The organism is Nocardioides sediminis (genome assembly GCF_003047295.1).
Classification (GTDB): domain Bacteria; phylum Actinomycetota; class Actinomycetes; order Propionibacteriales; family Nocardioidaceae; genus Nocardioides; species Nocardioides sediminis.
In genome coordinates this window covers 623333-679069 of the sequence record NZ_PZYZ01000002.1, presented here as the reverse complement: position 1 = coordinate 679069, position 55737 = coordinate 623333, and the positions used below count along the sequence as shown (strand labels likewise).

Below are 55737 nucleotides of genomic sequence, written 5' to 3'. Positions count from 1 at the left end.
CGGTCATCAACAACCACCTCGCCCGCGCCCGCGGCGGCAAGGTGTCCTTCACGCACCTGATCGGCTACGCGCTGGTCAAGGCGCTTCGGTCGATGCCGGAGATGAACAACTCCTACACGGAGAAGGACGGCAAGCCCACCATGGTGACGCCGGCCCACATCAACCTCGGCCTCGCCGTCGACCAGCAGAAGAAGGACGGCACCCGCCAGCTCGTGGTGCCCTCCATCAAGGGCTGCGAGACGATGGACTTCGCCGGCTTCTGGACGGCCTACGAGGAGCTCATCCGCAAGGCGCGCGACAACAAGCTCACGATGGAGGACTACTCCGGCACCACCATGAGCCTGACCAACGTCGGCGGGCTCGGCACCAACCACCCGGTGCCGCGGCTCATGCCCGGCCAGGCCGTCATCGTCGGCGTCGGCGCCATGGAGTACCCCGCCGAGTGGCAGGGCGCCTCGGAGGAGGCCCTCAACCGCAACGGCATCAGCAAGGTCATGACGATCACGTCGACCTACGACCACCGCGTCATCCAGGGCGCGCAGTCGGGCGAGTTCCTGCGCCGCATCCACCAGCTGCTGCTGGGCGAGGACGACTTCTACGACGAGATCTTCCGCTCGCTGCGCATCCCCTACGAGCCGATCCGCTGGGCCAAGGACATCGTGGCCAGCCACGACGACGACATCGTCAAGCAGGCCCGGATCCTCGAGCTCATCCACGCCTACCGCGTGCGCGGTCACATGATGGCCGACACCGACCCGCTGGAGTACCGCCAGCGCAGCCACCCCGACCTCGAGGTGGAGTCGCACGGCCTGACGCTGTGGGACCTCGACCGCGAGTTCGCGACCGGCTCGTTCGGCGGCGAGGGCCGCCGCTTCATGAAGCTGCGCAACATCCTGGGCATCCTGCGCGACTCCTACTGCCGCACCACCGGCATCGAGTACATGCACATCATGGATCCCGAGCAGCGCAAGTGGATCCAGCAGCGCGTGGAGCAGCCGCACACCAAGCCGCCCCGCGAGGAGCAGCTGCGGATCCTGCTCAAGCTCAACCAGGCCGAGGCCTTCGAGACCTTCCTGCAGACCAAGTTCGTCGGCCAGAAGCGCTTCTCCCTCGAGGGCGGCGAGACCACGATCCCGCTCATCGACGAGATCTGCGAGGCGGCCGCCGAGGTCGGCCTCGACGAGGTCACCATCGGCATGGCGCACCGTGGCCGCCTCAACGTGCTGGCCAACATCGTCGGCAAGAAGTACAGCCAGATCTTCCGCGAGTTCGAGGGCAACATCGACCCGCGCACGGTCCAGGGCTCCGGCGACGTGAAGTACCACCTCGGCGCCGAGGGCGAGTTCGTCGCCGGGTCGGGCGACCAGATCAAGGTCTCGGTCGCGGCCAACCCGTCGCACCTCGAGGCGGTCGACCCGGTGCTCGAGGGCATCGCCCGCGCCAAGCAGGACGTCCTCAACAAGGGCGCCGAGTACCCCGTGCTCCCGCTCCTCGTCCACGGTGACGCGGCCTTCGCGGGCCAGGGCGTGGTCGCGGAGACGCTCAACCTCTCCCAGCTGCGCGGCTACCGCACCGGCGGCACCATCCACGTGGTCGTCAACAACCAGGTCGGCTTCACCACCTCCCCCGGCTCGTCGCGCTCCTCGCTCTACTGCACCGACGTGGCCCGGATGGTCCAGGCGCCGATCTTCCACGTCAACGGGGACGACCCCGAGGCGTGCATCCGCGTCGCCCGCCTGGCCTTCGAGTACCGGCAGGCCTTCAAGAAGGACGTCGTCATCGACCTCGTGTGCTACCGGCGCCGGGGACACAACGAGGGCGACGACCCGTCGTACACCCAGCCGCTGATGTACGACCTCATCGAGCAGAAGCGCTCGGTGCGCAAGCTCTACACCGAGTCCCTCATCGGTCGTGGCGACATCACCGTCGAGGAGGCCGAGCAGGTCCTCAAGGACTACCAGCAGCAGCTCGAGCGGGTCTTCACCGAGGTGCGCGAGGCGAGCAGCCAGCCCTCGGAGTGGACGACCGTCCCGGACTACCCGGACAAGCCGGCCGGCGAGTTCAGCACGGCGGTCACCCCGGAGGTCCTCAAGCGGATCGCCGACGCCTACACGACCCCGCCGGAGGGCTTCACCGTCCACCCCAAGGTCATGCCGCAGCTGCAGCGCCGCGCCGCCGCGATCACCGACGGCCCGATCGACTGGGGCACCGGCGAGATCCTCGCCTTCGGCTCGCTGCTCATGGACGGTCGCCCGGTGCGGCTGGCCGGCCAGGACTCGCGTCGCGGCACCTTCGTGCAGCGGTTCGCCACGATCATCGACCGCACCAACGCCGACGAGTGGACCCCGCTGACCAACCTCACCGAGGACCAGGCCAAGTTCCACGTCTACGACTCGCTGCTCTCCGAGTACGCCGCCCTCGGCTTCGAGTACGGCTACTCCGTGGCGCGTCCCGAGGCGCTGGTGCTGTGGGAGGCCCAGTTCGGCGACTTCGTCAACGGCGCGCAGACCGTCATCGACGAGTTCATCTCCGCCGGCGAGACCAAGTGGCGCCAGCAGTCGGGCGTCGTGCTGCTCCTCCCCCACGGCTACGAGGGCCAGGGGCCCGACCACAGCTCGGCGCGCATCGAGCGGTTCCTGACGATGGCCGCCGAGGACGCCATGGTGGTGGCCCAGCCGTCGACCCCCGCGTCGTACTTCCACCTGCTGCGCCGCCACTCGCTCGGCGAGGAGCACCGGCCGCTCGTGGTCTTCACGCCCAAGTCGATGCTCAAGCGCAAGGAGGCCGCGTCCCAGCCCGACGACTTCGTCGCCGGGACGACGTTCCGCCCGTTCATCGGCGACGACACGGTCGACCCGGACAAGGTCGAGACGCTGCTGCTGTGCTCGGGCCGCGTCACCTGGGACCTCATGGTCGAGCGCAAGAAGCGCGACCACGGCGACACCGTCGCCATCGGCCGCATCGAGGCGCTCTACCCCAACCCGGTCGACGAGATCCGGGCCGAGATCGCCAAGTACCCCAACCTCAAGGTCGTGCGCTGGGTGCAGGACGAGCCCCGCAACATGGGCCCGTGGCCGCACTACCAGCTCAACGTGTGGCCGACTCTCGACGTCACCGTCGAGCCGATCACCCGGCCGGCGTCGGCCTCGCCCTCGGTGGGCACCATCAAGCGCCACACCGAGGAGCAGAAGTCGCTGCTGGACGCGGCCTTCGAGGTGCCGAACACGGGTCCGGGCCGGGACTACTGAGGCTGGTCCATGTACTTCACCGACCGCGGCATCGAGGAGCTCGAGAAGCGCCGGGGTGACGAGGAGGTCACCCTGGCCTGGGTCGCCGACCAGCTGCAGGCCTTCGTGGACCAGCACCCGGAGTTCGAGACGCCGATCGAGCGGCTCGCGACCTGGCTGGCGCGGCTGGACGACCCCGAGGACTGACCGTACGCCGGGCCCGGCGCCGCTCCACGGCGTCGCGGCCCGGCGCAGGTCCTGCCGGGCCGCCGGTCCGGCAGGTGTGCCTGTCTAGGATCAGGGCATGGGAGCGTCCGTCGTCGAGTCGCGCGCCGAGCCCGCGGACGAGTCGCGCAAGGCACGCAAGGAGCGGACACGTCGCGCCATCCTCGACGCGGCCCTGCGGCTCACCGACGGCACCAGCCTCGTCGCGATCTCGTTGCGGCAGGTCGCCAAGGAGGTCGGCATCGTGCCGACCGCGTTCTACCGCCACTTCGACTCCGTCGAGTCGCTGGGCCTGGCCCTGGTCGACGAGAGCTTCGTGTCGCTGCGCGAGCTGCTGCGGGACGTCCGCACCCGGGCGCCGGAGTTCGCCGACCTGATCGACGAGTCCTTGGCGGTGCTGGTCGAGCACGTGCGGACCCACCCCGCGCACTACTCCTTCATCGCCCGGGAGCGGATGGCCGGACCTGCGCGGGTCCGGGACGCCATCAGGCGGGAGATCGAGCTGATCACCCGGGAGCTGGCCGCCGACGTGGCACCCCTCCCCGGCACCGACGCCTTCTCCCCCGAGCACCTGCACCTGCTGGCCGACCTCATCGTGTCCTTCGTGGTGACCACGGCCGAGCGACTGGTCGACGACCCGGACGCCGAGGCACAGGTCCTGGCCGACACCCGCATCCAGCTGCGCATGCTCCTCGTGGGCGCGCTCAACTGGCGGTCCGCACGCCAGGTCGAGGACTCGTCCGCCTGACCTCTGGCACCATCACGCCATGGGACTCGCCGCCGACCTCGGGTACCGGCACCGTCCGGCCAACGCCGCCCAGCGGGGCGTGCAGGCGCTCGGCTCCAGCCGCGCGGGCGCGTGGCTCTTCTCCCGGACGCTGCGGCACCTCGACGACGCCGTGGCACGGGTCTCCCGTGGCCGCCAGAGCGCTCCCCAGCTGCTGGCCGGCCTGCCGGTCCTCGACCTGACCACCACCGGGCGCCGGTCCGGTCGGCCGCGCACCAGCCACCTCGTCTCGATCCCGGTCGGCGACGACCTGGCCGTGCTCGGCACCAACTTCGGCCAACCCGCGACACCGGCGTGGGTGCTCAACCTCGAGGCGGACCCGCGGGCCACCGTCACCTACCGCGGACGCACGCTGTCGGTGACCGCGCGGCAGGCGACCGACGCCGAGCGCGATGCGGTCGTGGAGCGCTCGCGCGGGATCTACGGCGGCTACGAGAAGTACCAGCAGCGCATCAGCGGCCGCCGGGTGCGCGTCTTCGTCCTCGAGGGCGCCGGCTGACCCTCACGGAGGCGTCAGGCCGGGCGGACGGTCACGTCGGTGATCGTGGCGTCCCGGGGCAGGTCGAGCAGGTGCACGATCGCGTCGGCGACCGTGCCCGGCTGGATCCAGGCGCCCGCGTCGTAGGCCTTGCCCTCCTGCTCGTGCACCTTCTCCTGCATCGCGGTGGCGGTACGTCCCGGGTAGACCGTGCTCACCCGGACGCCGTGCTCGGCCTCCTCCGCGCGCAGCGCCTCCGCGAGCGCGCGCAGGCCGAACTTCGAGGCGGCGTACGCCGACCACGTCGGGTGCGCGTGCAGCCCGCTGCCGGAGTTGACGAAGACCACCGTGCCGCGGGCGCGCCGCAGGTGCGGCAGCAGCTCGCGGGTGAGCACAGCCGGCGCGGTCAGGTTGACGGCCAGCTGCTGCTCCCACTCCTGGAGCCGCATGGAGGCGACGGGGGCCAGGTCCACGACCCCGGCCGCGTGGACGAGGGAGTCGACCGGGTCGTCGACCAGGCGGCCGAGACCGTGCAGGGTGCCCGGCTCGGCCAGGTCCGCCACGACGTACGACGCGTCCGGCAGCTCCGCGCGCATCTGCTCGGCTCGCTGTTCCGAGCGGGCCACGAGCACGAGGTCGTCGCCGCGCGCGGCCAGCCGCTGAGCCAGGACGAGGCCGATGCCGGACCCCGCGCCGGTGACCAGGTGCCTCATGAACGGGCCGTCATCGGGTGAAGACGATCTTGCCGAAGACGTCCCCGGCGGCCATCGCGGCGAAGCCGTCGCGCGCGTCGGCCATCGGCAGCGTGCGGTCGACCAGGGGGCGGGTGCCGGTGGCGTCGAGGAGGCTGACCAGCGAGGCCAGCTCGGACCGGGTGCCCATGGTCGAGCCGATGACCTGGAGCTGGAGGAAGAAGATGCGCGTGAGCTCGGCGTCGTCGAGCTTGGGGCCGCTGGTGGTGCCGCTGATGACGACCTTGCCGCCGGGACGCAGCGACCGGATCGAGTGCGACCACGTGGCGCGCCCGACGGTCTCCATCACCGCGTCCACCTTGACCGGCAGGCGGGCGCCGGACTCGAAGACCTCGTGGGCGCCGATCTCGAGCGCGCGCTTGCGCTTGACCTCGTCGCGGCTGGTGGCCAGCACCGTCAGGCCGCCGGCCCGGGCCAGGGTGATCAGTGCGGTGGCCACGCCCCCGCCGGCACCCTGGACCAGCACCGTGTCACCAGGCTTGAGGCCGCCCTGGGTGTAGAGCATCCGGTAGGCCGTGAGCCACGCCGTCGGCAGGCAGGCGGCCTCGGCGAAGCTCATCGACGCCGGCTTGGGCACCAGGTTGCCTCGGGGCACCACGACCTGGTCCGCGAAGGTGCCCTGGTGGCGCTCGGAGAGGAGCGAGCGGCGCGGGTCGAGCGTCTCGTCCCCGGTCCACGCCGGGTCGCTGATGACTGCGTGCACGACGACCTCGTTGCCGTCCTCGTCGAGGCCGGCGGCGTCGCAGCCCAGGATCATCGGCAGCGCGTCCTCCTTGAGGCCGACGCCGCGCAGGGACCACAGGTCGTGGTGGTTGAGGCTGGCCGCCTTCACCGTCACGGTCGCCCACCCGTCGGGTGCGACCGGGTCGGGGCGCTCGCCCACCACCAGGCCGCTGAGCGGGTCGTCGGAGCTGAAGGACTCGGCGTAGACGGCGAACATGCCTCGACCCTAGCGGGGCCCTCCGTCGCCCATCACGCGCAGCACCTGGAGGCCAAGCAGGTCCACGCTGCGCGCGTGGTTGCACAGCACCGCCACCGCGCTTCGCGCCTCGGGGACGAACCCGACGAACGAGCGGTAGCCGCCGGTCCCACCGTTGTGCCACCACAGCGGTGGCGGCCGGTCGTTGCGAAGCCACCCGAGTCCGATGGCCTGTCGGCCCTCCACCCTGGGCTGCAGGCACAGGCGGACGGCGTCGCCCAGCGGCGTCGAGTCGGGCTCCAGCCAGGCGTCGAGGTAGCGGAGCAGGTCCTCGGTGGTCGAGCGCAGCGCGCCCGCCCCGGGAAGGCCGTCGAGCGGCCAGGCGGGAGCCGGTCGCCCCCGCCCCCGGTGCCCGGGCGCCAGCCGCGTCCGCTGCTCGTCGGTCAGCCGGTCGTGCGTCGCCGTGTCGACGAGCCCGAGGGGCCGGCAGACGCGCTCCTCGACCAGGGCGCCGTACGACGTCCCGGCCGCGTGGGCCAGCGCCTGCCCGAGGACGCCGAGGTTGGAGTAGTGCATGCCGCCGGTCCCGGGGGTACGCCGCAGCCGCGCCTGCGCCAGGGCGGTGAGCAGGCCGTCGGGGGTGAGGCCCGCGTAGGGGTCGCGCCCGCGCAGCATCTCCACCGACCCGCGCACCAGCGGGACCGGCGAGCCGGGCAGGCCGGAGGCGTGCGTGGCGAGGTGCTCGAGCGTGATCTCGACGCCGTCGCGGGCGGGCACGACCGTGCCGGCGGGCAGCAGGTCGCGCACGGGGTCGTCCAGCGTCCAGTCCCCGCGCACCACGCCGTCGGCGAGCAGCAGCGACGTGAACGTCTTGGTGACGGACCCGATCTCGAAGAGCGTCCGACCGTCCGGCGCCGGGCCCTCACGGGACCGGCCGTGGACGAAGGCTCCGTCGGGTCGTCGTACGCCGACCACGAGCGCTGCACGCCGGCGGCCCGCCCGCTCGACCAGGTCCTCCACCTCGCGCAGGGTGTCGGGCGGGGTCTCGGGCCGGGGCTCCACGACGGCGATCCCTCAGCGGCGGGCGACCCCGTCGCGGCGCGCCGCCGTGGCGACCGCCTCGCGGACGGCGCCGGGGACCCGGGGGTCGAACGGCGACGGGATCACGAGGTCCTCGGCGAGGTCGTCCCCGACCAGGTCGGCCAGCGCGTTGGCGGCGGCGAGCTTCATGCCCTCGGTGATCGCCGTGGCGTGGACGTCGAAGGCACCGCGGAAGATGCCCGGGAAGGCGAGCACGTTGTTGATCTGGTTGGGGTAGTCCGAGCGTCCCGTGGCCACCACGCGGGCGTACTTGTGGGCCAGGTCCGGGTGCACCTCGGGGGTCGGGTTGGCCAGGCCGAAGATGATCGCGTCCGGGGCCATGCTGGCGACGATCTCCTCGGGGACCGATCCCCCGGAGACGCCGATGTAGACGTCGGCGCCGTCCATCGCGTCGGCCAGGCTGCCGCTGCGCCCGAACTTGTCGGCGGTGTCGCGCGCCAGCGCCGCCTTGACCGGCGTGAGGTCGGACCGCTGCGAGTTGAGCACGCCCTGGCGGTCGATGACGGCGAGGTCCTCGACGCCGGCCTCGAGCAGGATCCGGGCGACCGCGACGCCCGCGGCCCCGGCGCCGGAGATGACCACCCGGGTGCCCTCGGCGGTGCGGCCGGTGAGGCGGAGCGAGTTCTTGAGGGCCGCCAGCGCCACCACGGCGGTGCCGTGCTGGTCGTCGTGGAAGACCGGGATGTCGAGCATCGCCTTGAGGCGGTCCTCGATCTCGAAGCAGCGGGGCGCGGAGATGTCCTCGAGGTTGATCCCCCCGAAGCTCGGCGCCAGCCGCGCGACGGTCTCGATGATCTCCTCGACGTCGGTGGTGTCGAGGCAGATCGGCACGGCGTCGACGCCCCCGAACTGCTTGAAGAGGACCGCCTTGCCCTCCATGACGGGCATCGCGGCGGCGGGCCCGATGTCACCGAGGCCCAGCACGGCGGTGCCGTCGCTCACGACCGCGACGACGTTGGGGACCCAGGTGTAGTGCTGGGTCATCGTCGGGTCGTCCGCGATGGCCTCGCACACGCGAGCCACTCCCGGGGTGTAGGCCAGGGACAGCTCGTCGGGCCCGCTGAGGGCGACCGTGGAGACCGTCTCCATCTTCCCGCCCACGTGGAGGTCGAAGACGGGGTCGCCGGCGTGGGGGTGCTGCGGTTCCATGCGGCGATACTTCCACAGCTCAGGGGCGGCGGAGCCGCCGTCCCAAGCGTGGTGAGGGCCACACCCGGGCCAGCACCACCGCCCGCACCTCGGCGTCGGCGACCGGGCCACGGTGGCGCGAGTCGACCCCCTCCGCAGGGTTGTCGGAGAGGAGCCACCACCCGGGCCCGCCGGTGCGCAGCGCACGCCGCTCGGCGGCCCGCTTGACCGCCAGCGTCCCGTCGACGAAGCGCGCCACGACCAGGTCCCCGGGGCGGGCGGCGACGCCGTACCGGACGAGCAGCCGGTCGCCCTCGCGCAGCGTCGGCTCCATCGACCGACCGCGTACGACGGCGGTCCCCCAGGGCCTGCGCAGCGCGCCTGTCCGGGGCCCACCCGCACGGGCGGGACCCGCGTCCCCGGGTGTCCTCACGCGGAGTAGTGTCGCAGCGACACGAACATCACGCTCACGAGAGGACTGCGATGCTCCCCCAGCTGTTTGCCCCCACCGTCGAGGTCTCGGCGCACTGCGACCTGCCCTGCGGCGTCTACGACCCCGCCCAGGCCCGCATCGAGGCCGAGTCGATCAAGGCGCTCATCGCCAAGGTCGCCGACAACGACGACGCCGACTTCCGCACCCGCGCGATCCTCATCAAGGAGCAGCGCTCGGAGCTGGTCAAGCACCACCTGTGGGTCCTGTGGACCGACTACTTCAAGCCCCCGCACTTCGAGAAGTACCCGCAGCTCCACACGCTGGTCAACGAGGCCACCAAGCTCGCGGGCGCCGCGGGCACCAAGGGTGAGTTCGACGCCGGCAAGGCCGACGAGCTGCTCGCCAAGATCGACGAGATCGCCGAGATCTTCTGGGAGACCAAGAAGGCCTGAGCTCCGCTCAGGACTTCTGGTCCGGAGGATGCGCTGAGCCTGCGAAGCGCAGACGTACGCTTCCACGGCCTGAGCTCCGCTCAGGACTTCTGGTCTCGAGGATGCGCTGAGCCTGCGAAGCGCAGACGCACGCTTCCACGGCCTGAGCTCCGCTCACGCCTTTGCGGCCTCCGCTTCCGGGGCCGGCCGCCACCCCCGGTGGCGACCGGCCCCGTGCTGCGTCCCGCGTCCGGCGATTCCTCCGGGGGGCCCGGAGGCACGTCGCCGGACTCGGCACTCGCAACCCGATCCCCCTGCCCCCTGGGTTGCTCTTCCACTGCGACCATGGTCGCCACGAGCCTCGCGGCCCGCAGGCGTTTGACCTCGCATACCCGATATGGGGTAACCCGGAGGGGTGAGGTCGCCGGGACCGCCACCGCTACTGTGTCCCCACCCCAGCCCTCGACCCAGGACGGGACCCCCACGCAGATGTCCAGTCACGACCATCCCGCCGCACAGGCCGACGTCGAGCTCCGGCTACCGGCCGACGGCGCCTTCGCGTCGGTGCTCAGGACCACGGCGGCCGGCCTGGCCGCCCGGCTCGACTTCACCATGGACGACATCGAGGAGCTGCGGATCGCCGTCGGCGAGGCGCTGGCGCTGGTGCTCCCCGAGGCCGACCCGGGCGCCGACCTGACCTGCCGCTTCCACCTCGGCGGCGGCTCGATGACCGTGGAGGTCGAGACGACCGCGGTGGACGAGCCGCAGCCCGACTACGACAGCTTCGCCTGGCAGGTCCTCGACACCCTCTCCTCGGACGCGGCGGTGATCTCGGCCGCGGGCGTGTTCGGCGTGCGGTTCCGGATGTCGACCCAGCTGGGTGCCGCGGGGGCGCCCGGCGGCACGGCAGGGGTCCAGCCCTGAGATGAGCCACCACGACACGGGGGACGGTTCGGTGGAGGGGGACACCACGGAGCCGGTGGAGGAGCCGACGCGGGTCGAGCTGACCCGGATGCGCAGCACCGAGCTCTTCCGCGCGATGCGGGACGAGGACGCGTCGCCTGCCTCGCGGGCCACGGCGCGCGACGGCCTCGTGCACCTGCACCTGCCGCTGGTCGAGCACTGCGCACGCCGCTTCCGCAACCGCGGCGAGCCGCACGAGGACCTGGTGCAGGTCGGCACCATCGGCCTCATCAAGGCCGTGGACCGGTTCGAGACCGACCGCGGCGTCGAGTTCTCGACGTACGCGACGCCGACGATCATCGGCGAGATCAAGCGCTACTTCCGCGACAAGGGCTGGGCCATCCGCGTCCCGCGGCGCCTGCAGGAGCTGCGGATGCAGATCGGCACGGCGACCGCCGAGCTGACGCAGCAGCTCGGCCGCTCCCCCACGCCGCGCGAGCTGGCGGAGGAGATCGGGTGCACGGTGGAGGAGATCATCGAGGGGATGGAGTCGAGCAACGCCTACTCCACGCTCTCCCTCGACGCCTCGGACGGCTCCGACGACGGCCCGCCGAGCATGCTCGACACCCTCGGGATCGACGACGAGGGGCTTGCGCACGTCGAGATCCGCGAGTCGATCAAGCCGCTCCTCGAGGGGCTCGGCGCCAGGGAGAAGCGCATCCTGCTGCTGCGGTTCTTCAAGAACATGACGCAGTCGCAGATCGCCGAGGAGATCGGGGTGTCCCAGATGCACGTCTCCCGGCTGCTGGCCAAGACGCTGACCCAGCTCCGGACCTCGCTCGAGGCCGAGTAGGCCGTCCCCGCCCCACCCGGGACGGCTCAGCGCTGCGACTCCAGCGCCTCGATGCTCCTCGGGTGGATGATCCCGGCGATCACCACGAGCGCGACCACTCCGATCACCAGGGAGAGCACGAGCGTCTCGCCGCCGCGCAGGTTCCACGCGAGGCCGAGCTGGATGAGCTGGGCGAGCAGGATCGGCCCCCTCGCCCACGGACCGCCGTGGGTGATGGCCCAGGCGCAGAACAGCAGCAACCCGCCGTACAGCGCGAAGAACAGGGTCGTGGTGAGCCCCATCGTCAGCCGCCCGCCCGTCAGGGATGCGACCTCCAGGACGGCGAGCAGGATGATCACGACCCCCTCGACCGCGGCGAGCGAGGCGGCGGTCACGAGCGGGGCGGGGCTGGCGGGACGCTGCGTCACCCCGCCAGCCTAGGAGGCCCCTTGCGCTGTGACGGAACCGACCATGCGAAGGGGTTGTGCTGGGCCGCAACTCTTGCCAGTCTGGGGGGTGCGCTCGTGGAAGAGTCCACTTCGTGGTGCCCACCCCCAGCACCCCACGACGCCCGGGCTCCGCTGACTGCCCGCACACAGCCCCCGCGTGAAGAAAGAGGAACCCCCTGCCATGGATTGGCGCAGCCGTTCAGCCTGCCTCGACGAGGACCCGGAGCTGTTCTTCCCGATCGGCAACACCGGTCCGGCCATCCTCCAGATCGAGGAGGCCAAGCAGGTGTGCCGCCGCTGCGAGGTGCGCGAGCAGTGCCTCGCGTGGGCGCTCGAGGCCGGCCAGGACCACGGGGTCTGGGGCGGCCTCAGCGAGGACGAGCGGCGGGCGCTGAAGCGCCGCAACGCGCGAGCCCGCATCCGCACCGCCTGATCCCCCGGGCCTGGACCCTCACACCGGTAGCTCGATCCGCACGCGGGTCCCGCCGCCGGCCGCCGGCCCCACCTCGAGGGTCCCCCCGAGCTCGGACTCGACCAGGGTCCGGACGATGGACAGGCCCAGGCTGGTGGACGCGTCCAGGTCGAAGCCTTCCGGCAGTCCGCGTCCGTCGTCTGTGATCGACACCTCGAGCCGCCCCCGGCAGGTCCGGGCGGCCAGCTCGATCGTGCCCTCGTGGGCCGCCGCCGGATCGGGGTAGCCGTGCTCGACGGCGTTCTGCAGCGCCTCGGTGATGACCATGGCCAGCGGGGTGGCCGTCTCCGAGGGCAGCACCCCGAAGCACCCCCGGCGTACGACGCGGACCGCGGACCCGACCACGGCCACGTCGGTGACCATGCGGCCCAGGCGGTCGGCGATCTCGTCGAAGTCGACGTGCTCCTCCCCGGCCTGGCTCAGCGTCTCGTGCACGATCGCGATCGAGCCGACCCGGCGCACGGCCTCCTCGAGGGCGGCCCGCGCCTCCGGCTGCTCGATGCGTCGCGCCTGGAGCCGCAGCAGGGCCGCGACCGTCTGCAGGTTGTTCTTCACCCGGTGGTGGATCTCCCGGATGGTGGCGTCCTTGGTCACCAGCTCCCGGTCGCGCCGACGCAGGTCGGTGACGTCGCGCAGCAGCACCAGCGCACCGATCCGCTCCCCCGTGGGCCGGAGCGGGATGCTCCGCAGGATCAGGCTGACGTCGTCGGTGCCGACCTCGGTGTCCCGGTCCGCCCGGCCGGACAGGACCACGCTGAGGGTCTCCTCGTCGGGACGCCGTCGCGGCGGGACCAGGTCGCGCGTCAGGTCGGCGAGCACGTGGTGGGTCAGGTCGCCGGTCAGCCCCAGACGACGGTAGACCGACAGCGCGTTGGGGCTGGCGTAGACGACCCGTCCGTACTCGTCGAGGCGGACGAAGCCGTCGCCGACCCGGGGCGAGTCGGCGTGGTCGCTGCGCTGGCCCTCCTGGGGGAACCAGCCGCCCGCGATCATCTGGGTCAGCTCCGCCGCGGTCTGGAGGTAGGACAGCTCCAGACGGCTGGGCGTGCGGACCCCGAGCAGGTTGGTGTTGCGGGCGACCAGGGCGATCACCCGGTCCCCCCGTCGTACGGGGATGACCTCGACGCGGACCGGGACGTCGTCGCGCCACTCGGGGTCACCCTCGCGCACCAGCCGTCCCGTGGCGTGGGCCTCGTCGAGCATCCGCCGTCGGCCGGCGGGGATGAAGGTGCCCAGCACGTCGTCGGTCAGGGCAGTGGGCCCGGTCGTGGGCCGCATCTGCCCCCCGGCCCAGAATCCGCGACCCTCGCGGTCCGGGAGCCACAACACGAGGTCGGCGAAGGACAGGTCGGCGATGATCTGCCAGTCGGCCATCAGCAGGTAGAGCCAGGAGACGTCGGCGTCGTCGAGGTCGGTGTGGGCTCGGGCGAGCTCCTGGAGGGACGGCACGGGGCCAGCCTAGGGCGGCGCCCGGCAAGGGGCGGTTCGTCGTCCGCCGAGCCCCGGCTGGCAGGATGTCCCGCATGCCCACCGGCTACTGGCGCAGCGTCGTGCAGCAAGGTCTCGAGGTCCCCTCCGACCGACCGCTCGACGACCTCACCGCCGAGCTGACGGCCATGCTGGGCTCCCCCGATCCCGAGCAGCGCGACGGGATCGCCTACCCCGCGCTGTCGACCTGGATCGACCGCGGCGTGTACGACGACCTGCTCGTCGGGCTGGGCGACGGGATGGCCGCGGGACTCACCGTCGGGCTCGGCGAGGACGGCACCGACACGGTGTTCCGCCGGGCGTTCTCGGTGCTGGTGCTGGCCGAGTGCCTCGACCGCGGCACCTCCCAGCACCTGCTGACCTCGGGCAAGGTCCTCCAGTGGGGCGACCAGGTCGCCACTTGGTACCTCCGAGAGAAGGACACCCGCGGCTACGTTCCCGGCCGGGGCTGGGCGCACACGGTCGCACACGGGGCGGACGCGATCGGCGTCCTGGCCACGTCCCCCCACCTCGCGTCGGCGGAGCTGACGGTGCTGCTCGACGTGCTGGCCGACCGGCTGCTGGCCCGCGGCACCGGGCTGCTGACCTGCGGGGAGCCCGACCGCATGGCGATGGCGACCATGCACGTGCTGCGCCGCAACGTCGTCAGCCTCAAGGTGCTGGAGCCGTGGATCAACCGGATCGCGGCCGCAGCGGCCCCGATGGGCAGCAGCGAGGACCGCGACCCCTACCTCGACAGCGGCAACGCCCAGGCGTTCCTGCGCGCGCTCTACCTCCAGCTGAGCCTGGCTCCCGACCCGCCGCAGGTGCGCCCGGACCTCATCCTGGTGCTCGTCGAGGTGCTCAGGGCGACCAACGCGCAGTACCTCGGTCCGCACCACCACGCGTGAACTAGCCTGCGCTCCATGAGCGACGAGACTGCCGTCACGCCCACGCCCGACCAGGCCGCCCAACAGCCCTCCGGGCAGCTGTCCGGGCACAGCGGGGAGCTGGCCGTGGCGGCCGCCCGCGCGCACGGCGTCGAGACCATGTTCACCCTCTCCGGGGCGCACGTGTTCCCGATGTACGACGGCGCAGTCAAGGCCGAGCCGCCGATGCGCCTCCTGGACGTGCGCCACGAGCAGACCGCGGCGTTCGCGGCCGAGGCGACCGGCAAGCTGACCCGGGTGCCGGGACTGGCCGTGCTGACGGCGGGCCCCGGCGTCACCAACGGCGTCTCCGCGATGGCCCAGGCCCAGTTCAACGGCTCGCCGATGGTGGTCGTCGGAGGCCGCGCCCCGGCCAACCGCTGGGGCTCCGGAGCCCTCCAGGAGATCGACCACCTGCCGATCGTCGAGTCGATCACCAAGCAGGCCCGCACGCTGCACACCGCCGCCGAGGTGGCCACCGGCATGGACGACGCGTTCACCGTCGCCCGCTCCTCGCACCGCGGACCCGTGTTCGTGGACATCCCCATGGACGAGTTCTTCAACTCGTCCTCCGGTCCCGCCTCCGCGGGTGCGCCGGCCGACCTGCTGGAGCCCGACGGCGACGACCTCGCCGCCGTGGCGACGGCCCTGGCCGCCGCGACCCGGCCGGTGCTCATCCTCGGCACCGACGTGTGGGCCGACCGCGCCGAGGAGGCCGCGCTGCGCTTCGTCGAGGCGCTCGGCATCCCCACCCTCACCAACGGGATGGGCCGCGGCATCGTGCCGGGCGGCCACCCGCTGCTCGTCACCAAGGCGCGGGGGGCGGCCCTCAACGGCGCCGACCTCGTCGTCGTGGTCGGCACCCCGCTCGACTTCCGGCTCGGCTACGGCGCCTTCGGCGGCAAGGACGGCGCCACGCCCGCCCGGGTCGTCCACGTCGCCGACTCCCCCGGCCAGGTCTCCCCGCACGCCACCCTCGCGGCCTCGGTCGCCGGCGACCTCTCGTCGGTCTTCGACGGGCTGCTCGAGCCCGTGCAGCGCGGTCGCCGCGGGGACTGGTCGACCTGGGCCGCCGAGCTGGCGGACGTGGTCAAGGCGACCGTGGCCCGTGACGAGGAGCTCCTGACCGCCGAGGCCGACCCGATCCACCCCGCGCGCATCTACGGCGAGCTGGTCCCCCGCCTCGCCGACGACTCGGTCGTGATCGGCGACGGGGGCGACTTCGTCAGCTTCGCGGGCAAGTTCGTCGAGCCCCAGCGGCCCGGCGGCTGGCTCGACCCCGGCCCCTACGGCTGCCTGGGCGCCGGCCTCGGGGCCGCGATCGCGGCCCGGCTGGCCCGCCCGTCCGCGCAGGTGACGCTGCTGCTGGGCGACGGCGCCGCCGGCTTCTCGCTCATGGACGTCGACACGCTGGTGCGCCACGACCTCCCCGTCGTGATGGTGATGGGCAACAACTCCGCATGGGGCCTGGAGAAGGGCCCGATGCAGATGCTCTACGGGTACGACGTGGTGGCCGACCTCGCGCACCGCACGGCGTACGACCAGGTCGTCGGCGCCCTCGGTGGCGCCGGCGAGACGGTGACCGACCCGAAGCAGATCGGTCCGGCCCTGGACCGCGCCTACGCCGCGGGAGTGCCCTACCTCGTCAACGTCATCACCGACGTGGAGGCGGCCTACCCGCGCAGCACCTTCGGCATCTGACGCCCGCGATGGAGCTCAGGCGCGCCCGACCGGAGGAGCTGCCCGCCCTGGGCGAGCTCACCGTCGCGGCGTACGCGGACTTCACGCTGGGTCCCGACGACCCCTACCTGGACCGGCTGCGCGACACCGCGTCGCGCGACGCGCAGGGCGAGCTGTGGGTCGCGGTCGAGGGCGACGAGCTGCTCGGCTGCGTGACCTGGTGCCCGCCCGGCTCGCCGTGGCGGGAGCTGGCGGCCGGGCACGAGGGCGAGTTCCGGATGCTCGCGGTCGCGCCCCACGCCCGCGGCCGCGGGGCCGGCGCCGCGCTGGCCGCCCGGTGCGAGGAACGGGCGCGGGAGCACGGGGCCACGGCGATGGTGCTCTCATCGTTGCCCCAGATGACCCACGCGCACCGCGTCTACGGCGCGCTCGGCTACCGGCGCGATCCCGCCCGCGACTGGGACCCGGCGCCCGGCGTCCACCTGATCGCCTTCGTCAAGGAGCTGGCATGAGCGACACGACCACCCTCACCTTCACCGTCACCGAGGACGACACCGCCCTCGCGGTCGGCAGCGGCTCGCTGCCGGTGCTCGGGACCCCGCGGCTGCTCGCCTGGTGCGAGGCGGCCACCTGCGCCGCCGTGGAGCCCGGCCTGGCCGAGGGCGAGACCAGCGTCGGGACCCGGGTGCAGCTCGAGCACCTCGCCGCCAGCCCGGTCGGCGCCCGCATCGAGGTCAGCGCAACGACGTCGTACGCCGACGGGCGGCTGCGCCGGCTGACCGTCAGCGCCCGCGACCTCGGCTCCGGCAAGGTCGTCGGCGCCGGCGAGGTGACGCGCGTGGTCGTGGACGCCGAGCGCTTCCTCTCCCGCCTCTGACGCCCCACCGGCTGGCCGACTCCGACGGTTGCTGGCCGTTGCATCGGCCAGCAAGCGCCAGAGTCACCGCTGGAGCGGTGAATCCGACCGGGGGTCCCGCCGCACATGCAGCGAGCCCCCGGCCAGTGGCCGGGGGCTCGGTGTCTCAACGCTCAGGCGTTGGGGCGCTTTCCGTGGTTGGCGCCCTTCTTCTTGCGAGCGCGGCGCTTGCGACCGGTCTTGCCCATGATCGTCCTCCAGAAATCGTGTTGCCCTGACGGGTGCCCCGTACAGGGCTCAGGGCATCCTCTCAAATGCGGATCGACGGGGCCAATCAGCCCCGCTGCCCCGGTTCAGCCCGCGGTCAGCCCTCGGTGATCTGGACCTGGACCGCGCGGATCTGGACGCGCACCCGCTCGCGGAGCCCGTCCGGCGCGGACTCCGTGCACGACCGCGCCACGACGGCCTTGACCGTGCGCTGGAGGTCGTACTTCTCCAGGCAGGGACCGCACTCGTCGAGGTGCACGCGGACCGCGGAGCAGTCGGCCTCGTCGAGCTCGTTGTCGAGGAAGTAGACGATGCGCTCGAGGTAGTCGGCGCAGTCCTCGTTGCTGTGCCCGTGCTCGCTCACGACGCGCTCCCCTCGCCCGACGTACCGCCGGTGGTGCCGGCGGGAAGCAGGTCATGGGCCCGTACGTGGTCGGCGAGCATGTCGCGCAGCTGGCGACGGCCCCGGTGCAGCCGGGACATCACGGTGCCGATGGGGGTGTTCATGATCTCGGCGATCTCCTTGTAGGGGAATCCCTCGACGTCGGCGAGGTAGACCGCGAGCCGGAACTCCTCGGGCAGTCGCTGGAGGGCGTCCTTGACCTGGGAGTCCGGCAGGTGCTCCAGAGCCTCGGTCTCGGCGGACTTCAGGCCCGTCGAGCTGTGGGACTCCGCGCGCGCCAGCTGCCAGTCCTCGACGTCCTCGGCCATCGACTGCTGCGGCTCGCGCTGCTTCTTGCGGTAGGTGTTGATGTAGGTGTTGGTGAGGATGCGGTAGAGCCAAGCCTTGAGGTTGGTGCCGGGCTTGAACTGGTGGAACGCGGAGTAGGCCTTGGCGAAGGTCTCCTGCACCAGGTCCTCGGCGTCGGCGGGGTTGCGGGTCATCCGCATGGCCGCGCCGTACAGCTGGTCGAGGAGGGGCAGTGCGTCGCGCTCGAAGCGCAGTGCGCGCTCGTCCGCGGTCTCTGTCTCGAGGTCGACCGCGGGGTCCCCGTCGGTCTGGAGTGATTCGGTCATCGTTGCCCAGACTACTGCGGCCTCGGCTGGACCGAGGGTCGAGCGGTTGCGGGCCGGACGTGGGGCTGTGGCGATCACGACCGTTCAACACCTCCGGTCGTCCGGTGATTCCCGGGGTCGCTGTCGCTACCGGTTGCCGAGGACCTCGCGGACCAGCCACTCCAGCGTCGACTCCACGACGATGCCCATCGCGTCGTCCTGGCTCAGCGGGGCGCGGGCGGGGACCTTGAGGCCGTGGTCCGCGGCCGGCACGACGGCGATGTCCACGTGGTCGAGGTCCGCGGGGAACTCCTCGGGGCGCCCCATCGGGTCCCGCTCGCCCTGCACCACCAGGGTGGGCACGCCGGAGGAGGCCAGCTCGTCCATCCGGGACTTCTCCGGACGGCCCGGCGGGTGGAGGGGGAAGGACAGGGCCAGGCAGCCGACCGCGCCCAGCGAGGCGGCGGACCGGGCGGCCGACCGGGCGCCGGCGGAACGACCACCGACCACGAGCGGGGCCTTCGACCGCACGGCGGCGGCGGCGGACGCCAGCGCGGCGTCGAGCGTGGCCGGCGGGGTGGCGATCCTGCGCCCGGCCACGCGCCAGGGCTGCTCCAGGAGCAGGACGCTGACGCCCTGCGCGGGCAGCGCCGCGGCCAGGGCCACCAGGTCGCGGGCGTCGACTCCCCCGCCGGCCCCGTGGCTGAGCAGCAGTGTCGCAACCGGCCGGTGTGCGCGTCGTACGTGCAGGCGGGCCTCGCCGTGCGGCGTCTGCAGGCTCCGGACGTCCGGGGTGATCACGAGGGCACGTCCTCCAGGGGAAGCGGCTCCACGAGCTCGGGGCCGTTGTTGCGCACGTTGCCCACGGCGGTGGACACCGGGTAGGCCTCCAGCCGGCCGGGCGCGGCCGGGACGAGCAGGGACAGCTCGCCGCCCACGCGCGGGTCGAGCCACTGCGACCACCGGTCCCGCTCGACCATCAGCGGCATCCGGTCGTGGATGTGCCCGAGGGAGTCCTCGGCGTCGGTGGTGATCACCGTGCAGGTCCACCGGAAGCGGTCGGGGTCGTCCTCGGCGCGGCTGGGGTCCCGCCAGATCTCGTAGAGCCCGGCCATGGCCAGTACTCCCCCGTCGGCGGGCCGGATGAAGAACGGCTGCTTGACCGGCTTGCCGGCCTTGGTGGTGCGGGAGGTGGGGTACCACTCGAAGTAGCCGTCGGCGGGCAGCAGGCAGCGGCGCACCGCGAAGGCCCTCTTGTACGCCGGCTTGTCGGCGACGGTCTCCATCCGCGCGTTGATCATCCGGTTGCCGATGGAGGGGTCCTTGGCCCACGAGGGCACGAGTCCCCAGGTCAGGACGCGCAGCTGGCGCTCGGGGGGCTCGGGGCTGTCCCTGGACGGCGGCCGCTCGACGACGGCGTAGACCTCCTTGGTGGGCGCGACGTTGTAGTCGGCGGCCAGCGGTGCGGGGGTCCGGTCGGCGACGACCTCGAACTCCTCGACGAGGTCCTCGGGGCTCCGCGAGGAGGCATAGCGTCCGCACATGCGGCCCAGCGTAGTGACACCGGCGCCGGTCGGAGGGCGCTCAGGCGCGCGCCAGCTCGTCCAGCAGCTGGGCGGCCGCCAGGTCGCTGCTCGGGAGTCCCTCGATCCAGACCCGCGGCGGGTCGTCGGTCATCCCGGTGACCAGCGACCGGAGCAGCCGGACCCGGGTGCCGAGCCGGTCTCCGCGCGACGCCACGACGACCACCCGGTGCGGCGCGAGCCTGCCGACGGTCTCGCCCCCGGCGAAGACCGTGCGGGCCGCCTCGCCCACCCGGGCCAGCCGCAGCGAGCGGCCCAGCCGGTGCCCGGGGTCGACCTCGCCACCGACGGGCGCGTCCCCGGTCAGCTCGCAGACGACGAGCGCCCACTGCGCGGGGACGTCGGTGGACCCGTGCTGGCGGTAGAGGTCGCCGAGCCGGCTGCGGACGTGGACCCGGGTGGCCAGGCCGGTCATAGGGTCCTCGCAGGAGAGCGCGTGGAAGTAGGACAGCGTCGCCTCGCTCCAGGCCACGAGCAGCGCCGAGGTCGCGTCGTACGACGGGTCCGTCCCCCGGACGGCCACCCACGTCTCGCGCAGGGCGGCCATCGTCTCCTCCAGCGACGCGCCGTCGAGGGCGAGCTCGCGACCCACCACCGCGCACGGCTCGGTGGGATCCGATCCCGAGACGAGTGCCTCCGCCACTGCCTCGAACCGACGCGGGAGCCCCATGCGCGCGTCGGTGGGCAGCACCTCACCCGTCCCGGGACCGGCCGCGGGACGCCGCGCGCGCAGTGCGAACAATCCCACGGTGCTCCCCCTCGCCGGTGTCGTGACCTCTGTTCTCGTCGTGCGGGGGTGGGACGACGGTCCCGGGGACCCATGACGCCGATTCGCCGAGTTGTCTGCACCACCCCCGACCGGGGGCCTACAGTGGCGTCACCCTTTTGCCCCTCACCGGTTGGTCAGCATGAGCAGCACGACGAGCGTTGAGGCCCCGGGCGACGCCGAGCTCATCTCGGCGGTCCGAGGCGGGGACACCGATGCCTACGGCCAGCTCTTCGAGCGCCACGTCGAGGCCGCCCGACGGCTGGCACGGCAGCTGGTCTCGGCGGGTGACGTGGAGGACCTCGTCTCGGAGGCCTTCGTCAAGGTGCTCCAGGTGCTGCAGCGTGGTGGGGGGCCCGACGTCGCGTTCCGTGCCTACCTGCTCACGGCCGTGCGCCGCCTGCGCGTCGACCGGCTGCGCGCGACGTCGCGGCTGCAGACCACCGACGACATCGAGATGTTCGATCCGGGCATCCCCTTCCGCGACACCGCGGTGGAGGGCTTCGAGAGCGCGGCGGCGGCCCGGGCGTTCGCCTCGCTGCCCGAGCGCTGGCAGCTGGTCCTGTGGCACACCGAGGTGGAGGGGCAGAAGCCCGCCGACGTCGCCCCCCTGCTCGGCATGAGCGCCAACTCCGTCTCCGCGCTCGCCTACCGCGCACGCGAGGGACTGCGCCAGGCCTACCTCAACGAGCACGCCACCGACCTCGACGACGAGTCCTGCCAGTGGACCCGCGCCCACCTCGGCGCCTACGTCCGCAACGGGATCTCGCGCCGTGACGCCGGCAAGGTCGAGGACCACCTCGGCGGGTGCCGCACCTGCGCGGCGATCTACCTCGAGCTCAGCGAGGTCAACTCCAACCTCGGGGCCATCCTCGCCCCGCTGCTCCTCGGCGGCGCCGGAACCGCCTACGTCTCGGCATCGGTCGGCGCGGCGGCGCCGGCCGGGATCGCCGGCGTGCTGGGGCGCGCGCGCGACCTCGTCGTCGCCAACTCGCAGACGGCGGTCGTCGTCGGCGTCACCACCGCGGTGGCCATCACGGGCGGGGGATTCCTCGTCTGGCAGGACAGCCGCCCACCGGCGGTGGTCTCCGGCGAGTTCACCGGCACGACGCCCGGCGGGCCGGCGACCACGCCGACCGCCGTGACGTCCCCCGGTCCCGGGGACGACGCGCGACGACAGGCGGCGAGCGGTCGTACGGCGGGAACGTCCTCGAGCGCGAGGACGCCCGACGACGCGACGGCCCCCGCGCCCGCCGCCACGGTCCCGGGAACCGACCCCGTCACCGGGCCTCCCGTCGGCACGGACGGGCCGGGGTCCACGACCGACCCGACCTCGGGACCGACCGCGGGGCCGACGCGCGGGCCGGGCCAGACGTCCGACCCGACGCAGGGCCCCACCGGCCAACCCACGACCGGCACGACCTCGGGCCCCGGCACCACCACGGGGCCCTCGGACGGGCCGACCGGCACCCCCGGCCCCGGCGGTACGCCCACCGCTGCGCCGACGTCGGCACCCACCGCAGGTCCCCCGCCGACCGCCGGCCCGGGACCGACCTCGGGACCCACCTCGGCTCCCACGCAGGAGCCCACCGCGCCGCCGACCACCGAGTCGCCCGACCCCCTCCCGCCCCGCAACCTCGCCGTGGCGACGGTCGTACGACGCGTCAGCCCGGTCGTCGCGGACCTCGAGGTGCGCGTCACGGGGATCCCGGCCGGCGGGTCGGCCACCGTCGTGCTCTCCGGCACCCTGGTCACCTTCTCGAGCAGCGACGCCCGGTGCCGGGACGGTGCCGTGGCGACCTGCACGGTCGGTGACGCGAGCCCCTTCGTGGTGCGGGCGGTCGCCGGCAACCGGGAACCGCGGGTCACCGTCGCGATCACCGGCGCGGCCGACGACGACCCGTCCGACGACTCGGTGGTCGTCAGCTGGTGATCCCCACCAGCCGGCGGGTGCCGGCCCCCGGTGGGGTGGACCCGAGGTGCGCAGCGTCGTGTAGGAATGACCCATGACCGTCATCAGACTGATCGCACGCCCCATGCTGGCCTCGATGTTCGTCGTCGGCGGCATCAACTCCCTCAAGAACGCCAAGGCCATGGCCCCGGCCGCCCAGCCGGTCGCCGACCGGTTCGTGCCGGTGGCCCAGAAGGCCGTCCCGCAGGCCCCGATCCCCACCGACGCCGCGACGCTGGTGCGGATCAACGGCGCCGTCCACGTGGCCGCCGGGCTCGCGCTCGCGACGGGCCGGGCCCCCCGCCTGTCCTCGACGCTCCTGGCCGCCTCGCTCGTGCCCACCACGCTGGCCGGCCACCGCTTCTGGGAGGAGTCGGACGAGTCCGCCAAGGGCAGCCAGAGGATCCACTTCTTCAAGAACGTCTCGATGATGGGCGGCCTGCTGCTGGCCGGGGTCGACACCGAGGGCAAGCCGGGCCTGGCCTGGCGCGCCCGCCGCGCCGCCGCCGACGCCAAGCGGGAGGCCCGCCAGCTGGCCAAGGACGCCCGCCGCGAGGCCCGTCTCGCCAAGGCACAGCTCACCTGAGCCGCTCGATAGGGTGCGCGGGTGACTGAGTCCTGGCCCGCGCCCCGACCGATCGGCCCGGTGGCGAGCGTGGTCTCGCTCCCGGGCAGCAAGTCGCTGACCAACCGCGCGCTGGTGCTGGCCGCGATCGCCGACGGCCCCGGCGTCGTACGCCGTCCGTTGCGCTCACGCGACACCCTGCTGATGGCGGCCGGCCTGCGGGCGATGGGCGTCGGCGTGGAGGACCGCGACGACGACTGGCTGGTGACGCCCCGGCCGATGGTGGGCGACGCGGCCGTCGACTGCGGCCTGGCCGGCACGGTCATGCGCTTCGTGCCGCCCATCGCGGGACTGGCACGGGGACGCATCGCCTTCGACGGCGACCCCCACATGCGCAACCGTCCGGTCGGCGAGGTGCTCGCGGCCCTCACCGCCCTCGGCATCCGCGTCGAGGACGAGGGCCGGGGCGCCCTGCCGTTCACCGTCGTGGGCACCGGCACCGTCCCGGGCGGCACCGTGGTGATCGACGCGAGCGCGTCGTCGCAGTTCATCTCGGCCCTGCTGCTCGCCGGCGCCCGCTACGAGCACGGCGTCGACGTCCGTCACGACGGCAAGCCGGTCCCCTCCCTGCCCCACATCGAGATGACCGTGGCCATGCTGCGCGAGCGCGGGGTGGACGTCGACGACGGCGACGCCAACCGCTGGGCGGTGGCCCCCGGGATCGTCGCGGCCCTCGACCAGGCGGTGGAGCCCGACCTCTCCAACGCCGCGCCCTTCCTGGCCCTCGCCGCCACCAGCGGCGGCAGCGTCACGGTGCGGGACTGGCCGGAGCACACCACCCAGCCGGGCGACGCCCTGCGCGAGATCCTCGTGGCCATGGGATGCACGGTCGAACGGGTCACGGGGCCCGACGCGGGCCTCCGGGTCACCGGCGGCGACACGATCGCGGGCATCGACCTCGACATGCACGACATCGGCGAGCTGACCCCGGCGGTCGCCGCCCTGTGCGCGCTCGCCGACTCCCCCTCGCACCTGCGCGGCATCGGCCACATCCGCGGCCACGAGACCGACCGGCTGGCCGCGCTGGCCACCGAGCTGACCGGCCTCGGCGCCGACGTCACCGAGCACGCCGACGGACTGACCATCCGTCCCGCGGCCCTGCACGGCGGCGTCTTCCACACCTACGCCGACCACCGGATGGCCCACGCCGGCGTCATCGTCGGCTCCGCCGTCGACGGGGTCCTGGTCGAGGACATCGCCACCACCGGCAAGACCTTCCCGGACTTCGCCGGTGTTTGGACCGGGGTGGTGGGTCCGGCGTGAGCGGTCGGTACGACGAGCACGACCACGAGCACTACGAGCGGCCGCGCCGTCGTACCCGCCCCCGCACCAAGGACCGTCCGACCTACGACGACGCCGTCGACGGGGTCGTCGTCACCGTCGACCGGGGGCGCTTCACCCTCCTCGTCGACGGCACCACGGTGATGGCGATGAAGTCACGCCCCCTGGGCCGCAAGGGCGTCGTGGTCGGCGACCGGGTCCGCGTCGTCGGCGACACGTCGGGCGCCGACGGCTCGCTGGCCCGGATCGTCGAGGTCGTCGAGCGCACCACGACCCTGCGCCGCACGGCCGACGACGACGACCCGGTGGAGCGCGTCATCGTCTCCAACGCCGACCAGCTCGTCGTGGTCACCGCCCTCGCCGACCCCGAGCCGCGGCCGCGGCTCATCGACCGGGCGCTCGTGGCGGCGTACGACGCGGGCATGTCGCCGCTGCTCTGCCTCACCAAGGCGGACCTCGCGGACCCCGAGACGCTGCTGTCGACCTACCGCTCCCTGGGCGTGCCGTGGGTGGTCACCCAGCTCAAGGGACCGGGCGGCGGCGACGTCGAGGAGCTGAGGGCGCGGCTGCGCGGGCGCACCAGCGTGCTCGTGGGCCACAGTGGGGTGGGCAAGTCCACCCTCGTCAACGCGCTGGTGCCGACCGCCCGGCGCGACGTGGGTGTGGTCAACGCCGTGACCGGGCGCGGCCGGCACACCTCGACCTCGGCCTACCTGCTGGCGCTGCCCGACGACGAGGGCTGGATCATCGACACGCCCGGCATCCGGTCCTTCGGCCTCGCCCACGTGCAGCCCGAGGACCTCATCGGCGCCTTCCCCGACCTGGAGGAGATGACCGAGGACTGCCCCCGCGGCTGCACCCACGGCACCGAGGAGCCCGAGTGCGGGCTCGACGAGGCGGTGGCGGCCGGCGAGGCGGACACCGACCGGGTCCAGTCCTTCCGGCGGCTGCTGGCCGCGCGCTCCGTCGACGAGTACTGACGCGTCAGCCCCACACGGCCCGCGACCCGGAGTCGCCGGCGAGGAAGACCAGCACCGCCAGGGTCCCCGCCGCCACGGTCACGAGCACGACCGCCGGGACCCCGAAGACGGGGTTGGACTCCCGCGCGCCGCGACCCGAGGCCAGCGCGGAGGGGCCGCCGAGCGCCCACGCGCCCAGCGCGACCGCGCCGACGTAGGCAAGGGAGGCGATGCGCAGCAGCTCGCCCCACTCCTGGTGGTCCTCGACGAGCGGTGCGAGCTGGGGCCGGGCCTCGAGCAGGCTCTCCCCCGCCGCCACGGCGAGGAGGCTCGTGACCGCGGTCAGCACCGCGAGCGCGACCAGCGGCCACCGCAGCAGCCAGCGCCACGCCGGGACGAACGCGTAGGCGAGCCCCGTCAGGGCGGCCAGGGGTCCCAGCACCACGACGGCGTGGACCACGAGCGGGTGGAGCGGCAGTCCGTTGAACTCCATGGATGCACGGTAGAGCCCGATGCTGGCAATAGCCTGTGGACATGCCCATCACCGGACCAGGCCACATCGACTACACCGACGACCTCCGGTTGGCGCACGTCCTGGCCGACGACGCGGACTCCCTGACGCAGGCGAGGTTCAAGGCGCTCGACCTCCACGTGATGAGCAAGCCGGACCTCACGCCGGTCACAGACGCCGACCAGGCCGTGGAGGAGGGCATCCGCCGCACCCTCTCCCGCGTCCGGTCGCGTGACGCCGTGCTCGGCGAGGAGCAGGGGTCCAGCGGCCACAGCCAGCGGCGCTGGATCGTCGACCCGATCGACGGCACCAAGAACTTCGTCCGCGGCGTGCCCGTGTGGGCCACCCTGATCGCCCTGGCCGTCGACGACGAGGTCGTGCTGGGCGTGGTCTCGGCGCCGCAGCTGCAGCGTCGCTGGTGGGCGTCCCAGGGCCACGGCGCCTGGACCGGCCGCTCGCTGCTCAAGGCGACCCAGTGCCAGGTCTCCGACGTACGCCGCCTCGAGGACGCGTCGCTCTCCTACAGCTCGCTGTCCGGCTGGGACGAGCGGGACCGGCTCTCGGACTTCATCTCGCTCTCGCGCCGGTGCTGGCGCACCCGGGCCTACGGCGACTTCTGGTCCTACATGCTGCTCGCCGAGGGCACCGTCGACATCGCCGCCGAGCCCGAGCTCGAGCTCTACGACATGGCCGCGCTCGACGTGATCGTCCGCGAGGCCGGCGGCAGGTTCACCTCCCTCGACGGCACCGACGGGCCCTTCGGCGGCAACGCCCTGGCCTCCAACGGGCACCTGCACGAGGCAGCGCTGGCGTTCCTCGGCTCGCTGCCCGACGACCACGACGACCCCGACTACCGGCCCTCGGGACCCGGGTCCGTGCACGACCTGCGCGGCCGCCAGACACCGCCGACCGTCGCCGACTGACGGCGCGGGCAGGCGCACACCGGCCCCGGACTGCCCCCTGTTGCCGGGCGTCGCGAGTGGCTAGCGTTGAGCCCCAGACCGCGAACCCCGGAGGTGGCGCAATGCGCATCAAGGACATCCTCACTGCCAAGCCGAGCTCCGAGGTCGTGACGATCAGTCCCGACGCGCCGGTGCGTGACCTCATCGCCCTGCTGGCCGAGCACAACATCGGCGCGGTCATCGTCAGCTCCGACGGCTCCTCGGTCACCGGGATCGTGAGCGAGCGGGACGTCGTACGCCGCCTCGGCACCGACACCGGCGTGCTCGATGCCTCCGTGGGCGACATCATGACCGTCGAGGTGCAGACCTGCGCCGGCGACGACTCCCTCACCGACCTGATGAAGACGATGACCGAGCGCCGCATCCGGCACCTCCCGGTGGTGGCCGACGGGAGGCTGACCGGCATCATCAGCATCGGGGACGTGGTGAAGCACCGCATCGGCGAGCTCGAGTTCGAGCGCGACCAGCTCGACCACTACGTCCACCAGACCTGACACCCACCGGAAGGCACTGACATGGACAAGCCCGACGTCGACCCGCACATGGGAGACGCACCCACCGACCTCGAGGTCACCGACCTGGCCGAGGGCGAGGGCGCCGAGGCGACGAGCGGATCGACCGTGTCGGTCCACTACGTCGGCGTGGCCCACTCGACCGGCGAGGAGTTCGACGCGTCCTACAACCGCGGCACCCCGCTCCAGTTCCGCCTCGGCATCGGCCAGGTCATCCAGGGCTGGGACGAGGGCGTGCAGGGCATGAAGGTCGGCGGCCGCCGCCGCATCGTGATCCCGCCGCACCTCGGGTACGGCGACCGCGGCGCCGGCGGCGTCATCAAGCCCGGCGAGACGCTGATCTTCGTGGTGGACCTGATCGAGGTGCGCTGACCGCGCCGTCCGGGAATCACCGGCTGGCCGGTGGTTCAGTGGGTTGGCGCGCACTGCAGCGTGGCCGAACCCACGGGATCACCGGGCGCCCGGTGATTCCGCTCGGCTACCAGGGGACGTCGATCTCGGCGTCCCCTGACGCCACCCGGGCCGACGCCGGCCCGAGGGTCACGACGTCGCCGGGGACCAGCTGACGGCCCCGGCGCGTCTCGACCTCGCCGTTGACGCGCACGGCGCCGTCGGCCAGCAGCGGCTTGGCCTCCGAGCCGCTCTCGATGAGGTTGGCGAGCTTGAGGAACTGGCCCAGCCGGATCGTCTCGTCCCGGATCGGGACGTCCACCGGGTCACTGGCTTCAGTCATGGGATCAGTGAACCAGCAGTGAGACGGCGTGGATCAGCACACCCACCAGGCCGCCGACGATGGTGCCGTTGATCCGGATGAACTGCAGGTCGCGCCCCACGTGCAGCTCGATGCGCCGCGCGGCCTCCTTGCCGTCCCAGCGCTCGATGGTGTGGGTGATGACGGCCGTGAGCTCGGCGCCGTACCGCGAGACACCGAAGACGACGACGTCGGCGGCCGCGCGGTCGATGCGCTCGCGCAGGCCTGCGTCGGTGCGCAGCCGCCCGGAGAAGGCGTTGAGCTCCTCGAGGAGCCGCTGCCGCACGGCACCGTCGCGGTCGTGGACGGAGGTGAGCAGCGCCGAGCGCATCGCCTTCCACAGCGAGATCGCCGTGCTCACCACCTGCGGGTGGTCGAGCAGCCGCTCCTTGAACCGCTCGGCCCGCTCCCGGGTGACGTCGTCGACGAGGAGGTCGTGGCCGAGCTGGGCCAGCATCGAGTCGAGCGCGGCACGGGCGTGGTGGTCCGGGTCGTCGCGGATGTCCTCGATCCAGCGCACCGCCTCGGCGTGGATGCGCACGGTGACGGCCTCGTTGAGCCGCGGCGGGGCCCACCACGGGGCCCGCTCGCTGAGCACCTCGACGAAGGTGTCGGGGTTGTGCACCAGCCAGCGGTGCAGCTCGTCGAGCGCGAGGTCGACGACACCGTGGTGCAGGTCGTCGCGCACCATCTCCGAGACCAGGCTGCCGAGCAGCGGGGCGATGGGCTCGTCCCGGAAGCGCGGCACGAAGGCGTTGGTCACCAGGTCGGCGATGTGCTCGTCGCGGACCCGGCGCAGCGCGATCTCCGCCACGTCGGCCACCTCGTCGACGAGGCGCCGGGCGTTGGCCGGGTCAGAGAGCCAGTCCCCTGCCCGGGCGGAGATGGTCGCCGCGGCCACCCGGTCGCGGACGATGTCCTCCTGGAGGAAGTTCTCCCCGACGAACTCCTGCAGGCCCTTGCCGAGCTCGTCCTTGCGCCGCGGGATGAGGGCGGTGTGCGGGATCGGCACCCCCAGCGGGTGCTTGAAGAGGGCCGTGACCGCGAACCAGTCGGCGATGGCGCCCACCATCGAGGCCTCGGCGCCGGCGTTGACGAACCCCCAGAACCCGTCGCGGCCCAGGGTCGCGGCGTAGACCACTGCGGCGAGCACCAGCAGCGACACCGCCACGGTCCGCATCCGGCGCAGCCCGCGGCGACGCGCCTCGTCCGCCCCGGGGTCGGGCGTGATGAGCGGCAGGGACCTGGTGGACGACGCGGTGGACGACGGGGTGGACACCGCGGAGGGGGGCGCAGCCATGCGCAGATCCTCCCCCGCCGGCCCACACCGCGCACCCTCGCGTCCACCCGCACGGGCGCCGACTACATTGACGCGCATGTCTCGCACGGTCATCACCTTCGGCACGTTCGACGTCTTCCACGTCGGGCACCTGCGCGTGCTGCAGCGGGCCGCGGCCCTGGGCGACCGCCTGGTGGTGGGGGTGTCGGCCGACGCGCTCAACATCCGCAAGAAGGGTCGGGCCCCGGTGTTCAGCGAGCGCGAGCGCATCGAGATCGTGTCCGCCCTGCGGGTCGTCGACGAGGTGTTCGTCGAGGAGAGCCTCGAGCTCAAGCGCGACTACGTCCTGGAGCACTCCGCGGACGTGCTGGTGATGGGCGACGACTGGGCCGGCCGCTTCGACGAGCTGTCCGACGTGTGCGAGGTGGTCTACCTGCCGCGCACCCCGGCCATCTCGACCACCGCCATCATCGAGCACATCGCGGATCTCTGAGGCGATCCATTCGCCCCTCCCCGGATCGCTCTGTAGCCTGTCCGGACTCCACCTGGAAGGGACCCGTGCGCACCCTCGCCACCTTCGCCCTCGCGGCCTGCCTCGGCCTGGGCCTCGCCACCCCGACCGGCCCTGCGACGGCCGCCGCGTCGGCCTCGTCCGCCCCGGCGCCGAGCCCCGACGGGCAGTCCCGCGACACCCTGGAGCTGCGCGACCAGTTCTTCGGCGCCGCCCCGGCCGACGGCCGGCTCGCCCGGTCCGCCCGAGCCGCGCTCGCCCGCCCCGAGTGGGAACCCGCGCTGCCGCAGGGCCGCGAGTGCACCGACACCGTGTGCGTGCACTACGTCGGCAGCGGCCAGGACGCGCCGCCGATGGCCAGCGGCACCGGAGGGGTGCCCGACTGGGTGGCCCTCACCCTGCAGACCGCCCACGCCTCCCTGGCCCGGATGGTCGAGCTCGGCTGGCCGCTGCCCCCCAGCGACCGCGGTGCCGGCGGCACGGCGCAGTTCGACATCTACCTCGAGGACGTCGGCCAGCAGGGCCTCTACGGCTACTGCGCCCCCGAGCACCTCGTCCCCGGTGAACGCAACGTCGCGTCGTCCTACTGCGTGCTCGACAACGACTTCACCGAGTTCCCGCTGCCGCCGGCACCGAGCATGCGGGTGACCGCGGCGCACGAGCTCTTCCACGCCGTGCAGTTCGGGCTCGACGCCCGGGAGGACGGCTGGTTCCTCGAGGCGACGGCCACCTGGATGGAGGAGCAGGTCACCGACGACGTCGACGACAACCGGCAGTACCTCCGCCACGGCCAGCTCGGCGACCCGCGCACGCCGCTCGACACGTTCGACAGCGGGCTGGGCTCCTACGGCAACTGGATCTTCTTCCAGAAGCTCACCCAGCGCTTCGGCGCCGAGGCCGTCCGCAAGGTGTGGCACCGGGCCGACGGGCGCCGGGGGCGACGCAACGACTTCTCGGTGCAGGCGGTGAAGCGCTTCGTCACCTCGCGGGGCGCCTCGTGGCCCCGCTTCTACGCGAGCTTCGTCGCCGCCAACCGCACGGCCCGCTCGTCGTACGCCGAGGGGTCGTCCTACCGGCCCACCAGGCCGCAGAGCCGTGCGCGGCTCGGCCGGGCCCGGCGCACGTGGTCGCGCTCGCTGCGGCTGGACCACCTCACCGGCCACGTCGCCTCCCTGCGCCCGGCCCCCGGCCTGCGCCGAGGACGGCTCCGCATCACCGTCGACGCGGGCCGGAGGGCCACCGCACCCGCGGCGCACGTCGTGGTGATCGGGCGCAAGGGCATCATCGGCCGCACCCCGGTCCGCCTCGACCGTCGCGGGCACGGCTCGCAGGTCGTGAAGTTCCGCCGCCCCAAGGTCCGCCGGGTCGAGGTGGTCCTGGCCAACGGGTCCACCCGCTACACCTGCAACCGGGGGAGCCAGTTCGCGTGCCACGGCAAGCCGCTCGACGACGGCAGCGACTTCCGGGTCTCGGCCCGCGTCCTGCGGTGACCGCAGCCCACCGCCCACCCGGCGGCACAGCCACTCGCCCCGGCCGACCGGCCCCGAAGGGAACCCTCGTGCGTCCGACCTCCGTCCTGCTGTCCCTCCTCACGAGCGCCGCCGTGGCGCTCGCGGTGCTCCCGGGCGTCCCCGCCACGGCGTCCGACGACGGTGAGCGGGGCGCGGCGGGCCGGGACCGGGCCGCCGTGGCCCGTCCGCCGCTGGAGCGGGCCGCCCCGGTGGCCCTCCCGCCCCAGGCCTCTCCGCGGGCCGCGCTCGGCGTGGCCGGCCGCGTGCTCCGGGGCGACGTCCGGACCGGCGACCCGTCGGCCACGGTGGCGCTGCGCGACCTGTGGATGGCTCGGCCCGACCTCACCGGCGCGGAGGCCGTCGAGGCCGACGCGCTCCTGGCCCGGCCGACCGACGGGCCCGACGACCCGTTCGGCAACGGCTACACCGTGCCCTCGACGCGCACCTGCGGCGCGCACGTGTGCGTCCACCACGTCGGCTCCACCGCCGACGCTCCCCCCAGCCAGGCGTGGGTCGACCTCAGCCTCGCGACCCTGGAGAACACCTACGCCCGAGAGGTCGGCGAGCTCGGCTACCGCGCCCCGCTCGGCGACCGCGCCGCCGGCGGCGACGACCGGCTCGACGTCTACCTCAAGGACCTCGGGACGGGCCTCTACGGCTACTGCGCCGCCGAGCACCGCAAGAAGGGGCGGACGGCGAGCGGCTTCTGCGTGCTCGACAACGACTACTCCCCCGCCCAGTTCCCGTCCGGCACCAGCCCGGAGGCCAACCTGGCCGTGACGGCCGCGCACGAGCTCTTCCACGCCGTGCAGTACGCCTATGACTACGCCGAGGACCCCTGGATGATGGAGTCCACGGCCACCTGGATGGAGGAGCGGGTCGCCGACCACGTCGACGACAACCGCCAGTACCTCCAGTACAGCCAGCTCAAGGCGCCGTTCGTGCCCCTCGACGCGTTCAGCTCCACCTACGGCTTCCAGTACGGCAACTGGATCTTCTGGGAGTACCTCACCCAGAGGTACTCCCAGGGCCTGGTCAAGAAGGCCTGGAAGGCTGCCGGCACGCGGAAGTCGGACGGCGGGCGCTACTCCGTGCAGGCGCTCGGGTCGGTGCTGCGCACGAAGGGCGGCCTCACCCGGGTGTACGCCGACTACGCGGCCGCCAACACGATGGCGTCCCGGGTCTACGAGGAGGGCGCGGCGTACGGCGACGCCCCGCCGCTCGCCGAGACCACGCTCTCGAAGGCGTCCCGCTCGTGGAGGAAGGGCACCCGGCTCGACCACCTCTCCGGCGACTCGGTGCGGGTCACCGCCGGGCCCGACCTCGCCGGCCGCAAGTGGCGGCTGAAGGTCCGCGTGGACGGACCCCCGCGCGCGTCCTCGCCCACGGCGACGGTCCTCCTCCACAAGGCGGACGGGACGGTCGGACGCAAGCGCGTTCGGCTCGACCGACGGGGCGACGGCTCGGTCACCGTGCCGTTCGGCGCGACCCGGGTCGGCGCCGTGACGGTGTCGCTGGCCAACGTCTCCACCCGTTACCGCTGCGGGCGCAAGACCCTGCTGGCCTGCGCCGGCGACTCGCGGGACGACAAGCGCAAGTTCGTGGTCCGCGCCACGGCGGTCAAGGCCTCCAAGCGCCGCCGCTGACGTCGCTCAGGCGTCCTGGGAGCACAGCGCCGCCAGCGCCCGCTCGCAGTGCGCCACCAGGCCCTCGAGGGTCTGGGTACGCCGGTCCGGGGGGCTCGCGCTCCACGTGAGCGCGCGGTCCTCGACGTAGGCCCACCAGGCGTGCACCACCGCGTGCAGGCCCGCGTCCAGGCCCAGCGCCGCCACGACGCGGTCGGTGGAGACCGAGCGGACGCTCTCGTGGACCTCCGCCAGCCGCGGATCGGCCACCCCGCTGCCGTGCACCAAGGTCAGGTAGAACGCCCGGCGCCGGTCGATCTGCTGCACCATCGCGGTGACCATCGTGCGGACCTGTGTGGGGCCGTCGTCGTCCTCAGCGGGAGCCGTGTTGCGCAGGATCCGGCGCCCCGCAGCGCCGATGCACGCGAGGTAGAAGTCGGTCTTGGTCGGGAAGTAGTGGAACAGCAGCCCGCGGGAGATGCCCGCCTCGGCGGCGATCTGGTCCATGGACAGGTCCTGGATCGGGGTGTCGATGATCTTGGACAGGCCGATCCCCACCAGCTGCCGGCGCCGGTCGTCGGCGCTGAGGCGGCGGCGTACGGTCTCGGACACGCTGTTGAGCGTTGCTCAACAATGTGCGTAGGGTCAACCCATGGACTTCTCCCTCTCCCCCCGGGCCAGCGACCTCCAGGCGCGCGTGCGCGACTTCATCGCCGCGGAGGTGGAGCCGGTCGAGGCCGACGTGCACGCGCAGGTCACCCGGCGGCGGGAGGCCGGCGAGGACCACTGGACCCCCGACCCGCGCATCGCCGAGCTGCAGGCCAAGGCACGCGCCCAGGGCCTGTGGAACCTCTTCCTGCCGGCCGAGCACGCCGGGTCGTACGCCGCCGACTTCGGCACCGACGGCGGCAAGGGGCTCAGCAACGTCGACTACGCCCCGCTCGCCGAGGCGATGGGCGGCTCCTTCCTGGCCCCGCTCGTCTTCAACTGCAACGCCCCCGACACCGGCAACATGGAGGTGCTGCTGCGCTACGGCACCGACGAGCAGCGGGCCACCTGGCTGGAGCCGCTGCTGCGCGGGGAGATCCGCAGCGCCTTCTGCATGACCGAGCCGGACGTCGCGAGCTCGGACGCGACCAACATGGCCGCCACCGCGGTCGTCGACGGCGACGAGGTGGTGATCAACGGCACCAAGTGGTGGTCGACCGGCATCGGCAACCCGGACTGCAAGATCCTGGTCTTCATGGGGCTCACCGACCCCGACGCCGACCGGCACTCGCGGCACACGATGGTGCTGGTCCCCCGCGACGCACCCGGCGTCAAGGTCGAGCGGATGCTCTCCACGATGGGCTACTACGACGAGCCGCTCGGCCACGGCGAGGTGTCCTTCGACGACGTCCGCGTCCCGGTGGGCAACATCCTCCTCGGCGAGGGCCGTGCCTTCGAGATCGCCCAGGGCCGCCTCGGTCCCGGGCGGGTCCACCACTGCATGCGCGCCATCGGGCTGGCGGAGAAGGCCCTCGCCCTGGCCTGCCGCCGGGCGTCCGAGCGCGTCGCGTTCGGCAAGCCGCTGTCCAGCCTGGGCGGCAACCGCGAGCGCATCGCCGAGGCAAGGATCGCCATCAACCGCTCGCGGATGCTGGTCCTGCACGCCGCCTGGCTCCTGGACCAGGGGATGTCGGTCGAGGCACTCTCGGCGGTCAGCGAGATCAAGGTCGAGGTCCCGCGGATGGCGCTCGACGTCATCGACATGGCCATCCAGCTGCACGGCGGAGGCGGCATGAGCGACGACTTCCCGCTCGCGGCGGCGTACGTCGGCGCCCGCACGCTGCGCCTGGCCGACGGCCCCGACGAGGTGCACCGCAACGTGGTCGCCAAGATCGAGCTGGGGAAGCACCGGTGAGCGCCGCATCGGCGCGTCGCGTCCTGGTGACCGGGGCCGCGTCCGGGCTCGGCGCGGCGCTGGTCGCCGCGTTCCGCGAGCGGGGCGACGAGGTGCTGGCCACCGACCGGGTCGAGGCCGACGGCATCGACCTGGTCCTGGACATCACCTCCGACGCCGACTGGGAGGCCGCCGTCGCGGCCGTCGAGCGACGCTGGGGCGGCCTCGACGTGCTGGTCAACAACGCCGGAGTTGCCGGTGGCGGCCGCATCGACCGCACCACGATCGAGGAGTGGCGGCGGATCACCGAGGTCAACCTCTTCGGTGTCGTCCGCGGCGTCACCGCCTTCACCCCGATGCTCAAGGCGCAGGGCTCGGGCCACGTCGTCAACGTCGCGTCGCTGGCCGGCCTCGTCCACCCCGCCGGCATGGGGTCCTACAACGCCACCAAGGCCGCGGTGGTCGCCTTCACCGAGACCGTCGGCCACGAGCTGGCCGGCTTCGGGGTGCGGGCGAGCGCGGTGTGCCCGTCGTACTTCCGGACCAACCTGATGGCCTCCATGGAGGGCAGCGACACCGCCCTCGGCGAGATCGTCAAGGGGCTGGTCGAGCGCTCCCCGATCACCGCCGAGCAGGTCGCCGCCGCGGTCCTGGCGGGCATCGACGCCGGCGACGACGTGATCGTGCCCGACGAGCCGGCACGCCAGGCCTTCGCCCTCAAGTGGGCCGACCGGGCGGCGTACGACCAGGTCATGCGGGCGCAGGCCGCCAAGCTCGAGGAGGCGGGTCGTGAGTGAGTCCGCCGGGTCCCCGGACCCGGTCCCGGGCGCCCGACCGGTCCGCGACGAGGACGCCTTCGACGTCGAGGCGGTCGCCGACTGGCTGCGCGCCCACGCGGCCGACGCGACCGGCCTCGAGGGCACGCCGGAGGTCCGGCAGTTCTCCGGAGGGGCGTCCAACCTCACCTACCTGCTGCGCTACCCCGGCGGCCGCGAGCTGATCCTGCGCCGGGCACCCGCCGGCACCAAGGCCCGGGGTGCGCACGACATGCACCGCGAGTTCGTCATCCAGTCGGCGCTGGCCCCGGTGTTCCCCTACGTCGCCCCGATGGTCGCCTTCTGCGACGACCCCGCGGTGATCGGCGCCGACTTCTACGCGATGGAGCGGATCGAGGGCGTCATCCCGCGGAGCGAGTGGCCCGCCGATGTACCCCTCTCCCCCGAGCAGGCGCGCGCGCTGTGCCTCGGCGCGGTCGACGTGCTCGTCGAGCTGCACAGCGTGGACCCCGAGGCTGCTGGGCTCACCTCGCTCGGCAAGGGCGAGGGCTACGTGCGGCGCCAGGTGGAGGGCTGGTCGACGCGCTACCGCAACGCGCGCACCGACGACGTCCCCGACTACGAGGACGTGATGGCCTGGCTGGCCGAGCACCAGCCGGCGGACGTCGCGACGTGCGTCATCCACAACGACTACAAGCTCGACAACCTCGTCCTCTCCCCCGACGACGTGACCCGCGTGGCCGGCGTCCTGGACTGGGAGATGGCCACGCTCGGCGACCCCTTGATGGACCTGGCCGGCTCGATGGCCTACTGGGTGGAGGCCGGTGACGACGAGGGCTGGCAGATGATGCGCCGGGTCCCGACGCACCTGCCCGGCATGCTGACCCGCGACGAGATCGTCACCCGCTACTGCGAGCGGATGGGCTTCTCGATCACCCCCGAGCAATGGCGCTTCTACGAGGTCTTCGGCCTGTTCCGGCTGGCGGTCATCGCCCAGCAGATCTACTACCGCTACGTCGCCGGACAGACCACCAACGAGGTCTACGGCCTCTTCGGCCACGCGGTGCGGATGGTCGGCACCCGGGTGGACGAGCTGATCGTCAGGTGAGCCAGGTCCTGCTGGTGCGCCATGGGCAGGCCTCGTGGGGCGCGGACGACTACGACGCCCTCTCCCCGCGCGGTGTCGAGCAGTCGGCCGTCCTGGGCGCGGCGCTGGCGGCGCGGGGCGTCGAGCCGACCCTGCTGCTCGCCGGGGCGATGCGGCGCCACCGCCAGACCGCCGCCGCCGCGGCCGAGGCGGCCGGCTGGGAGCTCGACGTGGCGACCGACGAGGGCTGGAACGAGTTCGACCACCTCCAGGTGCTCTCGCAGCACCCGACCCCCGAGGGAGTCGACGTGATGTCCAGCCGCGGCGCCTTCCAGCGATGGTTCGCCGGGGCCACCTCACGCTGGACCGGCGGGGCCCACGACGACGACTACACCGAGCCGTTCGCCGTCTTCACCGCCCGGGTCGAGGCCGCCCTGGAGCGCACCGTCGCCGCCGTGGCCGGTGGCGGGACGGCCGTGGTCTTCACCAGCGGCGGCCCGATGGGCTGGGTCGCCGCGTCCGCCCTCGCCGGGGACGCGACCACCTGGCTGCGCCTCAACGAGGTGACCGTCAACACCGGCGTCACCAAGCTCGTCACCGGCTCCCGCGGCACCACGCTGCTCACCGTCAACGAGCACTCCCACCTGCCCCTCGACGTCGTCACCTACCGATAGGAACCCCCATGTCGACCATCCTCATCACCGGCGCCTCGTCGGGACTCGGCGCCGAGATGGCCCGCCAGTTCGCGGCCCTGGGGCACGACCTGGCGCTGTGCGCCCGACGTACGGACAACCTCGACGCGCTGCGCGCCGAGATCACCGCCGCCCATCCGGGCGTGCGGGTGGAGGTGCGGGCGCTCGACGTCAACGACCACGACGCCGTCTTCCGTGTCTTCGGCGAGTTCCGCGACCTCTTCGGCTCGATCGACCGCGTGGTCGTCAACGCGGGGCTCGGCAAGGGCCAGCCGCTCGGCACCGGTCGCTTCGACGCCAACCGGGACACCGCGATGACCAACGTCATCGGGGCGCTGGCCCAGACCGAGGCCGCGGCGGAGATCTTCCGCGCCCAGAACTCCGGCCACCTGGTGATGATCTCCTCGATCTCGGCCATGCGCGGGATGCCCCGCAACATCACGACGTACGCCGCGACCAAGGCCGCCGTCGCGCACCTCGCCGAGGGCTTCCGCGCCGACGTGATGGGCACGCCGATCAAGGTGACCGTGCTCTACCCCGGCTACATCGTCTCGGAGATGTCCGCGACGTCTCGGACCACGCCCCTCGTCGCCTCGACCGAGCGGGGCGTGCGCTCGATGGTGGCGGCGATCGAGAAGGAGAAGGCCTCCGCCCGCGTCCCCGGCTGGCCGTGGGAGCCGGTCGGGTTCGCCCTCAAGCACCTGCCGCTCCCCGTCGCCCGCCGGCTGATGGGCTGACGTCCTGACGTCCTGACCCGCCCCGCCCGCCGGGTAGTTTGGGACGATCTCGTAGGTCGGATCGCGGTCTGACCTACGAGTTCGTCCCAAACTACCCAGGTGTGGGCGCTCGGGGACGGCGGCGGTCAGGCGTGGGCGGCCGTCCGGCCGGACGGGGTGAGGCGCCACTCCCCGTCCTCGCGCTCCACCAGTCCCATCCGCTCGAAGGCCTCGAGCCAGCCCTCCATCGGCCAGCGTCCCCAGCGACGCCGGAAGAGCGCGCCGTTGAGCAGGATGTCGGCGAGGTGCTCGACCGGCGGCGAGGACGTCGGGTGGTGCTGGTGGTAGGCCCGGGCTCCGCCCAGCCACCCCAGGGCGAGACCCGCCGAGGCGGCGGTGGCGGCGAAGTCGGTGTCCTCCGCGCCGTAGCCGACGTACCCCTCGAAGAAGCCGCCCGTACGCCGCCACGCGTCGGCGTGCAGGGCGAACGAGAGCGACCAGAACAGGTCGGGGTCACCGCCGAGCTGCTGCTCGCCCGGCGCGGGTGCCGGCCGGGCCGGGTGGGGGTCGTCGAGCGCGTCGAGACCGTCGAGGGGGTAGCCGTCGGGCCCCGGGGGCGGGAGGTAGGTGACGGGTCCCGACCAGAGCACGTCCGGTGCCCTCCGCACGGCGTGGGCGTAGGCCCCCACCAGCGACGGCCCGGCGAGGCAGTCGACGTCGAGGAAGACGAGCACGTCGGCACCGAGGTCGAGCGCGCGTGAGGCGGCGGCGTTGCGGGCCGCGGCGAGCGGCAGCATCCCGCCCTCCAGCTCGACGTCGACGACGACCGGCTGCGGAGGTCCGGGCCGCCACGACCGCACCGTGGGGTCCCCCATCGCGGCGACGACGTAGTGGTCCGGCGGGCCGCCGTGCACGAGGCTGGCGTGCTGGGCCCGGAGGTGCGCCCGTCGGCCGTGCACGAGCGTGACCACGGCGACGCTCACGACGGCACCCGGAGGTCGCTGGGGCTGCCCGTGGTGTCGCCACCCGCCGCGACCGCGTGCACGACGCCGACGAAGCGGTGCACGGCCCGCCCGTCGCACCAGCCGGCCCACCGGCCGCCGTCGAGCGCCGAGGCGCGCGCCAGGCGGGCACCCCACGCCACCTCCGGCCAGCCCTCGTGCACGACGGCCGGCCACCCGCCCCGGGCCAGCACGCCGGCCGTGGTGCGCTGCTCGTCGTGCGGGCGGTCCTGGGGGACGACGACGGCGGGGCGCCGGGCCGCGGCCACCTCGGCCAGCGCGTTCTGCCCCGCATGGGTGACGACCACGTCGGCCTCGCGCAGGGCCGTCGTCGGGTCCGCGACCCACGCCCCCGCCGGCCCCCCGAGCACCTGCCAGTCCCAGCCCGGCGAGGTCGCCCGCGCCCGGTCCAGCTGGTCGGCGGTGGGTCCGCCGCCGCCCGACCCGTTGAGCACGACCACGCGGCGTACGCCGGGGGGCGCGCCGTCACGACGGACGTCGCCGCGGAGCTCGTCCACGCCGAAGCGCGACAGCGCCCCCAGGCACTGCAGCCGGGCGGCGTCGGCGGACGCCAGACCGCGGACCATGCCACGGGCCGAGGGCGGCCAGAATGACACCAGCGCGCTGGACAGTCCGAGGCCGGCCCGGTGCGCCGCGTCGCCGCGCTCACCGGGCAGGACGACCGACACGACCGGCACCCCGTGCAGGCGCGCGAGGAGCGACACCTCCACGGACACGTCCGACACGAGCACCGAGGGCCGGTGCTCGGCGATCCAGGCGGACAGGGCCGCCATCCGGCACCGCAGCCCCTCGTCGTCGAGGGGGACCCAGTGCAGCTGTCCGCGGGCGGAGACGTCCCGGGGCTGCTGGTCGGCGTCGTCCCGGGCCAGCTGCACCCACTCGCCCGTCCAGGCCGCGGGCCGCGGGAGCGAGGAGAGCCCGACGACGGGCAGGCGGCACGCCTCGGCCAGCACCGTCGCCCGGTGCAGGTGCCCGTGGCCGTGGTGGTGGACGTAGTAGCCGATCACGCGACGACCTGCTCGTCGAGGACCTGGTCGTAGACCTCCTCGTAGGCGTCGACCATGCGCTCCAGCGAGCACCGCTCCTCCGCCAGCCGGCGGACGCGACGCCGGTCGAGCGTCGCCGCCTCGACCATGGCCCGGGCCAGCGCGTCGGGGTCGCGCGGGTCCGCGACGACCCCGGCGCCGGGGACGACGACCTCGCGCATCGCCCCCCGGTCCAGCGCCGCCACGGGCGTGCCGCAGGCCAGCGCCTCGGCGGCGACGAGCCCGTAGGGCTCCTCCCACTCCGGGGTCACCACCGCGACCCGGGCGCTGCCCACCAGCTCGCACAGGGCGCGCTGGTCGAGGTGCCCGACGTGGCGCACGTCGTCCCCCAGCCGGGGCAGGACCTCCCGCGCCACGTAGTCGGTGTCCAGCATCGGGCCGGCCAGCAGCAGCGGCATCCTCGCCCGGCGGGCCGCGTCGATCGCCAGGTGGGGCGCCTTCTCCGGCACGAGGCGGCCGCTCCAGACGGCCGGCCCGCCGCCGGGGCCCGCGACCCAGCGGTCGGTGTCCACCCCGTTGGGGATCGCCCGGCTCGCGACCGTGCCCGCCCAGGCATCGGCCGTGCACCGGCTGACGGCGACGAAGACAGCCCGCGGCGACGCGTGCACGAGCGCGGACCGCAGCCACGGCGTCGGCGGCGTGTGCAGGGTGGTCACCATCGGGACCGGGACCACGTCGGCCATCGCCACCGGGAGGTGGTGGGTGCTGTTGTTGTGGATGACGTCGTAGCGTCGGCCCCCCGAGCGCATCAGCTCGAGCATCAGCCCCTGGTAGGCGTGGTGCTCCTCCATCCACCAGTGGGGCGGGCTGGCCACGTCGGGCCGCTGCCCGGCGACGGTGCCCAGCTGCTCCACGGCCAGCTCGCGGACCCCGAGGGACGGGTCGGACCCCGGGGCGGCGAAGAGGGTCACCTCGTGGCCGCGGAGCGACAGGTGCCGCGCCAAGGCGTGGGTGTGGGCCTCCAGCCCACCGGCGAAGGGCTCGCTGATCGGGAACCGGCTCGACCCGATGATGCAGATCCGCAGCGGCGTCACGCGAGCAGGTCCCGGTAGAGCCCGAGGTGGGCGGCTGCCACCTCGTCTCGCTGTGCGGCACGGGCGTCGAGGTCCGCCGGCGGCGGCGGCGCCACCCGCGCCGTGCGCAGCGCCGTGCGCAGGCTGGGCACCCCGAGGCGGTGCTCGTCCATGGCGTAGGTCAGCACCGGCCCCTGGTCGGCGAAGTAGCCGCAGTCGGGCACCACCACGGTCGTCCCCAGGTCGCGGCACGCCTCCAGCCACCCGGAGTGCGTGCCGAAGCGGTAGGGCAGCACCGAGACGTCGAGCCCGGCGAGGTAGTCCCACAGGTCCTCGTCGGACAGGTAGTCGTGGACGCGCAGCTCGATGTCGCCGCTGCGCTCCGCGTCCGCGAGGTACGACGCCAGTGCGGGGTCGCGGCGGGCTCCGTCCTCGTCGAGGACGTCCCGGTGCCCGTTGACCACCAGCCGCGCGTCGGGCATCGCCCGGACCTCCTCGACCAGCGTGGGCAGGACGGCCAGCGGGTCCATGCTGGCGCGCAGGCTCTTGACGTGCAGGCCCACCGTCCACGGCCCCGTGCGCGGCCGCGCGCGCAAGCGCCGGGCGAGGTCGAGGTCGACCACGTGCGGGTGCGGCAGGACCAGCGCCTCCACGCCCCACCGACGCGCGACCTCCGCGGCCGCGCCCGGGGTCAGGGTGAGGACTGCGTCGGCCGCCGGGACCAGCACGTCGAGCTGGGCGTCGTGCTCGCGCCGGTCGCGGTGGTGCGGGTTGCGCAGGTCGTGGACCGTCAGCACGAGCGGGATGCCGCGCCCGCGCAGCACGTCGACGAGCTCGCGCAGCGATCCGGGGGTGCAGGTGTCGAAGCCGAACTGCACGTGGAACACGTCGATGTCGGCCGTCGCGGCCCACTCCGGCCTGAGCATCACCGGCGGCCACCACCGCTGCTGGGCCGACCGGCGCGCGTCGTCGGGGTCCGGGTCGGGCAACCGCTCGACGCCGCCGTCCCCCGCGACGGGCGACAGGCGCCGGACGTACACGTGGCCGGACGGCACGCTCGCGACGCGCAACCGCTCCCGGCCGGACCGGACGTGGGGTCCCGGGGCCTCCCTCGTGATGCTCACGAGGGGTGCCGTTACCCGTTCGCGCCGGGCCATGCGCCGGCTCCACCCCTAAGGGCTGCCGGCGACCCGGTCAGCGGGCGCGCGCCTCCAGCGCCTCGCTGAGCAGGCCGACCAGCGCCTCGAGCTGGACGTCGACCGAGGACGCGACCTCGTCCGCGCCGTCGAGCGCCCGGGCCGCCAGCCCGGCCTTGCTGTCGATGAGCTCGGCGATCTTGGAGTCGATCGTCTGGGCGGCGATGATCCGCCACGCCGTGACCGGCTCGGACTGCCCGATGCGGTGGATGCGGTCGATGGCCTGGGTCTGCTCGGCGTCGGTCCACGAGAGCTCCGCGAGCACCATGTTGGACGCGACCTGGAGGTTGAGGCCGACGCCTGCCGCGGTGAGCGAGCACACGATGATCGAAGTCTCGGGGTCGTCGGTGAACGACTCGATGGCCGCCGCGCGCGCCTTGGCGCTCTGGTCGCCCCGGATCGAGACGTACGAGATGCCCCGGCGGGCGAAGCTCTCCTCTGCCTCGTCCATGACCGCGACGTGCTTGGCGAAGAACACCACCTTGCCGACGCTGCGGGCCAGCTGGGCGGTGTAGTCGGCGGCGAGGCCGGCCTTGGCCTGCCCGATGCGGCGCATCATGGAGAAGACGTTCTCGCCGTCCTTGGCGGCCTCCATGTCCTCGCGCTCCCACTTCGCCACGCGGCGTACGAGGTCGCGGTCGATGCCGACGACCTCCGGGCCGGACGTGCGGGCCTCGAGCGCCGCGTCGTAGCGGGCCACCAGGCGGCGGGCGAGCTCGCGCTCGGCCTCGCGGATGGAGCGGCCCTCGGCGCCCTCGAGCTCGACCGGCAGGTCGGCCACCCGGCGGGCGGGGATGTCGGCGGCGACGTCGATCTTCCGGCGCCGCACGATGCCCATCTCGATGACCGAGCGGCGCGCGTTGGGGTAGAAGCCCGGTTCGCCGGGCATCAGGCCGGTGTCCTCGAGCTTGTTCATCAGCTCGGCGCGCGGCTTCTGGTCGTCGATCCAGCCGAGGAACTGCCAGATGGCCCGGAAGTCCTCGATGTCGTTGATGAGCGGGGTGCCGGTCAGCGCCATGAGCAGCGGACGCGCCACCCGGGCACGGATGCGCTCGGACAGCTCGAGCACGTGCTGGCTGCGCTGGGAGGACTTGTTCTTGATGAAGTGCGCCTCGTCGACCACCATGCCGCGGAAGCCGTGGTCGCCCAGCCAGCCGACGTGCCGGTCCAGCACCTCGTAGTTGACCACCACGATGTCGGCGAACCCGTCGACGTCCTCGCCGTCGCCGTGGATGACGGTGACGGTGCGGTGCGGCGTCCAGAGGCTGACCTCGCGGGCCCAGTTGGCCTTGACGACGTTGGGCACCACGCACAGCAGCGGGTAGGCGTCCGCGGCCTGCGCCGCCATCAGCGCCTGCGCGGTCTTGCCCAGGCCGGGCTCGTCGGCGAGCAGGAAGGTGCGGTGACCCTGGGCCGCGGCCGCGACGAGCTGCTTCTGGTGGGGCATCAGCGCGACGCCGGGCACGCGGGCCGCGTCGGGCTCGGGCAGCTGCATGCAGGCCGCCGCCCCGCCGCCGACGTACTCGAAGGACTTGAAGAGCGGCTCCAGCAGCTCCCAGTTGGCGAGCCGGCGCGCCTGGACGCGGTTGAGCTCGGCGGCGGAGAAGTCCGGTCGCAGGAACGGGTTGGCCAGCTGTCGCGAGATCACCGACTGGGGTACGACGCGGCGCGGCGACGTGGTCGCGGCGGTGTCGGGCTTGGGCGGCTCGATCTCCTCGGGGGCGTCGACGCCGGCCTGCTTGAGCATCTGGCGGCGCAGCGCGCGGGCGCCGTCGGAGACCTCGGCGTCCTCGGCGAGGAGCTGGAGCAGGGAGGTGTCCCGCGCGGCGGTCTTGGCCAGGATGGTGGCGATGCCGTCGAGCCGCTTGAGCTGCTCGGCCTTGCGACCCTCCGCGACCTCGGTGTCGGCGTTGATCCGCGACCGCTCCTCGCGCACCAGCAGCGCGACGACCTGGAAGGTCGCGCGGCCGTGGGGCATGACCTTGCCGCGCTCGGCGGCCTGCTCGACCTCGCGCACGGCGCGGGCGAGCACCGGGATGATGCCCTCGTTGTCCAGGCGCTTGACCTTGGTGTTCCCACCACGGCGCTGCGCGGTCTGGCGTCGGCCTCGCTGAGCCACTCACGTCCTCCTCGGATGCCCGGCGTTCCTACGCCGGACAACGTCGCCGCACGCGTCCTGCCCGGTGCGACGCTGCCTCCCCGGGCCGCGCGGTCGTGACAGAAGGTCACGCGAGCTGGCGAATGCCGGGGCTCTGCCTCCCGGATCTGGCTCGATCGAGCGGCTGAGTGGGCTCCATGCTACCTCCGTCACGGAGGAAACCGTGCACCGGCGAGTCCCGGGCGGGCCGCGCACCGGTCCAGTCAGGTCCAGTCAGCTCGGGTCGCCTCTGGCGTCAGGCGGCCCGTGACCTCGATGCTGTGCCTCGTGAAGGTCCACCACCTCAACTGCGGCACCATGCGCCCGGCCCTGACCCCGGAGCTGGTGTGCCACGTCCTGCTCGTCGAGGCGCCGACCGGCCTGGTGCTGGTCGACTCCGGTTTCGGCCTCGAGGACGTCCGCGACCCCGCCCGCCGCCTCGGAGCGACCCGGCGCCTCGTGCGGCCGGTCCTGGACCCCGACGAGACCGCGGTCCGGCAGGTCGAGGCCCTGGGGTTCTCGCCCCGCGACGTCACCGCCGTCGTGCTCACCCACTTCGACTCCGACCACGTGGGCGGTCTCGCCGACTTCCCGGGCGCCGTCGTGCACGCGACCTCCAACGAGCTGGGCGCCGCCCTCGCCCCGCGGACCCGCGTCGAGCGGCACCGCTACCGCCCCGCGCAGCGCGCCCACGCGCCGACGCTCGTCGAGCACTCCCCCGCCGCCGGCGACGGCTGGTGGGGCTTCACCGCGGTCGAGCTCGAAGACATCGCGCCGGGCATCGTGTTCATCGCCCTGCCCGGGCACACGCGCGGCCACGCGGCCGTCGCGGTCGACGCGGGCGACCACTGGGTCTTCCACGCCGGCGACGCCTTCTACCACCACGGGCAGCTCGACGGGTCAGGCTCCGCGCCGGCCACCCTGCGGTCCATGGAGCGCGCGGTGGCCCACGACCGGGACATGGTCGCGGCCAACCACCGGCGGCTCGCCGGGATGTACGACGCTCGCGAGCCCGGGGTGCTCCTGGTCAACTCCCACGACCCGCTCCTGCTCGAGCAGGCGCAGCGGGCCGGCGGCGGCCGGCACGCCCGGCGTCCCGACGAGGCCCACTGAGCCGGCTCGGCGCTCAGGCGTCCGACGCCACCTTGACGAGCAGCTTGCCGACGTTGCGCCCGGCGAGCAGCCCGCGGAACGCCTCCGGCGCCGCCTCGAGTCCCTCGACCACGTCCTCGCGGTGGCGCACCGACCCGTCGGCCACCCAGGCGCCCATGTCGCGCAGGAACGCGTCGTGGTGGGTCGCCACGAACTCGTCCTGGATGAAGCCGCGCACCGTCAGGCTCAGCGACAGCACCTTGCCCATGAAGCCGGGCAGCTGGTCGGGCCCCTCGGGGGCGCTGGTCGCGTTGTAGTTCGCCACGAGCCCGCAGACCGGGATGCGCGCGAAGCGGTTGAGGCGCCGCGTCACCGCCGCCGCGACCGCACCGCCGACGTTCTCGAAGTAGACGTCGATGCCGTCGGGGGTCGCCGCCGCGAGGTCCTCGACGAAGGTCGTCGACCGGTGGTCGACGGCCGCGTCGAAGCCGTAGTCCTCCCGCAGGATGCGGCACTTCTCCGGGCCGCCCGCGATACCGACGGCACGCGCGCCCTTGATCCTGGCGATCTGCCCGACCGCGGAGCCGACGGGTCCCGCGGCGGCGGCGACGACCACCGTCTCCCCCGGCTGCGGACGACCGAGCTCGAGGAGGCCGGCGTACGCCGTGAAGCCGGGCATGCCGAGCACGCCCAACGCCGTGCTGACCGGGGCGACCGCGGGGTCGAGCCGGCGGGTGTGCCGCGCGTCCACGACAGCGTGGGTCTGCCAACCGGCGAACGCGAGCACGACGTCGCCGGGCTTGCGGGACTCCGCGCGCGACTCCACGACCTCGCACACCGTGCCGCCGAGCATGACGTCACCGATCTCCAGCGGGGCGGCGTACGACTTGGCCGTGCTCATCCGGCCACGCATGTAGGGGTCGAGCGAGAGGTAGAGGGTGCGGAGGAGAACCTGGCCCTCGGCGAGGTCCGGCAGCTCCTCGGTGGTCACCTCGAAGTCGCTGTCGAGGGGCTCTCCGACGGGTCGGGCGGCAAGGCGGATCTGGGTCGACGTGGTCATGCACCCATTCAAGGTCATGCCCCGCGTGCCACGATCGGGGGGCTGCGCCACCGACCCGAGGAGGACCCATGGCCCCGAAGATCGCGACCAACACCCGCGTCGAGCGCGACGGGCTCCTGGACTTCGTCCGGCCGCGGCACCGCATGGTGCTCATCACCCGGCGCCGCGACGGCAGCCCCCAGGCCTCGCCGGTGACCGGCGGGGTCGACGACTCCGGACGCATCGTCATCGCGACGTACCCCCAGCGCGCCAAGACCCGCAACGCCCGCCGCGAGCCGGAGGTCAGTGTCCTGGTGGTCTCCGACGAGTGGGACGACCCGTGGGTGCAGGTCGACGGGACGGCCGAGGTCGTCGACGCGGCCGACGACGTCGAGCCGTTCGTGGAGTACTTCCGCAACATCGCCGGCGAGCACTCGGACTGGGACGAGTACCGCGAGGCGATGCGCGACCAGGGCAAGTCGCTCATCCGGGTCACCCCCACCGGCTGGGGCCCGGTCGCGACCGGCGGCTTCCCGCCGGAGGTCGAGCGCGACTGAGACCGTCGTCCCGCGCCCGCCGACCTTGGACCCTGTCGTCGGCCGGCCCTCCGCTGGGATCGTCGGGGCAGGAGCCCGACCGGGCTCCGGGACGGGGAGGGCACGATGACGCGCATCGCCGGAGAGGTGGTGATCGAGGCGCCGGTCGAAGAGGTCTTCGACCTGGTCGCCGACGAGCGCAACGAGCCGGTCTACAACCCGCGGATCGTCCGCGCGGAGAAGGTCGGCGACAAGCCCGTGGGTCCGGGCGCGAGGTACGCCGTGGAGCCCCGAGGCACCGGACGGCGTGGCGAGATGACGGTCGAGACCGTGGAGTACGACCGACCGCGCCGACTCCGCAACGTGGTGGTCTCGTCCTACCTCATGGTCGACGGGGTGCTCGCCTTCACCCCGGTCGGGGACCACACGCGGCTGCGGTGGGACTGGGACATGCGCCTGGTCGGACCGGTGCGGCTGTTCTCGCCGCTGCTCGCCCTGGTCGGTCCACGCTGGGAGCGCCGCAACTGGGTCGGCCTCAAGGAGCACGTCGAGTCCCGTCGGACGCCACCCGGCGCGACGGGTTGAAGACGGGCTAGCGCGAGGTGCGCGACAGCTCCGCCTGCTGGAGCCAGCGTGGCGGGACCGGGTCGAGGAGGCGGCCCGAGCGCCACGACCGCTGCACGACCACGGCGGCGACGAGGGCACCGAGCGTCCCCAGGGTCAGGTCGCCCAGCGTGTCGGCGTAGGCGAACTCCCGCTCCGTCGAGCGGCTCAGGAACGCGAAGTACTCACCCAGCTCCCAGGCGATGGCCGCCGTGGCCCCGAAGGCCAGGCAGCGCTCGAGCACCCGCGGCAGGGTGCTGTCGCGGGGCAACGTGAGGAGGATGAACGCCGCGGCCAGCAGGCCGGTGTTCATGAAGTGCATCCAGTCGTCGAACCAGACCACCGTGTCGTAGAGGTCCATCCGGTTGCCGAGGACGTCGGTGAAGCAGGTGATGGTGACCAGCAGGTCGGGGATCCACGGGAACGCCATGCGCTCACGCCACCACGTCCACCAGATGAAGGGCACCGCGAAGGACGCCAGCGGGTAGCCCACCGCGCGCACCCCGGCGGCCTTGTCGCGCATGTGGCCCAGGTCCGGGTAGAGGAGCGCGAGCACGAGCAGCAGGACCAGTCCCGCCTTGGCGGTCACGTTGACCGTCTTGGCGATCCCCGGCGTGGCCGCGGGCGCCAGCACCACCTCGGTCAACCCGCACACCCCACGCTCGCCTGTGCCCCCGGCGGGCGCATCGACCCTCATCGTCTCACCCCCGTGGTGGGGACGACGAACCGACGGCGCGCCGCCGCGCGCAGGAGTGACGCGAGGCACGTCCCGTCGCTCGCGCACCTGCGCAGGAATGGCGCCCGGTATGTGCCGTCGGTGGCGCACCTGCGCAGGAATGGTGCCCGGCACGTGCTGTCGGTTGCGCAGGTGCGCGACCGACGACCAGACCTGCTGCCCTATACCTGCGCACGTGCGCAGGGTGTCGGGACCATCAGGTCATCGGTGCTTCCCGGCGGGTGGATCGGCTCAGGGCGTCGTGGGCGTCGTGGGCGTCGTCTGGATGGCCGTGATCGCGATCGTGTAGACGATGTCCTCGACCAGCGCGCCCCGCGACAGGTCGTTGACCGGCTTGGCCAGGCCCTGCAGCATCGGCCCGATCGAGATCACGTCGGCGCTGCGCTGCACGGCCTTGTACGTCGTGTTGCCGGTGTTGAGGTCGGGGAAGACGAAGACGGTGGCGCGCCCCGCGACGGGGCTGCCCGGGGCCTTGCTGTGGGCGACCGACGCGATGGCGGCGGCGTCGTACTGGAGCGGACCGTCGACGAGCAGGTCGGGCGCGCGCTCGCGCACCAGCCGGGTCGCCTCGGTCACCTTGACGACGTCGGCCCCCGATCCCGACGTCCCGGTGCTGAAGCTGATCATCGCCACCCGCGGCTCGATCCCGAAGCGACGGGCGGAGGCGGCGCTCTGGAGGGCGATGTCGGCGAGCTGGTGGGCGTCGGGGTCGGGGTTGACGGCGCAGTCGCCGTAGATCACGACCTCGTCGGGCAGGCACATGAAGAAGACCGAGGAGACCAGCTGGACACCGGGCGCCGGACCCAGCAGCTGGAGCGCCGGGCGCAGAGTGGCGGCCGTGGTGTGCACCGCCCCGGCGACCATGCCGTCGACCTCGTCGAGCCGGAGCATCATCGTGCCGAGCGTGATGGGGTCGTCGAGCTGGTTGCGGGCGATGTCGGGGGTCATGCCCTTGTGGCGGCGCGCCTCCACGAGCGCGTCGACGTACCGCTCGCTCACCGCGGCGGGGTCGACCACCTCGAGCTCGTCGGGCAGGGTGAGCCCCTGCGCCTCGGCCTGGGCGGCCACCTCGTCGGGGGCGCCGAGCAGGACGCACCGGGCGATGCCCATCTCGTGGGCGGTCACGGCCGCCCGCACGGTGCGGGGCTCGGTGCCCTCCGGCAGCACGATGCGGCGGTGCGCCTCGCGGGCCCTGGTCACGAGGCGCCGGCGGAAGGCCGGCGGGCTCAGCCGCGGGACGTGGTCGGGCGTGGGGAGCGTGGCCAGCCAGCCGGGGTCGAGGGCGTCGGCCACGGTCGCCATGACGAGCGCGGCGCGCTCCCCGTCGTCGGTGGGCACCTCGGGGTCCATGTCGTGCACGGTGGTGGCGGTCTCGTAGCTGTTGCGCTCGGTGAGCAGGACGGGCAGGCCGGTGGCGGCGGCGGGACGGCACAGCTCCCAGACCCGGGGGTCGGGCTCCACGCCGAGGGTGAGCAGCAGGCCGGCGAAGCGGGTGCCGTTCATCGCCGCGAGGCACGCGCTGAGGATGATCTCGTCGCGGTCGCCCGGCACGATGAGCAGCAGCCCCTCCCGCAGCAGCGGGAGGATGCCGGGCACTGCCTGGGCGCCGACGATCACCTCCTTGACGCGTCGGTCCTGCTCGCCGGTGTTGAGCGCGCGGACGTCGAGGCCGCGCACCGCGTCGGACACCCGGGGCCAGCCCAGCTCGGGCTGGTAGGGCACCGCGCCGACCAGCGCCAGGTCGCGGCGACCCAGCAGGGCGCGGATCCGGTCGATCCGCTCGGGGGTCGGGTCGGCCACCCGGTTGACCACCGCGCCCACGATGCGCCGGCGCTCGCCGCCCTGGTAGGTGCGGGCGGTGATCTCCATCGTCTCCGCCAGGTGCTCGAGGTCGTCGGGACCGTCGGGGGCGCCGACCAGCAGGACGTCGGCGTCCAGGGCCTTGGCCAGGGCCACGTTGGTGCGCCCGGCGTAGACGAGCCCGGACCCCGGGACGAGGCCCTCCACCACGACGACGTCGTGCTCGGCCACGAGCGGCTCGGCCGCGGCGACCACGTCCTCCAGGAGCGCGTCGAGCTCGTTGCGCGACAGCGCCTGCTCCACGCGGTTGGCCGGGATCGGCTCGGGTGGCTTGAGCCCGGACGTGAGCCGGACCAGCGCGGTCGACCGGTCCTCGTCGGCCCCCCGGGCGCGGGGCTGCGCCAGCGGCTTGTAGAAGCCGACCGACACGCCCTGGCGCTCGAGCGCGTGCACCAGCCCGAGGCAGGTGGCCGTCAGCCCGACCCCGTGGCCGGTCGGTGCGACGAGCAGGGTGCGGGTCATCCGACTGCCTCCGTGGTGCGCGCGGCGAGCCGCACGGTGTCGCGGGCGATGAGCAGCTCCTCGTCGGTGGGTACGACGAGGGCCGTCCGGTCGCCGGGCCGGCTCACCCGACCGTCCGTCCCCCGGCCGTCGACAGCGTTGGCATCGGGGTCCTCCGCCAGCCCGAGCACGCCGAGACGGGACAGGACGCGGCGTCGTACCTCCGCGGAGTGCTCGCCGATGCCGCCGGTGAAGACGACCGCGTCGAGGCCCCCCAGCGCCACGGCCAGCGCGCCCACCGCCTTGGCCGCGCGGTAGCAGAAGACGTCGAGGGCCAGCCGGGCCCCCTCGGAGCCGTCGGCGGCCGCCTCGCAGACGGTCCGCATGTCGTTGCTGACGCCCGAGAGCCCGAGCAGCCCGCTGCGGGTGTTGAGCGCGTCGAGGACACCCCGGACGTCGAGGTCGAGGCGCTCGGCGACGTAGCCGAGCAGTCCCGGGTCGACGTCGCCGCTGCGCGTGCCCATCACGAGCCCCTCGAGCGGGGTCAGGCCCATGGTGGTGTCGACCGAGTCGCCGCCCCGGACCGCCGCCGCGCTGCACCCGTTGCCCAGGTGCAGGGTGACCAGGCGCAGGTCCTCGGCCGGCCGGCCCAGCAGCTCGGCCGCCCGCGCGCTGACGTAGCGGTGGCTGGTGCCGTGGAAGCCGTAGCGCCGCACCTGGTGGTCGTCGTACCACTCCTGCGGGACGGCGTAGCGGTAGGCGACCGGCGGCATCGTCTGGTGGAAGGCGGTGTCGAAGACGGCGACCTGCGCCAGCCCGGGGAGGGCGTCGCGGGCGGCCTCGATGCCCAGCAGGTTGGCAGGCATGTGCAGCGGTGCGAGGTTCACGAGCCCGTGGAGGTCGGCCAGGATCGCGTCGTCGACCGCGACCGACGCGCTGAAGTGGTCGCCCCCGTGCACCACCCGGTGGCCGACGCCGACGAGCCCGTCCCGTTCCTCGTCCCGCAGCGACTCCAGGAGGTGCGTCACCGCTCCGCGCGAGGACGGGTCGTCGGGCGTGCTCGTCCGCTCGTCCTCGCCCCGCCGCAGCCGGACCACCGCCTCGCTGCTGCCGAGGCGCTCCGCCAGCGCGGTGAGCCGGCGCTCGCCGGAGGCGGGGTCGACCAGCGCGAGCTTGACCGACGAGCTCCCACAGTTGAGCACGAGCACAGACACGAGGACAACGTAGCGACGCCACGTGGCGAATGCGACGCCCCGACGTCCCCGGTCACTCGGGGATCGTCACCACGTCGAGGATCGTGAGGCCCATGGAGGCGAGGAAGTTGATGACCCCGTGGAGCTCCGACCGGACGAGGACCTGACCGGTGGGCGTGGTCTGGGACGTGTCACGGCGGGCACACTGCGGACAGGCGCTGAGCAGGTCGTCGGTGACCTCGTCCTCCACGCGGATCATCACCCTGGCCACGGGGCGGCTCGCACTCACGGAGCGAACACGGCGAACACGGCGTCCCAGTCCCGGGCCATGCTGACCGTCGTCCACCCGGCGCGGCGGGCGACGTCGACGATCGGTTCCTGCTCCGTGAACGTCCCGGCACTGCTGGCGTAGGCGAACTCCCTGACGGCGTCGTCGTGGTCGACCAGCAGGGAGAGACGGGGCCCGTCGCCGCCAGCCGCCCACTCCAGCATCTCGCGGTCGCCCACCGAGTTGCCGGCCGCCATCACGGGGCGCCGGCCGAGCTGTGCCTGGATGGCGCCGACCTTCGCGGCTCCCTCGTTGGCCCCGCCGGACAGCGTCGCCGTGCGCCGCAGCCGCGGCCTCCCGTGGTCGTCGCGGTCGTAGTCGTAGGCGAGCATGGTGCCGACCACGCACTCGGGTGGCACGCCGTAGAGGTCGGCGCTGATGGCCCGCACGAACTCGGTGCCGCCGCCGGTGACGATGGTGACGGTGACCTCGCGCTCGCGGAGGGCGTCGAGGAGCTCCAGCATCGGCTGGTAGACCGCCGTGCGGTGGGGCCGGCCCAGCGTGGGGTGCTGTGCACGGGACATGAAGTCCCGGACGCTCGCAGTGAACTCCTCCGGGCTCCAGCCGCGGCAGAGGCCGGTGAGGGCCATCCCGACCCGCTCCAGTCCCATCTCACCGATCGCGGCCGTGTCGCCGGAGAGCACCGCCGCGAGCTCGGGCTGGTCGCCCAGCGTCGGGTCCTCCGCGACGGCCGCGGTGAGCCGGTCGACGAGGAAGTCGAGCTGGACGTAGGTCGGCCGCTCGCACCACAGCGTGCCGTCGTTGTCGAAGCAGGCGACACGCTCGTCCACCGGCCTGTCGGTGACGCCGTCCAGGAAGCCGACCAGCGCGTCGCGGGTCGCACCGGGCCGCCATGAGGGCAGCAGCTCGTCCACCGGCTCAGTCCTCGCCCGGGGGACCGGGACGCCGGACGCACCGGAAGCCGACGTGGCTCATGCCCGTGTCGACCATCTGGGGCCGGCGAGCAGCAGGTCGGTACCGCAGGCAGTAGCTGTCCGCACACAGGTGCGACCCGCCCTTGATGACCTTGCGGCCGGTCCGGAACTGGGGCTGGCGCGGGTCGAGGCTGCCCTCGACGTCACCGCCCCGTGGGTCGACCGGTGCGCAGCAGGCGGACCCGGCGTCGTCGGGATGGCGGCTGGTCCACCAGTCGTCGGTCCACTCCCAGACGTTGCCGGCCATGTCGTGGAGGCCGAAGCCGTTGGCCGGGAAGCTGCCGACCGGCGCGGTGCGGAGGTAGCCGCTCTCCCTCGAGTGCCGCCAGGGGAAGTCGGGACCGTCCCAGGTGTTGGCCATGATCCGACCGCCGGGACGCTTCTCCTCGCCCCACGTGTACGGCGCTCCGTCGAGCCCGCCGCGGGCGGCGTACTCCCACTCCGCCTCGGTCGGCAGGTCGAGTCCGGCCCAGTCGGCGTAGGCGCGCGCGTCGGCGTGGGCCACGTGCACGACGGGGTGGTCCGGGATCCGCTTGACCGAGCTGCCGGGACCGTACGGCGCCTGCCAGCTCGCCCCCGGTGTCCACGTCCACCACTGGCTCAGGTGGCGCAGGTCGACCGGGCCGGACGTCGGTGTGAACACCATCGAGCCGGGCACGAGGTTCTCCGGCGGCGCGTCGGGGAACTCCGCCGGATCCAGCGGCCGCTCGGCGACGGTGACGTAGCCGGTCCGGCGCACGAACCGTGCGAACTCGGCGTTGGTGACCGCCGTGGGGCTGATCGCGAAGGCGCCCACGCGCACCAGGTGGCTGGGCGCCTCCTCGGGGTAGTGGTCGTCGGAACCCATGCGAAACGCCCCGCCGGGCAGGTCGACGAGCTCGCGGCCGCGCTCAGGCGCTCGGGATGCCGGCACGCATCTTCTCCATCACCTTGCCCACCGTGAAGGTGGCCGCCTCCTGCCTCGGTGGGAACTCGACCAGGGACCTGAGCATCCGCGCGACGTAGGCCTGGGAGGGCACGAGCACCCAGGCGTGGTCGAGCAGCCAGTCGTAGTAGGTGTTCGACGTGATGTCGGCCCGCTCGTAGGGGTCGGTGCGCAGGTTGAAGATCTTGGGCACGCGGAGTTCCGTGTACGGCTCGGCCCACACGTTGAGCGTGCCGGTGGCTCGCTGCTCCATGAAGACGACCTTCCAGTTGTCGTAGCGCAGCGCGGTGAGGTCGCCGTCGTCGGAGACGTAGAAGAAGTGCTGGCGCGCGCTCTGGTCGGCGTCCCCCGAGATGTAGGCGAGCTGGTCGTGGCCGTCGAGGTGGACCTTGTACGACGCCCCCGCCAGGTCCGTGCCCTGCTTCAACCGGTCCTTCACGTCCGCGTCGCCCGCCGCCGCCAGCAGCGTCACGAACCAGTCGCCGTGGCTGACGATCCCGTTGCGCACCTCGCCGGCCGGGAAACGGCCGGGCCAGCGGACCATCGCCGGCACCCGGTAGGCGCCCTCCCAGTTGGAGTTCTTCTCGTTGCGGAACGGCGTCATGCCGCCGTCGGGCCAGGTGTTCATGTGCGGCCCGTTGTCGGTGGAGTAGATGACGATCGTGTCATCGGCCAGCCCCTGCCCGTCGAGCCAGTCGAGCACCTTCCCGACGAGCTCGTCGTGGTCGCACATCGTGTCGTGGTACTCCGACTGCCATCGACCGGCCTTGCCCCGGCTGCCGTCCTTGACGTGGGTGCGGAAGTGCATGTGGGTGGTGTTGAGCCACAGGAAGAACGGGGTCTCGGCGTCCTTCGCGTCGCGCATGAAGCGCAGTGCCTCGGGGACGACCTCGTCGTCGATGGTCTTCATCCGCTCCCTCGTGAGCGGACCGGTGTCCTCGATCCGCTGGGTGCCGTCCCCGTTGGCCCACGAGTGGATGACGCCACGCGGTCCGAAGTTCTTGCGGAAGTCGGGGAAGTCCTCCTCCGTCGGGTAGTCGTCGAGCTCGGGCTCCTCCTCGGCGTTGAGGTGGTAGAGGTTGCCGAAGAACTCGTCGAAGCCGTGCATGGTCGGCAGGAACTCGTCGCGGTCGCCGAAGTGGTTCTTGCCGAACTGGCCGGTGGCGTAGCCGAGGTTCTTCAGCGCCGTGGCGATGGTCGGGTCCTCCGCACGCAGCCCGATGTCGGCGCCCGGCATGCCCACCTTGGTGAGACCGGTGCGATAGGGGTTCTGCCCGGTGATGAAGGCCGCTCGGCCGGCCGTGCAGCTCTGCTCGCCGTAGT

Annotated in this window: 60 protein-coding genes (2 of these 60 only partly in view); 30 read left to right on the top strand and 30 right to left on the bottom strand. The window is 73.2% G+C overall.

The features are described 5' to 3' along the window. From DAI17_RS08015 to DAI17_RS08005, 4 genes are all read left to right on the top strand, one after another. Positions 1-3248 carry the 3' portion of a multifunctional oxoglutarate decarboxylase/oxoglutarate dehydrogenase thiamine pyrophosphate-binding subunit/dihydrolipoyllysine-residue succinyltransferase subunit gene (locus tag DAI17_RS08015; RefSeq protein ID WP_199904997.1) on the top strand. 463 nt of this gene lie to the left of the window's left edge, so 3248 of the gene's 3711 nt are visible here — the last part of the coding sequence; the start codon falls outside the window, past its left edge; its stop codon occupies positions 3246-3248. Positions 3249-3257: 9 nt separating this feature from the next. After that, positions 3258-3434: a DUF6104 family protein gene (locus DAI17_RS21235; protein WP_199904996.1), complete on the top strand. Its 177-nt coding sequence runs from the start codon at positions 3258-3260 to the stop codon at positions 3432-3434. 97 nt (positions 3435-3531) lie between these two features. Continuing rightward, positions 3532-4200 carry a TetR family transcriptional regulator gene (locus DAI17_RS08010; protein ID WP_107772339.1) on the top strand — a complete coding sequence of 223 codons (669 nt, stop codon included), beginning with the start codon at positions 3532-3534 and terminating at the stop codon, positions 4198-4200. A 19-nt stretch (positions 4201-4219) separates the two neighbouring features. After that, positions 4220-4738, top strand: a complete 519-nt coding sequence (locus DAI17_RS08005; RefSeq protein WP_107772338.1) for a nitroreductase family deazaflavin-dependent oxidoreductase — start codon at positions 4220-4222, stop codon at positions 4736-4738. Positions 4739-4752: 14 nt separating this feature from the next. On the opposite strand, the gene DAI17_RS08000 is transcribed toward DAI17_RS08005, so the two are convergent. From DAI17_RS08000 to DAI17_RS07980, 5 genes are read right to left on the bottom strand one after another with little or no spacing between them, the layout of a single operon-like run. Beyond that, positions 4753-5430, bottom strand: a complete 678-nt coding sequence (locus DAI17_RS08000; RefSeq protein ID WP_107772337.1) for an SDR family oxidoreductase — start codon at positions 5428-5430, stop codon at positions 4753-4755. Between the two features lie 10 nt (positions 5431-5440). Continuing rightward, positions 5441-6409, bottom strand: coding sequence for a zinc-binding dehydrogenase (locus DAI17_RS07995; protein WP_107772336.1), 969 nt, complete (start codon positions 6407-6409; stop codon positions 5441-5443). A 9-nt stretch (positions 6410-6418) separates the two neighbouring features. Next, a complete protein-coding gene (locus tag DAI17_RS07990; RefSeq protein ID WP_159081417.1) occupies positions 6419-7450 on the bottom strand; it encodes a serine hydrolase domain-containing protein in 1032 nt (343 codons plus the stop codon). 12 nt (positions 7451-7462) lie between these two features. Continuing rightward, positions 7463-8638 carry an NAD(P)-dependent malic enzyme gene (locus DAI17_RS07985; protein WP_107772334.1) on the bottom strand — a complete coding sequence of 392 codons (1176 nt, stop codon included), beginning with the start codon at positions 8636-8638 and terminating at the stop codon, positions 7463-7465. Between the two features lie 19 nt (positions 8639-8657). Further along, positions 8658-9050: a S24 family peptidase gene (locus DAI17_RS07980; protein WP_407669697.1), complete on the bottom strand. Its 393-nt coding sequence runs from the start codon at positions 9048-9050 to the stop codon at positions 8658-8660. A 50-nt stretch (positions 9051-9100) separates the two neighbouring features. Between DAI17_RS07980 and sodN the strand changes: the two genes are divergently transcribed. From sodN to DAI17_RS07965, 3 genes are all read left to right on the top strand, one after another. Beyond that, complete coding sequence (sodN, locus tag DAI17_RS07975; RefSeq protein ID WP_107772332.1) at positions 9101-9502, top strand: superoxide dismutase, Ni; 402 nt, start codon at positions 9101-9103, stop codon at positions 9500-9502. A gap of 468 nt (positions 9503-9970) precedes the next feature. After that, positions 9971-10405 (top strand): ATP-binding protein, encoded by a 435-nt coding sequence (locus DAI17_RS07970; protein WP_199904995.1) that lies wholly within the window; start codon positions 9971-9973, stop codon positions 10403-10405. A gap of 1 nt (position 10406) precedes the next feature. After that, a complete protein-coding gene (locus DAI17_RS07965) occupies positions 10407-11237 on the top strand; it encodes an RNA polymerase sigma factor SigF (protein ID WP_107772331.1) in 831 nt (276 codons plus the stop codon). A 26-nt stretch (positions 11238-11263) separates the two neighbouring features. Here the strand turns inward: DAI17_RS07965 and DAI17_RS07960 are convergent, their stop codons facing one another. Next, entirely contained in the window at positions 11264-11644 is a 381-nt protein-coding gene (locus DAI17_RS07960) for a hypothetical protein (RefSeq protein WP_159081416.1), read from the bottom strand. Positions 11645-11846: 202 nt separating this feature from the next. Between DAI17_RS07960 and DAI17_RS07955 the strand changes: the two genes are divergently transcribed. Next, a complete protein-coding gene (locus DAI17_RS07955; RefSeq protein ID WP_056601527.1) occupies positions 11847-12098 on the top strand; it encodes a WhiB family transcriptional regulator in 252 nt (83 codons plus the stop codon). A gap of 18 nt (positions 12099-12116) precedes the next feature. Here the strand turns inward: DAI17_RS07955 and DAI17_RS07950 are convergent, their stop codons facing one another. Next, the gene (locus tag DAI17_RS07950) at positions 12117-13586 is read right to left on the bottom strand and encodes a sensor histidine kinase (RefSeq protein WP_107772329.1); all 1470 of its coding nucleotides are present in this window, start codon (positions 13584-13586) and stop codon (positions 12117-12119) included. 74 nt (positions 13587-13660) lie between these two features. Between DAI17_RS07950 and DAI17_RS07945 the strand changes: the two genes are divergently transcribed. The 4 genes from DAI17_RS07945 to DAI17_RS07930 are packed head-to-tail and all read left to right on the top strand — an operon-like array spanning position 13661 to position 17090. Next, positions 13661-14515 (top strand): DUF2785 domain-containing protein, encoded by an 855-nt coding sequence (locus DAI17_RS07945; RefSeq protein WP_107772328.1) that lies wholly within the window; start codon positions 13661-13663, stop codon positions 14513-14515. A 15-nt stretch (positions 14516-14530) separates the two neighbouring features. Beyond that, entirely contained in the window at positions 14531-16234 is a 1704-nt protein-coding gene (locus DAI17_RS07940) for an acetolactate synthase (protein ID WP_107772327.1), read from the top strand. An 8-nt stretch (positions 16235-16242) separates the two neighbouring features. After that, complete coding sequence (locus DAI17_RS07935) at positions 16243-16725, top strand: GNAT family N-acetyltransferase (protein ID WP_107772326.1); 483 nt, start codon at positions 16243-16245, stop codon at positions 16723-16725. Next, entirely contained in the window at positions 16722-17090 is a 369-nt protein-coding gene (locus tag DAI17_RS07930) for a thioesterase family protein (protein WP_107772325.1), read from the top strand. Before DAI17_RS07935 ends, DAI17_RS07930 begins: the two co-directional genes overlap by 4 nt. 152 nt (positions 17091-17242) lie before the next feature. Here DAI17_RS07930 and DAI17_RS21790 read toward each other — a convergent pair whose 3' ends face one another. From DAI17_RS21790 to DAI17_RS07905, 6 genes are all read right to left on the bottom strand, one after another. Beyond that, entirely contained in the window at positions 17243-17317 is a 75-nt protein-coding gene (locus tag DAI17_RS21790) for a 50S ribosomal protein bL37 (RefSeq protein ID WP_369759046.1), read from the bottom strand. Between the two features lie 116 nt (positions 17318-17433). Beyond that, positions 17434-17700, bottom strand: coding sequence for a mycothiol system anti-sigma-R factor (gene rsrA, locus DAI17_RS07925; RefSeq protein ID WP_107772324.1), 267 nt, complete (start codon positions 17698-17700; stop codon positions 17434-17436). Continuing rightward, positions 17697-18353: a sigma-70 family RNA polymerase sigma factor gene (locus DAI17_RS07920; RefSeq protein WP_107772323.1), complete on the bottom strand. Its 657-nt coding sequence runs from the start codon at positions 18351-18353 to the stop codon at positions 17697-17699. Before DAI17_RS07920 ends, rsrA begins: the two co-directional genes overlap by 4 nt. A gap of 126 nt (positions 18354-18479) precedes the next feature. Beyond that, positions 18480-19133: an alpha/beta hydrolase family protein gene (locus DAI17_RS07915; protein ID WP_325049854.1), complete on the bottom strand. Its 654-nt coding sequence runs from the start codon at positions 19131-19133 to the stop codon at positions 18480-18482. Next, complete coding sequence (locus DAI17_RS07910; RefSeq protein ID WP_107772322.1) at positions 19130-19876, bottom strand: SOS response-associated peptidase; 747 nt, start codon at positions 19874-19876, stop codon at positions 19130-19132. The genes DAI17_RS07915 and DAI17_RS07910 overlap by 4 nt, the downstream gene beginning before the upstream one ends. Positions 19877-19916: 40 nt before the next feature. Further along, positions 19917-20663: a hypothetical protein gene (locus DAI17_RS07905; RefSeq protein ID WP_159081414.1), complete on the bottom strand. Its 747-nt coding sequence runs from the start codon at positions 20661-20663 to the stop codon at positions 19917-19919. Positions 20664-20823: 160 nt separating this feature from the next. Here DAI17_RS07905 and DAI17_RS07900 point away from each other — a divergent pair, with 160 nt between their 5' ends. The 4 genes from DAI17_RS07900 (at position 20824) to rsgA (ending at position 25518) form a co-directional block, all read left to right on the top strand. After that, entirely contained in the window at positions 20824-22614 is a 1791-nt protein-coding gene (locus tag DAI17_RS07900) for a sigma-70 family RNA polymerase sigma factor (RefSeq protein WP_107772320.1), read from the top strand. A gap of 73 nt (positions 22615-22687) precedes the next feature. Beyond that, positions 22688-23218, top strand: a complete 531-nt coding sequence (locus DAI17_RS07895) for a DoxX family protein (protein WP_107772319.1) — start codon at positions 22688-22690, stop codon at positions 23216-23218. A 21-nt stretch (positions 23219-23239) separates the two neighbouring features. After that, positions 23240-24520 (top strand): 3-phosphoshikimate 1-carboxyvinyltransferase, encoded by a 1281-nt coding sequence (gene aroA, locus DAI17_RS07890; RefSeq protein ID WP_107772318.1) that lies wholly within the window; start codon positions 23240-23242, stop codon positions 24518-24520. Then, a complete protein-coding gene (gene rsgA, locus DAI17_RS07885; RefSeq protein WP_107772317.1) occupies positions 24517-25518 on the top strand; it encodes a ribosome small subunit-dependent GTPase A in 1002 nt (333 codons plus the stop codon). Before aroA ends, rsgA begins: the two co-directional genes overlap by 4 nt. A gap of 4 nt (positions 25519-25522) precedes the next feature. On the opposite strand, the gene DAI17_RS07880 is transcribed toward rsgA, so the two are convergent. Next, complete coding sequence (locus DAI17_RS07880) at positions 25523-25990, bottom strand: DUF2231 domain-containing protein (protein ID WP_107772316.1); 468 nt, start codon at positions 25988-25990, stop codon at positions 25523-25525. Positions 25991-26031: 41 nt separating this feature from the next. Between DAI17_RS07880 and hisN the strand changes: the two genes are divergently transcribed. The 3 genes from hisN to DAI17_RS07865 all read left to right on the top strand — a co-directional run bounded on the left by hisN (position 26032) and on the right by DAI17_RS07865 (position 27854). Next, positions 26032-26931 (top strand): histidinol-phosphatase, encoded by a 900-nt coding sequence (gene hisN / locus DAI17_RS07875; protein ID WP_107772567.1) that lies wholly within the window; start codon positions 26032-26034, stop codon positions 26929-26931. A 101-nt stretch (positions 26932-27032) separates the two neighbouring features. Continuing rightward, on the top strand, positions 27033-27464 hold the full coding sequence (locus tag DAI17_RS07870; protein WP_107772315.1) for a CBS domain-containing protein: 432 nt from the start codon (positions 27033-27035) through the stop codon (positions 27462-27464). Between the two features lie 21 nt (positions 27465-27485). Next, positions 27486-27854, top strand: coding sequence for an FKBP-type peptidyl-prolyl cis-trans isomerase (locus tag DAI17_RS07865; protein ID WP_107772314.1), 369 nt, complete (start codon positions 27486-27488; stop codon positions 27852-27854). A 106-nt stretch (positions 27855-27960) separates the two neighbouring features. Here DAI17_RS07865 and DAI17_RS07860 read toward each other — a convergent pair whose 3' ends face one another. Further along, entirely contained in the window at positions 27961-28215 is a 255-nt protein-coding gene (locus DAI17_RS07860) for an RNA-binding S4 domain-containing protein (protein WP_107772313.1), read from the bottom strand. Positions 28216-28219: 4 nt separating this feature from the next. Beyond that, positions 28220-29533, bottom strand: a complete 1314-nt coding sequence (locus tag DAI17_RS07855; RefSeq protein WP_107772312.1) for a DUF445 domain-containing protein — start codon at positions 29531-29533, stop codon at positions 28220-28222. A gap of 76 nt (positions 29534-29609) precedes the next feature. Between DAI17_RS07855 and DAI17_RS07850 the strand changes: the two genes are divergently transcribed. The 3 genes from DAI17_RS07850 to DAI17_RS07840 all read left to right on the top strand — a co-directional run bounded on the left by DAI17_RS07850 (position 29610) and on the right by DAI17_RS07840 (position 33180). Further along, positions 29610-30005 carry an adenylyltransferase/cytidyltransferase family protein gene (locus DAI17_RS07850; RefSeq protein WP_107772311.1) on the top strand — a complete coding sequence of 132 codons (396 nt, stop codon included), beginning with the start codon at positions 29610-29612 and terminating at the stop codon, positions 30003-30005. 65 nt (positions 30006-30070) lie between these two features. Beyond that, on the top strand, positions 30071-31513 hold the full coding sequence (locus DAI17_RS07845) for an MXAN_6640 family putative metalloprotease (RefSeq protein WP_107772310.1): 1443 nt from the start codon (positions 30071-30073) through the stop codon (positions 31511-31513). A 68-nt stretch (positions 31514-31581) separates the two neighbouring features. Next, positions 31582-33180: an MXAN_6640 family putative metalloprotease gene (locus DAI17_RS07840; RefSeq protein ID WP_107772309.1), complete on the top strand. Its 1599-nt coding sequence runs from the start codon at positions 31582-31584 to the stop codon at positions 33178-33180. 6 nt (positions 33181-33186) lie between these two features. Here the strand turns inward: DAI17_RS07840 and DAI17_RS07835 are convergent, their stop codons facing one another. After that, complete coding sequence (locus DAI17_RS07835) at positions 33187-33771, bottom strand: TetR/AcrR family transcriptional regulator (RefSeq protein ID WP_199904994.1); 585 nt, start codon at positions 33769-33771, stop codon at positions 33187-33189. A 40-nt stretch (positions 33772-33811) separates the two neighbouring features. On the opposite strand from DAI17_RS07835, the gene DAI17_RS07830 reads away from it, so the two are divergent. From DAI17_RS07830 to DAI17_RS07810, 5 genes are read left to right on the top strand one after another with little or no spacing between them, the layout of a single operon-like run. Continuing rightward, the gene (locus DAI17_RS07830; RefSeq protein ID WP_107772308.1) at positions 33812-35062 is read left to right on the top strand and encodes an acyl-CoA dehydrogenase family protein; all 1251 of its coding nucleotides are present in this window, start codon (positions 33812-33814) and stop codon (positions 35060-35062) included. Then, positions 35059-35838, top strand: a complete 780-nt coding sequence (locus DAI17_RS07825; protein WP_107772307.1) for an SDR family NAD(P)-dependent oxidoreductase — start codon at positions 35059-35061, stop codon at positions 35836-35838. Before DAI17_RS07830 ends, DAI17_RS07825 begins: the two co-directional genes overlap by 4 nt. Further along, complete coding sequence (locus tag DAI17_RS07820; protein ID WP_107772306.1) at positions 35831-36925, top strand: phosphotransferase family protein; 1095 nt, start codon at positions 35831-35833, stop codon at positions 36923-36925. The genes DAI17_RS07825 and DAI17_RS07820 overlap by 8 nt, the downstream gene beginning before the upstream one ends. Next, a complete protein-coding gene (locus DAI17_RS07815; protein ID WP_107772305.1) occupies positions 36922-37578 on the top strand; it encodes a histidine phosphatase family protein in 657 nt (218 codons plus the stop codon). Before DAI17_RS07820 ends, DAI17_RS07815 begins: the two co-directional genes overlap by 4 nt. Before the next feature lie 8 nt (positions 37579-37586). Next, positions 37587-38333, top strand: a complete 747-nt coding sequence (locus DAI17_RS07810) for an SDR family oxidoreductase (protein WP_107772304.1) — start codon at positions 37587-37589, stop codon at positions 38331-38333. Positions 38334-38458: 125 nt separating this feature from the next. Here the strand turns inward: DAI17_RS07810 and DAI17_RS07805 are convergent, their stop codons facing one another. The 5 genes from DAI17_RS07805 to DAI17_RS07785 all read right to left on the bottom strand — a co-directional run bounded on the left by DAI17_RS07805 (position 38459) and on the right by DAI17_RS07785 (position 44708). Further along, positions 38459-39295 (bottom strand): glycosyltransferase family 2 protein, encoded by an 837-nt coding sequence (locus DAI17_RS07805; RefSeq protein ID WP_107772303.1) that lies wholly within the window; start codon positions 39293-39295, stop codon positions 38459-38461. Beyond that, entirely contained in the window at positions 39292-40341 is a 1050-nt protein-coding gene (locus tag DAI17_RS07800; protein WP_107772302.1) for a glycosyltransferase, read from the bottom strand. The genes DAI17_RS07805 and DAI17_RS07800 overlap by 4 nt, the downstream gene beginning before the upstream one ends. Beyond that, positions 40338-41414, bottom strand: a complete 1077-nt coding sequence (locus DAI17_RS07795; protein ID WP_107772301.1) for a glycosyltransferase — start codon at positions 41412-41414, stop codon at positions 40338-40340. The genes DAI17_RS07800 and DAI17_RS07795 overlap by 4 nt, the downstream gene beginning before the upstream one ends. Further along, entirely contained in the window at positions 41411-42517 is a 1107-nt protein-coding gene (locus DAI17_RS07790) for a glycosyltransferase (RefSeq protein ID WP_234412358.1), read from the bottom strand. The genes DAI17_RS07795 and DAI17_RS07790 overlap by 4 nt, the downstream gene beginning before the upstream one ends. Before the next feature lie 70 nt (positions 42518-42587). After that, positions 42588-44708, bottom strand: coding sequence for a DEAD/DEAH box helicase (locus tag DAI17_RS07785; protein WP_107772299.1), 2121 nt, complete (start codon positions 44706-44708; stop codon positions 42588-42590). A gap of 294 nt (positions 44709-45002) precedes the next feature. Between DAI17_RS07785 and DAI17_RS07780 the strand changes: the two genes are divergently transcribed. Beyond that, a complete protein-coding gene (locus tag DAI17_RS07780; protein WP_234412413.1) occupies positions 45003-45839 on the top strand; it encodes an MBL fold metallo-hydrolase in 837 nt (278 codons plus the stop codon). A 13-nt stretch (positions 45840-45852) separates the two neighbouring features. On the opposite strand, the gene DAI17_RS07775 is transcribed toward DAI17_RS07780, so the two are convergent. Next, entirely contained in the window at positions 45853-46878 is a 1026-nt protein-coding gene (locus DAI17_RS07775) for an NADP-dependent oxidoreductase (RefSeq protein WP_199904993.1), read from the bottom strand. Between the two features lie 68 nt (positions 46879-46946). Between DAI17_RS07775 and DAI17_RS07770 the strand changes: the two genes are divergently transcribed. Beyond that, positions 46947-47414, top strand: coding sequence for a PPOX class F420-dependent oxidoreductase (locus tag DAI17_RS07770; RefSeq protein WP_107772297.1), 468 nt, complete (start codon positions 46947-46949; stop codon positions 47412-47414). A 105-nt stretch (positions 47415-47519) separates the two neighbouring features. Further along, positions 47520-47978 (top strand): SRPBCC family protein, encoded by a 459-nt coding sequence (locus tag DAI17_RS07765; RefSeq protein ID WP_107772296.1) that lies wholly within the window; start codon positions 47520-47522, stop codon positions 47976-47978. 7 nt (positions 47979-47985) lie between these two features. Here DAI17_RS07765 and DAI17_RS07760 read toward each other — a convergent pair whose 3' ends face one another. From DAI17_RS07760 to DAI17_RS07730, 7 genes are all read right to left on the bottom strand, one after another. Further along, positions 47986-48642, bottom strand: a complete 657-nt coding sequence (locus DAI17_RS07760) for a hypothetical protein (protein WP_159081413.1) — start codon at positions 48640-48642, stop codon at positions 47986-47988. 321 nt (positions 48643-48963) lie between these two features. Continuing rightward, positions 48964-51054: a phosphate acetyltransferase gene (pta, locus tag DAI17_RS07755; protein ID WP_107772294.1), complete on the bottom strand. Its 2091-nt coding sequence runs from the start codon at positions 51052-51054 to the stop codon at positions 48964-48966. Beyond that, positions 51051-52247 (bottom strand): acetate/propionate family kinase, encoded by a 1197-nt coding sequence (locus DAI17_RS07750; protein ID WP_107772293.1) that lies wholly within the window; start codon positions 52245-52247, stop codon positions 51051-51053. Before DAI17_RS07750 ends, pta begins: the two co-directional genes overlap by 4 nt. 52 nt (positions 52248-52299) lie before the next feature. Then, positions 52300-52497, bottom strand: coding sequence for a hypothetical protein (locus DAI17_RS07745; protein ID WP_159081412.1), 198 nt, complete (start codon positions 52495-52497; stop codon positions 52300-52302). A gap of 14 nt (positions 52498-52511) precedes the next feature. Beyond that, on the bottom strand, positions 52512-53429 hold the full coding sequence (locus tag DAI17_RS07740; RefSeq protein ID WP_107772291.1) for an HAD family hydrolase: 918 nt from the start codon (positions 53427-53429) through the stop codon (positions 52512-52514). A gap of 4 nt (positions 53430-53433) precedes the next feature. Beyond that, a complete protein-coding gene (locus tag DAI17_RS07735) occupies positions 53434-54402 on the bottom strand; it encodes a formylglycine-generating enzyme family protein (RefSeq protein WP_267894715.1) in 969 nt (322 codons plus the stop codon). Continuing rightward, on the bottom strand, positions 54380-55737 hold the 3' portion of the coding sequence (locus tag DAI17_RS07730) for an arylsulfatase (protein ID WP_107772563.1). It continues 142 nt past the right edge of the window; 1358 of the gene's 1500 nt are visible here — the last part of the coding sequence; its start codon lies off the right edge, out of view — the gene reads right to left on this strand; it ends in the stop codon at positions 54380-54382. The genes DAI17_RS07735 and DAI17_RS07730 overlap by 23 nt, the downstream gene beginning before the upstream one ends.

Coding starts and splice junctions, on each gene's coding strand:
- DAI17_RS21235 (WP_199904996.1), top strand. CDS start 3,258: ATGTACTTCACCGACCGCGGCATCGAGGAGCTCGAGAAGCGCCGGGGT.
- DAI17_RS08010 (WP_107772339.1), top strand. CDS start 3,532: ATGGGAGCGTCCGTCGTCGAGTCGCGCGCCGAGCCCGCGGACGAGTCG.
- DAI17_RS08005 (WP_107772338.1), top strand. CDS start 4,220: ATGGGACTCGCCGCCGACCTCGGGTACCGGCACCGTCCGGCCAACGCC.
- DAI17_RS08000 (WP_107772337.1), bottom strand. CDS start 5,430: ATGAGGCACCTGGTCACCGGCGCGGGGTCCGGCATCGGCCTCGTCCTG.
- DAI17_RS07995 (WP_107772336.1), bottom strand. CDS start 6,409: ATGTTCGCCGTCTACGCCGAGTCCTTCAGCTCCGACGACCCGCTCAGC.
- DAI17_RS07985 (WP_107772334.1), bottom strand. CDS start 8,638: ATGGAACCGCAGCACCCCCACGCCGGCGACCCCGTCTTCGACCTCCAC.
- sodN (WP_107772332.1), top strand. CDS start 9,101: ATGCTCCCCCAGCTGTTTGCCCCCACCGTCGAGGTCTCGGCGCACTGC.
- DAI17_RS07970 (WP_199904995.1), top strand. CDS start 9,971: ATGTCCAGTCACGACCATCCCGCCGCACAGGCCGACGTCGAGCTCCGG.
- DAI17_RS07965 (WP_107772331.1), top strand. CDS start 10,407: ATGAGCCACCACGACACGGGGGACGGTTCGGTGGAGGGGGACACCACG.
- DAI17_RS07955 (WP_056601527.1), top strand. CDS start 11,847: ATGGATTGGCGCAGCCGTTCAGCCTGCCTCGACGAGGACCCGGAGCTG.
- DAI17_RS07945 (WP_107772328.1), top strand. CDS start 13,661: ATGCCCACCGGCTACTGGCGCAGCGTCGTGCAGCAAGGTCTCGAGGTC.
- DAI17_RS07940 (WP_107772327.1), top strand. CDS start 14,531: ATGAGCGACGAGACTGCCGTCACGCCCACGCCCGACCAGGCCGCCCAA.
- DAI17_RS07935 (WP_107772326.1), top strand. CDS start 16,243: ATGGAGCTCAGGCGCGCCCGACCGGAGGAGCTGCCCGCCCTGGGCGAG.
- DAI17_RS07930 (WP_107772325.1), top strand. CDS start 16,722: ATGAGCGACACGACCACCCTCACCTTCACCGTCACCGAGGACGACACC.
- DAI17_RS07920 (WP_107772323.1), bottom strand. CDS start 18,353: ATGACCGAATCACTCCAGACCGACGGGGACCCCGCGGTCGACCTCGAG.
- DAI17_RS07910 (WP_107772322.1), bottom strand. CDS start 19,876: ATGTGCGGACGCTATGCCTCCTCGCGGAGCCCCGAGGACCTCGTCGAG.
- DAI17_RS07900 (WP_107772320.1), top strand. CDS start 20,824: ATGAGCAGCACGACGAGCGTTGAGGCCCCGGGCGACGCCGAGCTCATC.
- DAI17_RS07895 (WP_107772319.1), top strand. CDS start 22,688: ATGACCGTCATCAGACTGATCGCACGCCCCATGCTGGCCTCGATGTTC.
- DAI17_RS07880 (WP_107772316.1), bottom strand. CDS start 25,990: ATGGAGTTCAACGGACTGCCGCTCCACCCGCTCGTGGTCCACGCCGTC.
- hisN (WP_107772567.1), top strand. CDS start 26,032: ATGCCCATCACCGGACCAGGCCACATCGACTACACCGACGACCTCCGG.
- DAI17_RS07870 (WP_107772315.1), top strand. CDS start 27,033: ATGCGCATCAAGGACATCCTCACTGCCAAGCCGAGCTCCGAGGTCGTG.
- DAI17_RS07865 (WP_107772314.1), top strand. CDS start 27,486: ATGGACAAGCCCGACGTCGACCCGCACATGGGAGACGCACCCACCGAC.
- DAI17_RS07860 (WP_107772313.1), bottom strand. CDS start 28,215: ATGACTGAAGCCAGTGACCCGGTGGACGTCCCGATCCGGGACGAGACG.
- DAI17_RS07855 (WP_107772312.1), bottom strand. CDS start 29,533: ATGGCTGCGCCCCCCTCCGCGGTGTCCACCCCGTCGTCCACCGCGTCG.
- DAI17_RS07850 (WP_107772311.1), top strand. CDS start 29,610: ATGTCTCGCACGGTCATCACCTTCGGCACGTTCGACGTCTTCCACGTC.
- DAI17_RS07830 (WP_107772308.1), top strand. CDS start 33,812: ATGGACTTCTCCCTCTCCCCCCGGGCCAGCGACCTCCAGGCGCGCGTG.
- DAI17_RS07810 (WP_107772304.1), top strand. CDS start 37,587: ATGTCGACCATCCTCATCACCGGCGCCTCGTCGGGACTCGGCGCCGAG.
- DAI17_RS07780 (WP_234412413.1), top strand. CDS start 45,003: ATGCTGTGCCTCGTGAAGGTCCACCACCTCAACTGCGGCACCATGCGC.
- DAI17_RS07775 (WP_199904993.1), bottom strand. CDS start 46,878: ATGACCACGTCGACCCAGATCCGCCTTGCCGCCCGACCCGTCGGAGAG.
- DAI17_RS07770 (WP_107772297.1), top strand. CDS start 46,947: ATGGCCCCGAAGATCGCGACCAACACCCGCGTCGAGCGCGACGGGCTC.
- DAI17_RS07765 (WP_107772296.1), top strand. CDS start 47,520: ATGACGCGCATCGCCGGAGAGGTGGTGATCGAGGCGCCGGTCGAAGAG.
- pta (WP_107772294.1), bottom strand. CDS start 51,054: ATGACCCGCACCCTGCTCGTCGCACCGACCGGCCACGGGGTCGGGCTG.